Genomic DNA, 57,671 nt, shown 5'->3' with positions numbered 1-57,671 from the left:
TTGCTTTTCATACTCGGCTTCTTTACCCGATTGATGAGTATCGGAGTGTTAAGCCTTGCTACCGGAATATTATTAGGTTCAGGTTGGCTGGGAACAACCTGTTTGGATGAATGGCAAATAGGCGTTCTGGGCATCGCCGCCGGTTTCACGATCTTCCTGTCAGGTGGAGGAAAGTTTTCACTCGATAATAAGCTTATTTCCAGGATACCGCAGTTTAACGAATATGGATGGACACGATGGCTGACCTCCGGTCCACTGCCTGTCAGCCATAATGTATTAGGAAAAATGTCGATCACAGGTGCTACGGCCATATTATTCCTGACACTCCTGACTAATCAGGTATTTCATAACGGAGTATGGGGAAAATTACATAATAAATCTGTCAAACCGAAAATCGAGATATCAGCAGCCGGTCTGGATCAGGATAAACTTTCATTCACCGTTTACCGTGTGGAAGGTGCCGATGTATATGGATCTTTTCTGATCGGTATCACTCTAAAAGATACCAACGGAAATATTATTCTTAACAGGAACGGAGAAGAATTATCCGAATTTCCGGCAAAAGACATCAAAAACAATTATGTGGCAAAAGTTGTTCCAGGTAAACATAGCCTTGTCATACCATTAGGTAGTAAAGCAGAGCTAACGTTAAAGGATAAAGCACTGGCTGATTTGCCAAAAGGAAATTACGAACTTATATTAACAGATATAAGTGGTATCGCCTGGAAACAGGACCTGACATATTAATTATCAATATCAAAAAATGTATCTAATGAAAAGTAGAAAATTCTTTACATTGCTGGCTTTAATGGTCGGTTTTATGACGCTGGCCTCATGCAAAGGACAGGCTAAAAACAACGAAGCAGCAAGCGACACCGAAACTACAGGAAAAGAGACAGCAGCTCCTGTACACCTCAATAAGGCTGACTTTCTGAAGAAAGTATATAATTACGAAGCCAGTCCGAATGAATGGAAATATCTGGGCAATAAACCTGCCATCATCGACTTCTATGCCGACTGGTGCGGTCCCTGTAAGATGATCGCTCCTTCACTGGAACAGCTAGCCAAAGAATATGCCGGACAGATCAACATTTACAAAGTCGATGTAGATAAAGAAACAGAGTTGGCCCAGGCATTCGGCATTCAGGGAATACCGGCCCTTCTATACATCCCTATGGAAGGAAAGCCCCAAATGCTTCAGGGAGCAATGCCTAAAGATCAGTTAAAGGAAAAGATAGAATCAATTTTACTGAAAAAGTAATTTGTTTTTCACTTCAGTTTTCACTTACTCTACAAACAAAAATTTTCAGGTAGACTTGATAATCTTCTCAAAAAAGATACTTTTTTCAAGTCTACCTGAAAATTTCCCCATCCAAAGGTTTATTCCCCATAATCATCATAACATCTAAATATTTACTAACTTTGTCATCGTTTGTAAATCATAAAACGAAACGTCATGAGTAAAGACCTATTTATGCTGAGTATGTGTATGTTTATTGCACAGTCAGTTTTTGCACAATCATATTCCAAATACTTCCGCCTGGCTAATCAGGATACCGTCAATTTCACCTTTACAGTGAAGAAGTCCGATATTAAAGCAATAGACTGTTATCCCCAGCGGATTACACAAATTTCGAAAAACGGAGATAATTACGAAATATCACTCACAACTATCAATCCCTGGCCCGAATGCTACATAGAAGGAGCCGGTTGGTGTTCTGTCGACCCGACTATGCCTTCGTATATCTGCCCGCATTTTGCTGAAATCAGGATGCGTTACGGGATAGATTACAAAGACTGCGACATCAAAACCCTAAATTATGACATCGAACCGATTGAGTTTACCAAAAGATGACCATTATGGCAACAGAGAATAAAATAAAGTACTTTGAAAATCGGGAAGATTGGAGAAAGTGGCTGACAGACAATTTTGAAATCAAAGATGAAATTTGGTTTGTCTTTCCTCAGAAATCATCAGGTAAAAAAAGCATTATATACAATGATGCCGTTGAAGAAGCCCTTTGTTTCGAATGGATTGACAGTACAATAAAATCGCTTGACAAAGAACATAAAATTCAGCGTTTCACGCCAAGAAACCCTAAAAGCACATACTCGCAAGCCAACAAAGAAAGACTTAAATGGTTATTAGAAAATAAAATGATACACCCTAAATTTGAGGATAAAATACGAACTATTTTGTCTGACCCTTTTATTTTTCCAGATGATATAATTGACAGATTGAAAGCAGATAAAACAACATGGAAAAACTATCAACACTTCTCCGACCCATATAAACGTATCCGAATTGCATACATTGAAGCAGCCAGGAAACGGCCTGAAGAATTTGAAAAACGACTAAACAACTTTATCAATAAAACGAAAGAGAATAAAATTATAACTGGATTTGGGGGAATCGGAAAATACTATTAATCTCTCATAAAATACCGATGCCTAACTTGCGTCCTGCCTGCAAGCCCACAAGCAAGCAGTCGTAACTGCGTTGGCTAACAACCCATTCTCCACCCATCTCTCAAAAATATACAGCAGCATAAATTACGGCCATATATTTTCTACTCATAGATAAATACACTATATTTGCAAAATATACAGCCGTAAAGTTTACTGTCGTATATTTTCAAAATAGTATGAACTAAATTTACTATCATGAAATTTTATAATCGTGAAATAGAACTGAAACTGTTGGATAAAACAAGGAAGATCGCTTTTAATAACCATTCACAAATGACGGTCTTAACCGGACGCAGACGCATTGGAAAAACAAAGCTTATCCTCAAAAGTTGTGAAGAAACACCAACTGTTTATTTCTTTGTAGGCCGAAGCAATGAAGCTCAGCTTTGCAGCCAATTTGCAATAGCTAGCAAAGAAACGGCCTATTTTTGCAAAAGAAGGTACACAAACCGTTCGTTTTGAAATTTCCGACTTATTCCTACGATTTTGGTTCCGATATTTCATCAAATATCATTATCTCATTGAAACAGAAAACCTGGACCAACTTGGAGAAATTATAAAAAAAGACTATCCGACCTATTCAGGGTTAACACTTGAAATGTATTTTAGGCAGATGATGATCGAAAGTAAAGAGTTCAGAAATATTGGTTCATGGTGGCAAAGCAAAAAAGAAAAAGATCCCTGTGAAATAGATATAATAGGCATTTATGCAGATGATAAACGTGCATTAGTCGCCGAAGTAAAACGACAGCGCAAAAACTTCAACCCAGACTATTTCAATGAAAAAGTTGAAATAGTTCGAAATAAAGTGCTTTCGAAATACAATATTGAAGTGAGAAATTTCTGTATGGAAGATATGTAAACTGTATGCGAACAAATCCAGTTTCTCTTCCGCATACAATCCGATAATATCTATTTCATCCTGATCTTTATGGTTCTTGCCTTGCCACCAAGAACCCATGTCTGCAAATTCCTTGTTATCAATAAAATAAAAGAATAACTGGATTTGGGAGTTTACTTCTGTTTTCTAAATGCTATACCTATATATAACGAACAAACCAACAACACCGCCCCAATCACCAACATCCGCTTTGGATAAGAAAACTCCACAGTACTTCCTTTCTGAAAAGAATCAGAACCGGCAAAACAGTTCTCATCTACAGAACCAGAACTAACAACCGACTCAACCACCTCCTCCCCCTGTTCCTTAATAGCTACATGAGTAACAGACTGCACCCCATTCAACCGGCAGCTATCGAACACGATATGCTCTATATCGATCACCTTATTGCGGGAAGCCTGATACAAATTTTTCAACAACATACTATCACTATGAATACTATGCACTTCCTCTCTTATCTCCCGGTGTTGTACACTACGCCGCCCGGCACTACAACCGGGCAGCAAAACAACCAACAAACCAACCGAAACAAATAAACTTCTACCCCACATATCCATACCTATCCCCCTTCATTTATTAATGATCACCTGATAACGATTCTCTCCATTTACCCGAAACGATAAATGCAAGAACTTCTTTCGTTTATAAAGAATTGCCTGATCGAAAGGTAACTTACAATAAAGCAACACATCCAGTAACTCCTTCGGATCAGGCACATAACAATCCGCAGCCTCCCCTTTCATATGCTGGCTCGAAGACACGCCACCCACCAACCTGTTCACCTCCGGACTCCGGTAACCGCTTGTGATCGCAATCGGCTTCCCATAAGCCAACCGCAACGGCTGTAACAACCGTTTCACCAACTCCATCATAACCTGCTTCACCTCAAACGGCGGCTCATTCAGCAACCCGTTCTCCACCGCCACCTGGCTATACGTCATTTCTTCCCAGGTAAAATTCCTACTTATCCTCTCTTTCATTTTGTACCGATTTAATTTTATACGAATAATCCACCCCAAACAAAGCTCCGGCAAATGTGCAGGTTTCCCCGAAAGCCACCAGCACACTATTATGAATCTCCCCTTTCGGGGCAATCCAGAAACCGGAGAAAAGAAGAACAATCCCGCTCATTACGAGCAGGATTGCCATTACCAATTGAATAGTCAGTCTTTTTTTCATACGTTCCCCTTTCCTCTTTCAATCAAGTAATCCTCAATTTACCATTTTCAATTATTCAATTTCCGGTCTGTCATCTCCACCGGAACCTTCTTCTTTTTTAGGTTTCGTATCTTCATCTTCTTCAAACTTCACAATCTCACTCATCCAGCGCAGACTGGTACCCGGCGAGAATATCACCCGTGCCTTTTTTATCAGGGAAGCATTGAAAGCATCTGCCGTCTCCGCCCCTTTCGAACGAATCGAAAGACGAAAACTACCGAACTCACCCACCTGTACAATACTACCCGAACGAAGTTCCAGGCTCATCGCCCAGTTCAACGAATCGAGTATTGCCTTCACATCAGCACTCGACATCGCCGAGCGGCTGGAGATCAATTCACACAACTTATCCATATCGCAATAGTTCGACGACCGCGCCATCGCATAAGTCTTCACCTTATCCTTATCGTCACCGCTAAGAACCTTGCGCTGCACCTTTCTAAATTTCAGTGTCATAGCTTTTCTATTTTAATGATTAATACTACTGTTTCCAGGGGAACGAAACAAAGGTACAGGTAGGTATATATGCAAAGATCGGTGTGAGAGCATCGTGTAAAACAGTATATAATAAGACTTTAGGAATATTCAAAATCTTAAAATACCATTTTTCGCGAACCATCACACTGATAGATTCAGGTTCTTATTTAACGTTTTTCAGAGAAATAATGATTATTACGTGAGATTCTTAGGGATAGATTTAGGTTATTTAATGACTTCTCGTAACAAATTTGATATCCTTTCGGGTACTCTTTTTAATATAATCACGTAATAAATACCCGAGAGGGTATCGAATAACAGAATATAAGTTATTTATAGAAAACAAGTGATGCCAGTATACTGTATGCGGAGATTAGCACTTATATTCTCCGCATATTATACGGCAAATACAGACATTAATCTCCGCAAACAATCACATTACAAGTTCATAATTATATCTCAATAATGAAAATTATTCCGTCTATTCCGTTTTTATCTTTTAACGATAAGAGTCGCTGATAATATAATGTATTGATATCGCGCTCCAATTGGCGAACGCTCCATGACTGCTGGGTAGCTTCTTTTAGGTAGAAGCAATGTGCATTAGCATCATTCACCTTCATTATCAACCCATTGTAACTCCATGTCAATTTGCTACACATTATGTAGCAAATCTCTGGTATTCGAAGACTTTCTGTTGCGAATCCGCTACCTGTTTAGTAGCTGGTTTCAAACAAAAAACTCCGCTTCTATAACATATAGGTCGTTTGAAGCGGAATTTTAGTTAGTTACGCATTAGTAAATTCACTGTTTACTTATAATTATCCAAAATTTTTTTATATTTTATGATAGCTGAAATTTTGCAGGTTGATGTAAAAGAGCTAATAGACTGGTATAAAAATGAATGAGTCATGGCAAAAGAAATAAAGATAATAAACAATAGTGAGTACGCTCAAATACTGTAACGAGCCGTTGCAGAAATTCAGACTGCTCGCGCCACTATTGCCCGACAGGTAAACACGACTGTAAACTCTGCATATTGGAATATAGGTAAGTTGCTCTTTGAAAAAAATTTAGCAGGTGGATATGGTAGTGGTGTAGTTAATAGATTGTCTATTGACCTAAAAGAACAGTTTCCAGATATGGGGTTGTCGCCTCGTAATTTGTGGTACATGAAACGGCATTATGAGCTTTATTATCAAGCTGATATAAAACTGCAACGCAACGTTGCAGTTTTACCTTGGGGGCATAATATATTACTTATAGATAAAGAACTCACGTTGGAGCAAATATTTTTTTATTCTCAAGAAGCAGTTCAAAAAGGATGGAAAAAAGATTTGTTGCTCAATGCCATAAAGATGAATACCTATGCCAACAGGCAAACGCAAATCAAAAGTAATAACTTTGATATTGCACTGCCCGAAGCGCAAGCTGATTATGCCAATGAAGTATTCAGGAGTTCTTATAATTTAGGGTTTCTTGGAATAGCAGAGCCCATCAAAGAATTAGAGTTAGAGAAACGGTTGGTCGCCAAAATCAAGTCATTCATTTTGGAATTAGGTCGAGGGTTTACCTTTATGGGCAATCAATATCGCTTGGAATATAACAACAAGGAGTATTTTGTAGATATGCTCTTCTTTCATCGGGGATTACGTTCACTCGTAGCTATTGAATCAGAAAATAAAATAATAACAAGATTTGGTAGAATTGAAAAATACTATTAATTCAAATCCCCACAATAATCCCCCACCCTCACCTTCCCCGCCAACACCAGTACCTCTTCGCAAGTAAACCCTCCTTTACTAATATGTCCGGCAAGCGTACCGATCTTGCCGCAAATTTGGAAACAGATAAGAACAGACATTGATAAATGATTTATTGAAGTTTGCGCAGTACGCTCTACTACTTCCGTTAAATGGAGCATCCGGATAAACAAGACGGGAAACCGGAGGGGGCAACGGAGACAGGTCATCACTGTTTTTTCAATGATGAAATCAACGTATGACTGCCGATCATGGACGATAACTTCTTCAATAAACTTCTGGTGCTTTTTAGGCAAGGTTGACCATACGGTAAATGCAATTTTATAAATCTTTTCACGTAAACGGTTACGGCCTTCCTTCGACATTTTGTCAAGGCTACGGTTAAATTCGTTCACTTCCGGCACTTTTCCATTTGGGAATAATGCCTCTAATTTGTTTTGTTTCTTCATGATATATCTGATAGGCGTTAATAAATAATTGAGGGAAATCTAAAATAAAAACAGGGAGACACAAAGTCTATTTTTATATGGTCAACACTTGTACCTCCCTTTTGCTCTCTATTTGGATAGGTTCAAATCTCTAAGCAAAAACTTACCAGGCTTAAACTTCACACTCCTACGGGCCGGTATCTTACAGGAAATGCCGGTACGAGGGTTGCGGCCTGTACGTTCAGCCTGTTCCCAGGCTTTGAAAGTACCGAAACCCTGAAGTACTATTTCATCCTCTTTTACCCTCTCTGTCAGTATTGCCTGAAAAGTATTGATAAACTTACGGGACTGTTTCTGCGAAATACCCATTTTCTCTGCTAATTCGTTTACTAAATCTGCTTTGTTCATAATATGTTTTCTTTACGTGTTTAACTATATTCTTTCATCAATAGTTATCCCGGACACAACGAATATAATAGGGATTATTCGTGGTTAAATAATTGAATGTGCCATCGCTTAAGCGCAATAAACAAAATTTACCATTTCCACCATATATTGAGCTACTCCAATAGTAACTGCCGAAGAATGTACCAGAACCTTTAATACCCTCTATATATTCTTTATTCATATACATGGCATGTAACTCTATTTGAGTAGGTAAGCGCCAACCTGTGCCATCTTCATCCAATTTGGAACAATAACTCTTCGTATTTATTTGTGTTAAAACACTAGGGTTCTGGCTTTTTTGTACTTGTATAGAATAAGAACCGTTCATTGTAGGCGACTCTGATAAATTAACTGTTACGCCATGAGATTCAGCCATATCTGTTCCACCTGCATCAAAAGGAGGATATAGTTTCCAATTGCCCCCATCTTTAGTCATCTGAGTATAATAACTTCTCAATACTTGCTGATTAATTGTAACAGTAATCTTTGTTAAATCTCCTGCTTGATTAACCTTTACTGTTTTTGAATGATCACCACCGGTTACAGCAATAGTAAATGTTGCAGAACGGGCACTCCCCATATTTTCAGTTGCATTAAATGTTAATACTTGCTCCGAACCGTCTGCAATAGAAGAGTCGATCGAGGGAGTGATAGCGTTTGTTCCGCCAGCTGGACTGACTGTCCAAGGTAGACCGTAGGTTCCCTTTACCTTTACACTACCTAAAGTCGCATCCTTTTCTAAAGACAGTTCAGTTTCAGACACCGTAAATGTGGAGCCCGATTGTTTAACTACCACTTTATTTTCTATATTTCCTGCTTTCACTGTTATATCGCCCGATATTTCTGTGCTATTGAGATTCACCTCGCTTGTTTTATATCCCAGATTCTGTTCGTTTCCATTCATTGTTTCCGGAATAGTACCGGTCAGTGTCAGCCAATCAGGCTTGGTAATAGAAAAAGATAATCCCGAAGTTCCTTTAAAAGAGAGTGTTCCGGCAGCGTCCTTTGTTGCAGCCAACGTTGTGGGACTGGCAGATACTGTCAGTGTAGAAGCTTTCTGATTCACCTTTATTGTTCCGGTTGGTCCGCCGATTTCATCCCCAGCACGAACAACTATCTCGCCGTTTCGCGCAGAAGAAGAGGGATTGACAGCGATATTAAAAGTCACATTCTGTGCTTTTCCCGTTGTTTGAGAACCTGAGGTCGCACCAACCAATGTAATCCAGTCACCTTCCGTTACCTTTGCCACCCAGTCCAAGCCGGATGTAGCGACAAACGACGATGTTTGATTATTAGCTGCTTCCGGATTTACTTCCATGCTCGAACCTTCTACCTTGGAACCTGCTTGCTGTACCACTATTTCCTCTTTCAAGCCTGTATAACCTATCTCAGCTATCGATGCACCGGCACTCACTGTTATCTTTCCACTCCGTTCCGAAGCCAAGGGGTTACTGGCTGTCGCTTTTATTTTCAAAGACTGCTCAGTCCCCGTGGCTTCATCTCCTGAAAAAGCAGGATTATCGTCTGCCCAATTCCACCAATTCTCCCCGCTTAAGGCAGCCAGCCATGGTAAACCTTTTGTAGTAGTAAAGGAAGAAGCCCCTTCCGAACCCTCTGCCGCGCCTAAAGAGATAACATCACTCCCTTTAGACAAGGCGGATCCTTCCTGCGTAATGGTTATCTCCTGATTCTCTCCGTTCACATTTACAGAAAAAGTCACACTCCTGTCTTCGGCTTTCGGATTGGCAGATACCGACTGGAAAGTAACCATAGCAGGCCCGTGATGGCTTACTGTTACCCCAGTTCCGGCAACCACACCTCCTATCATTGCCGACAACCATTCTTCCAAATCGAAAGACCACGCCTGCCCCGGACGGGCGGTGATCTGTACCTCTTTCATCCCCCCCTTCTCTGCCGGCATCTTTCCTGGATCGACCTCTATTGGCGGTATCTCATTTACCGTAATACGTTCATCGGAAATATCTATACCGACCAACGTCACCTTCATTACATAATGATAGTTACGCTCGATATTGTAATTATTCATTCCATCACCCGGATAAAAACGGAATACAACATTGTTATATGTCACTCCCCCCTGCACAGCCGTACCCGTCAATTCGATATAAGTAGCATTTGTCACCCCCATACCGATCTTCTTCTTTTCTGAGTCGATTGCGTTCCCATCACTGACAATACCCGCCATATTCTCCGGTAGATACCAATACATGGTAGCACCGTCTCTATCCGCTATTCCGGTATAATCTGTATATGTCATACCTACCAACTGGTTTTCAGGTACATCAACCTGCATTTTCTGCGGAACCGAGTTCAATGTCACAGTATTAGGAGTAAAAGTAAACCCCTCTCCGGCGATCGAATAAGTAAACGATATCTTAGCCACCATACGGGATAAATTCACCCTGATATCTTTTACTCCCCCTTCTTGTACCATCCCGCTCCACATCCCTGTCATTCCACACAGATTACTTTGGGGTAATCCAGTTTCGGTCGAAACATACGTCAACAGCAACTTTTTCAAAGCAGTTTCGGTTGCTATCTCTCCCTGGTCACCCATATTAGCAATGAACCACACATGAGATTCTGAACCTTCTCTATCATGTTTCAATTTAATATTAAGTGTATTGCCAGTTAATGAAGAAATATATTTAGCATACAAAAGCTTACCGCCAACATATTGCCCCACCCAGACACTGGCAATCTTACTTTCCTGTGCCTCTTCCAGCGGAGTAGCTGCACGAGTACCGATCGAATCCGATTCCATAGTGCCATCGGCAGTAAACAGTATGCTGCGGGTTACCGGTATATGGTTTGCCAGGACATTCAGATTAAAACCGGCATCCACTTCTTTCAGCGTAGGCAAAAGAATATCATCATCCACGTCTGCCTGTGTACAACCGACTATCCAAAGTAAAACCAAACAGCCAAACAGGCGAATCCAATGTTTGTTCCTTATTTCACTCATTTGTTTCATTATATCCTGTTTTATTCTATTGTCATTTTATATCCACAATTATTGACCACCGCCAACTTCCCCATCAGTCCATACAATTTCTTTCCAGCTTGCTACAACAAACGAAGTTCCTATTCCTTCATTGATATCCGGGTCGGGATAGGGTTCGTCCGGAGCTCCTACATTCGCATCTGTAAAGAAGATTGTCTCCTTCCAATCCAGTACTGTCATGAGCAGGGAGCTTTCGTTGTTCTTCACCTCCAGGGTGAAAACATATCGTTTGCCTTCATCGAAAGATATATTTTTATCGATCGTTGCTTTCAACGTCGCCGTTTTATCATCCCTTTGTACTTCGATCTCCACATCAAAAGGTTCCGTATTTTTAGGAAGAAGTATTCCTTTTGTCTTGTTCAAACCCAGATTATCGGTATCAGACTCCACCGGTTCAAATTCTTCCGAAGCAAATACCACTTCTGTTTTATCTCCGGCTTCGCCACCGGTGCATGGAATACCGGTATCTTCACCTACTATAAGAGCTGCACCGGACGAGGATATTTTACTTATGGTCAACCCAGTTGCATACAGTCGGGTGAAAGGGATCACATTCTCTTTGGACGGAGCTACATTAAATACCACTAATGCACATTTACGACTGAAAGTCGCCAAAGTTACCAGACGCGAACTTGCTGATATAGTTACGCCACGGACAAAAGATGTCATTACATCCTCTTTATGAGGAATATCTGTTATCTTATACGTTCCATCAACACTTTTTGCCAGTTTCCTTGCCGGAGAAACAGCATAAAAATCATACACTCCTCCCCTGACAACCATGCCTTCGGCTTTGCCATCGACCGGTTTTCCCGTATCGTCTACCGAGCAAAGTGCCAACGAACCGTCGGCCATGACCTTATAGGTAGCTTCAACGGTGGGAGTCGTCGTAGAAAACGGAACGGGAGAAGCCTCTACCCCTATGCTACTCCTGTAATAAGCAACAATCCGTATAGTTGAACCTTCCGGCAACGGAGTCGGAGCCGGCACTTCTGTGTCTTCTGCACGCGTCAGCACAGCGGGTATCCCCAGGTCGGGTTTAACGAATCCGACCTCTACCAACCGGGCTTCCTCCGATACAATATCTTCTACCATACCGCAGGCACATCCTGTAAGCAGTCCGGCCAACAAGAGTTCTGGCAAAAATAATCGTGTCAACATCCGTTTCATTTTCTCATTTATTATTCGACAGGAATATCCACTGAACCGCCATCGTTCCAACCGGCCACTTTCACATCTGCTATCTCGATCCCTTGCGGCGACATACGGATATTATAGATGTAGTTGTATCCTTTTTCCCAACTGGCGGTAAATGTTCCGGGAACGTCACTGTCGGCTCCCGGAACCATATAAAACGTACGACCGTCATCGAGTGTCAGCTCCAGGGAGATACCTACATCTCTGACAGGAATAACCAGACCAAAAGCCTGTACCGGAACTTCCGACGTTTCTTCTGTTCCGGTTCCTACCACACGCTTATCACCTCCGGCCGTAAATTGCAGCAGATCGACAGGCATTATTGTTCCGGTTGTTTCACCCGTTACCAGATTCAATTGGGCGGCAGCAGACTTTTTGAATCCTCCGTTACTTTTCAATACGATTTTAGCCACCCGACAACCGGCAAAAGAAGAACCTGCATTAACTTCCAGTACACGGAAACTCACTTTTGCCAATGCATGATTCATCGTCAAAGAAACCTCCGGATGCCAGCGGTCTACCTGATCCGCAGCCGTGCAATAGAGGTAATCCTCCTGGTCAGTTTCCCATTGCACATCCGTTGCTGCATTTACCGTTGCGCTACCGTCAGAAAAGTAGAACTTCTGCTCGTCCAACACCTTTACACCATTCATTAAAAGAGCTTTCGGAATGCCTGCGAGCGAAACACTCTTTTCTGCCGGAGCATAGCCATAAACTGTCCCTTTCTCCGAATACAAAAGAAGCGTTTCCTCTCCTTCTGCCAGTTCCCAGAGAAGAGGACTCCCTGCCGGATTGTATACGAACTGCTGGCTACCGACAGCGTTGTTGTATAAAATCTCCGTACCACTACTATTCTGTTTCGTCACGCAAATGCCTATCCCGGTCAGCGGGTTCGGGTTCCTATTCGTTTCCCCGGGGCCGCCCGTTACGACACTTCTCGACTCTACCTCCATCCACATGCCCAGATTCTTCACTCGAAAAGGAACACCCTCTTCCGGCTCGTCGCCACCAGACCCCGGCAAAACGATCTCTGCCTCTGTACACGCAGCACACAGTAACAAAAACACAGTCACTAATCGGTATAAGAATGGTTTCATGGGATTTGTCTTTTTTATTATTAATGTATTACAATGAAATATCCGGTTGTTCGTCTTCCACCCAGTCTTCCACAGTTACATCCATCACTGTCAACTTATTACGGCCGGCAGAGAACGTATAGATGCAGTTGGAACCCGCCGTCCATTCATGAGCCGGCAGAGTAACCGTATATTCGACAGGCGTATTACCACCCTCCTGGAGAGTTATCACTACATCGATTTCATTATCGCCAAAACCAGCTATCGGATAGACGATTGCACTGACTTTTTTAGATACGGCCTGTCCGGTCGTAGTTTTATCTTCGATAAATGCTTTGTCGCTTTGCTCTCCCTCCTTGATCTGCTTCATCAGGACGTAATTCGTAATTGTACGGCTAAGTGCTCCGGTGGTTGAATTATCGCTTATTGCGCCATCTGCCAACGCCATCTTGCCGGTTCCGGTTTTAAAAAGATTGGAGCTGTTTTGATGGTTCTTGATTTCAAACTTCGTAAAATTCACATCATTATCACTCAAGTTACCACCATCGTACACACGGAAAGATACCATCGCCATGGCATGCTTCATGGCCAGGTTGATCAGGTAGCCGGGGTTATTCGCATCGGTATTATTCGGGCCACTCTCCGGATCGAAAGGTATCTGCCCTTTGGCACGGCCGTTGTTTACATTCCGGCCACCCTCCGTCCCATCAAAATACAGGTAGTCTTTTTCAGTTGTTAAAGACAGGCTTATCCCCTTGTTTTTGTTAGCTGACCATGAAGTGGCATTCCAGATTTTATTCGCATTATTTGCCGAAGCATCCATCTCTCCGCTGGCAATAACTGTGATCGGGATTTTAAGATCGGATTCACTGTTTATACTTAGCAGGCTACTCAGTGCATTTACATCATACGGATAATAAGCATATACCTTACCTATCGTTTCTTTCAGATAATAAGGCTTTTCATTCTTGGGGTCATAACTAAGACCTTTCTCGGTAATCGAAATCCAGTTCTCACCTTTTGCATCTCCCATATACCATACATGAGGGCCGGTATAGCCGGAACTCGATGCATCGGGAGAATACCAGTCAGTTGCATCCGAGTTGGTCACCACTACTCCCAGACCAGGAGCCGTACTATAATCCGTATAGGTAATCGCACTGCCGCTTACCACCGCTTTGGTTGTCGATTTCAGTCCGGCATCCACCTTCAGGTTCGGGTTGATACCCAATGCCACCTGGCCGTCACCGCCACCCGGTTCTGGCTCTATTCCTGTCTCTGTTTCCGAACAGCTCACCGCTGTCACAAGGGCTATCAACATGGCCCACTTTGTCGTGATCGTTTTCATTTTCATTCGTTTTAAAAGTTTTATTTCCTGTTTATTTATTCGTATTTTATCATATCGGCATCTCCCCTTGTTCATCCTCCATCCACGCTTCCACACTGACATGCGTGGTTTGTATGTTGCTTGCTCCGGTAAAAAAGAGCGAGACGATATGGCTTTTGCCGATTTCAAAACCGCCCTCTATACGGACAAAGACGTTCGAGAGGGTTTCTTTCAGGTTGCCATTGCCGTCTTTCGTTGTCGTGATCCGAAGATGAAGCGGATGATCCGCCGTCCCGTCCTCCGGGAATGCCGGAAGAAGGAGATAGCCTTGTGCCTCGGGAGGCGATCCGTCGGACGCTACCTGCGGGATTAGCAGACCGGCAATATCCTGCACCGGGAGATTCTTTATATCTTCCGCCACAGATATATCCGCCAGACGGGGCGGTTCCGCTGACAAATCCAGTTCCTGACGGGTATGTACATCTGCTGCTTCGATCGTTTGTATCGTTCCCCATGCATCGGCTCGGTCACTGTAACAGACCAAGCGGACCTGAGTCAGCAAATGACGGAACGTACAGGTCGTCACCGGAACATAGCCGTTTCCCTCGAGGATTCCCGTTGCCATGATATCCGTCGTTCCGTCTATGCGGAAGGTTACTTTGCCCGTTCCTGCATCGGTTGTCGGCTCCCCCTCCGCCGGATAATAACCGTGCAGGCGGATATGACGGCCATCCGCCGGGTACGACTGCGACTGGGCAAATACAATCGGACGGTTCCCCCTTCCACCCTGACGCACAGCCTCGTGTACAGCCCACCCACTGTATGCACCCATTGAAACCGCCGATTCATCCTGACGGGCAAAGCTAACCTTCAGATCCTGTTCATAGCCCGAGCCGATTATCCCGCGCGTCGACGCTCCGATCGCACCTTCCAGGCAAACCGCTGTTTCTGGGACCGGCTCCGGAGCAGGATTGCTGTCCGAACAGGCGGCGAGGCCCGAAAGGATGACGACTGATGCTAATACTATGACTTTAAGGTTATTCATCTCTGAAAATTACTCTCCGGGGGTTACTATTGTACTGCCGCCGTTACCCGGCTGCCACGGGGCGATACCGGATTCTACCGCTATTTTACCGTCCTCCGTAAAGGTGAGTGTGATCAGATGCGAATAGCCAGCTTTCACCCCTTCACCGATATTCGAGACTGTGACATTCAGGGTTTTCGCATTCCCATCATATGTTCCTTTCACTTCCAGAGAGACAGGCAGACTCTCCGTTCCCATATTGGCTGTCGGGTAAAGCAGCAGATAACCGGTTGGCGGAGTTTCGGCATCTAAAGCAGAGATCATAGAAGGACAGTTCTTAACTGTCAGTGTCTGGTCGGCCGTACCCGTGACCGTTAGTTTAGCTCCGCTTGTTTTATCCAGCGATAGCTTCAATCCCGTGGCTACATTTTTTACTTTAATGGAAGCGACCGCCGTCCATCTGCTGATCGCACCAGCTGAACCAACACACTTGAACTGCAACTGGGTTAGCAGGTGGCTGAAAGTAAAAGTCTCGAACTTATCGACCAGCGAACCGGTCTGCACACCTGTCACCATGATGTCCTCGTCGCCTGTTATAGTGTAAGTGACGCTGGCAGGGTTGGTGGTTCCGCTCGGTTCCTTGCGGGGATAATAGCCGATCAGGACAGACTCTCCCTCTTCTGCCAAATAGGTTTGTTCCGGCTCAAAAGTCAGCGCCGTATTACCCGCACCACCTGTACGGACTGCGTCGATAGAGGTCCACGCAGCGCCAGCTGTACCGGGATTATCCAAACGGGCAAACGATACTTCCAGGTCATTCGTATAGCCGCCGCCGATCACCGCACGGGTAGCCTCCGCTATTCCGGCATTCACCTCTATTGCTTCAGCCGTTCCATCCGTCACCGGCTCTTCCGTGTTGGTGCAACTGCCGAAGAAAGCTGTCGCCAACAGACTCATGATCAATAATTTTCCTCTTTCCATATTATACCAGTGTTTTATCGTTATTATTACTATCGTTTTCATTTCGTTTCAGGGAGTAACCACACCCGAACCGCCGCTGCCCGGTTTCCACTCCTTCAGCATGATCGTCAAACCGGACATTTCATCATAGCGGACAACCAAGTCCAGTATCACATGTGTCGTAACTCCGACGGTGAATGCCTCTTTCACCTCATTCGTTATATCCGTGGATGAAGTGATTTCCTTTCCGTCTGCCAGTGTCATCGTTAGGATCAGGTCGACCATTTCACCGCTTTCCTCACCCGAAGACAATCCAAACAGGTTCAAGGTAGATGTATAAATGCCAGGTCCGGTCTCTTCCGGCTCGAACGTCATAAAGGCCCGCGTATCGAATAGCGGCTTGCCGGAAGGTATATGAACCCGTGACGAAACACCGGTCAACCTTCCCGACAAGACCGCCGGAACGACATCTCCCTTTTCCCCTCCTGTGACTTTTATATTCATTTCTAATGTACGGACAAGATTCACCACAGACAATTCCTTTGCCACAACTTCTCTGCCGCCCACCTCGATCAGGTCTAAACCTGCCCCGTACAGATTACCCGGACAGGCTATCTGCACCGATGAAGATTTTAAGGAAGAAAGCCGCTGCGCTCTTCCGCAGGCTTCCTTATAACCCTTCTCCATTTCAAGCGTGACACCCGTACAACCCCTGTTACAGACAGCTACCCGGTAACAACCCGAAGGCAACGTACCTTCATACCCCGAAACGTCCCCCGTACGGATAATCGGACTATCCGAACCTTCCGGATAGAAATACCACGTCATATTCTCCGGGCAACCACTGTCAGGGCGACGAAGCAGTAAACGTACTTTTCCGTTCTTCTCCCAATCCTCGTCCGTCATACGGTATGCGCAAGACAAGACCGCCACAATCCATACGGCATATATCATCCAACCCACCAGTTGCTTTATACGATATTTCTTATTTCTTTTATTCCTTTCCATCTTCCTATCTGATTTGAAAACGGTACGACAAACTGATCCGAAGTCCCAACATAAATCCCGTCGAGGCAAAACGGGTTTCCAAATAATTCCGGTCATCCGGCGCGTCATAACGGTATTTCTTCCCATCGAAGACCGAACGGTAACCGGCACGTACACTCAGCCCCATCCCCAAACCTCCGGCCAGGGAGAAACGATACCCCATCGACAGGCCCGCCGACCAGAAACAGCCCGTCCGGCCGTAAAGTATATCCTCAGACCTATCGATCGCGTTGCCACGTACATCGAAGTCACCATACTCGGCAAACACCCCGGTATGCAGGCCGGTAAACCTTCCCGAAGGGGACAGCCAGACTCTTGATTCAAGGGATATTTCAGAGACAGACCAGCTATCACGCGTCTTGTCTTTATAGGCAAAGTCGGAATACATGCCCGACAAAGCCAGTGACCAGCGACCGGCAAAGCTGCACTCCACTTCCAGATTAGGCATGAATGCACCTGTTTCTATTTTCGTCTCACCCGTTCCCAGACGGATTGAAGGAACTACGCCAAACCAGGGAAGAAGGTTTGTTTTTACGGCCAGATATACAGGATTGTGTTCGATCGGTGTTGCATTCTTTTTGACAGCGGGAGCAACAGGAGTTATCCCCTCAGGGTTTGCAGTTTCATCCGTTCTCTCTTTATGCTTTGTGACCACCCGTACCACTTCCTTTGTTGTAACGGTCGTTGCCAGATTGACAGCCGGGAGCTCTACTCTCTCGTGACGACGAATCGTATCCGTCACCGATGCCAGCCGGTAATCTTCCAGTTCCGTCCGGTCGAAAAGAGGATCGTCGATACGATAGACTTCGCGGTCGTAACCACCAGCCTCTCCACGACGGTACAAATCCACATAAGGGATTGCTCCGTACTCACCGATAGCTGCCTTTACAGCTATCGGATAACGGCTCTCACTGTAATGGATCGAAGTGTTGGCAAACCACGGAAGCGGACGGTATACATTATATATATGTATCTGATCGCGATAGCTGCCACTACGGTCGATGTAAAAAGCGACACAGTCATGAGGGATATCGAAACGGGTTTTCAGATAGGCACGGATACGACTGGCACGCAGCGAAGCTTCGTTCACCACTGCATCCTCTTTATAGCCATAAGCATCCACATGTGAAACGATCAAGAGGTGGTTGTCTCCTTTCAGCAGACGGTTCCGGGAGGCATCCAGAAGTTGCCCCATACGCTCTAATTGGTAAGCGTTATCGCCGTAATCAGCCAGGAACAGGTCGCTGTTTTCTTTGAAAGAGAATAAAAAAGATTCCGCCTTATGATAGGTCGTTGTCTGCGCAGTCACTTCCCGCCAAACCAGGCTGAAAAATAACAACAGGCAGAACGCTTTTCTTTGTGATCCTTTTATCCTATACATAATATTATATCAATACCAGTCCTTGATTTTCCGATTTACTTCTAAGATGCCCCCTTATTTATATAATAAGGGGAAAAGATAAAAAGCACCTCGATTTTGAGAGGAATTTAATGAGTTTTGTCTCTGGGATATTTTGGATTGATGTCTTATTTCAATATTTTGTGGAATAAAAACATGTAAAAATGATAACAGTTTTTTTCAAACGGATATTAATAAGACAGCAGTCTTCACCCGCCTTATGTCTTATTCTTTGAAAATTATGATTTAAAGGTCACAAGCAGGAAACTAGGTTAATTAATACAAATTCTATATGTTTTTTTTAGGATTTTACCCAAAAGCTTTGTTTTTCCATAAGATTCTTCCTATGTTTGCAGAGCATTCAAACTCTTTTGCGAAATCCACAAGTTGTAAAGGCTTGGATATGAAACAAAAAGAGAGGGAATTACCTTATTATATAAATAAGGATAATTTATGCAGCCATCAGTTCCTTCACACCTTCAGAAACCCTTTTATTTGCTTCTCCTACCTTACCTGCATCAAATGCAGACAAGTAAATGCGAGTCATTTTCTCGGAAGAATGCCCCAGGGCTTGGCTGATGATAGCAATCGGTATCCCCAGATGATAAGCCGCAGATGCCCAGCTATGGCGAAAAACATAGGTCGTCAACTTTGCAGATAAACCCAATAAGACCTGCACATCTGCCAGATATTGATTTTCCTGTGCCAGACATTGTTTATACTGTTCATGCGTAGCCCCCTCCTGTAACACTGGAAAAAGATATTTGGAATCCGCCCGCCTGTAACGATTAATCAGTAACTGCATAGGCTCCGAAACTTCCATCTCGATCAGTGCACCTGTTTTTTGCCGGCGATACGACAATACTTTTCCTTCTTCAACCAGGTTCTCCCCTCCTAAACGAACGATATCCGCAAAAGGCATACCGCAAGCCAAAAAAGAAAACAGGGCCATATCCACCGCCAGCTTTTTCTCCGGTTCTTCTTCCAGATCGAGTGCAGCCATCTGCTTAATCACTTCCACCGGAACAGCCCGTTTAACGGTCTCCTCCCGTTGCAACTGCATCCCCTCGAACGGCCGTTCCTCAAGCCGCCCTTTCCAACCCCGGCAAGCACGGTTGTACATCGCCCGTAGATTACTAATATAACTATTCACCGAATTTACACGCAGTTTCTTTCCTTTCAGATACCGAATAAACTCCTGCACAACATCCTGCGTCACATCTCCCAACAATCTGCTCTTTCCTCTCTCACGAATGAATGCTGCAAAATGATTTCGGGTAGCACGATACAGATCGGCCGTGCTTTCATCCCCATTACTGCGCTTCTGCTTTTCCTGCTCGAGCATCAGCCTGCAAAAATCTTTATTTCTCATAACTTTTTCCTTCTTTATCGTTATTAATCAAAAAGATAAAGATAAACATTCAGGGCTTACTAAATGTTGGATTTTCACGACTGTAAATAACAATCATTTTAAAGAAAAAAGCTGTTTTAGAGAAAAAAAGTGACTCATCATACTGTTTTTTATACTTCACATTGGCTATCTGAGAAATTCATTGTGATGATTTGTCCCAGTCATCGTAATGCCCCAACCAAGTCATCACAATGACTCCATACACTCATCACAATGACCCGGACAAGTCATTACAATGATTTTTTTAACAAATCGAAAAAGGATGAAATTTTCTTCAGTATTACTCCTGAAACAGGGTTCATATTGCTTCCTTAAAGCTATAAGCTTGTTTTTGACAGATCATTTTCGATTGACAGATTGTTGCAGGTTTTGCTTGATCAGTGTCACTTACGCTGAAAGCATTGCGATGAATGTATTTTCACTCGACCAAATGTCTCCACAAAAAAGAAAATCCCCTCAATCCGTTATTGCTGAAGTTCGGATTGAGGGGGTAAATGCGCTTTATCTATTCCTTGCTTATGTACAGAGTGGGGAGACAATGGTTAGATTGGCAGAATGTCAAAATAAAACAAGTGATAATTGGAGCTTTCTAGGCAAAACTTAGATATAAACTTTGTTTCATTTTGTTCTTATGCGATCAACCAGAGATTTTCCTATAGAGTTTCTAGATTGATATTTTAAATTTTACATTCTTTCATTTAAAATATATCCCATAATTTAGTCCATTGATTTTCTATGTACTTTTGTGGTTATTTGTACATGAAAAAGACTAAGAGTAAAGATAGTTGCTTTAAAAAGAGAGCTATTTTAGTTGAATAAACTATTCTCTATACGTAATTATAGTTTCAGTTTCATTTCGCTGTACCTTATAATGTATAGGATTATTTTTAAGATTTACATTTTCTAAATTAGGACTAAAAAATAGTATTTCCTTACCTTCTCTTGCTGTATGCGCACTATGATTAAAAGAATATTCTTTTGTTCTACATTCTTGATATAAATCTTTTATTTCCGAGACATTATCATATGAAACTATCCAATGCAAATCTCTTATACTTTTTATTTTGTCACTAACAATTTTGTGATCTGAGTATTTATAATGATTCAAGTATAGTGAGCTTGCTTTATAAAAGTAAGGTGGATCAAAATAAAATATAACATTATTATTTGTAGCCTCTTGTTGTATCTTATCCACTAATTTTAATGCATCTTTTTTATATAAATGAATATTTCTTTTTCTTGCTGCTATTCTTTTTATTCGCATTATAAGTTCTTCTTTGTTGAATCTACAATCAAGAGGGTAATCACCTTCTTGATTTATGCCTCCAATAACCCCTGCATTTATAATGCCCGAACGATTTGTTCTATTAAGGAAAAACGTAGAAAATCCAAGTTCTAACAAACCCGCTGTTTTTTTTAATGATTGTATTTCTTTCTGTCTTTTCCATTCCTCAATTGTTATCTCTGTATTTAATATTTTCTCACATAATTCGTCAGTTTTTCTTAAAACAGAATACCAAAATGCATAAATTGATCTATCTTTATCATTGATTGTTATTTCATCAACGAATCCTTCTAAAAGTAAAAATAGCGCAACAGATGCTCCACCAGAATACGGTTCAACATAATGCCCTGTAATTCTATTCTCAACACAAATATTTGCAATAAAAGCAGATAATTTATTCTTTCCTCCTGGATATCTAAGTGGTGAATAATGCATTAGTCTTTATTATTAATGTTTTCACTGAGGTACATAAATAGAGGTTCAAGATGTTTCCATGCTCTTTTATTGTGCTCTGGATCTACTATTGTTTCTAAATTGTGGATAGCTAAATCTAATCCCATTTTTATCCGTTCAATATAATCTTTCAAATTTTTATATGTATTTGGATCAATTTCATTAACTATTTTATTTTTTAGAACAAAATCCAACATACCTTTTAGTGATGTATCTACAAATTCTTTATCCATAGAGAATTTTAAAATATTCATACATATATCCATATCAATATCATCCTTTATATGATGAATATCTTTTATATATTTGATTAAATTTGAAACTTTCTTCTGGCTAGCTTTCTTACTTTCCTCTCCTATTTTAACAGAAAGTTCACCTAATAATTTATTCTCTTTTAAAAAAAAGTAGAGTGATTGCTCCAAATATGCACGCAAAAGAACTGCAAACGAATATTTTTTATCAATAGGCAATGCTTTTAACTCTCCAAAAAGAGCATCCAATTTTTCATTATCAAAAATAATCTCTCTATCTCTAGGAATAATAAAATTTAAATACCCATTTTTATTTGTTTTTTTCTTCCTTGTATTTGTTTTATTTTTCTCATCTTCCAGATCTTTTCTATTTTCAGATGATCGACTTTTATTTTTTTCATTTTCTGGAACAACACTCAAATCAATATTAGGTTCTTTTTTTAATTTTTCCAATAGACTTTTCAGATCTTCTGTTGTATTATATTCACGAGAAAAACGTTCTGCATCTAACAAAGATTTGAAAGTTACAATAATTCTCTTTTCAAATTCTTCTTGTGGAAGTTTGATAATTAATTCACCATTATTATTATCAAAATCAATACCTAAAAACAATTTCACTTCATCTAGTGCATAAAAACGCTCCAAATTAGTTATGTCAAAGTTTGTAACATCTATAAAAAGGCCTTCTTCTTTTTCTAAAATCTCTTTACCTTCCAAAAATAGATTGTATGCTTTTAATGGTTTTAAAATTTTTGCCCTTGTCTCATTTAAAACAGTACAGATATCTTCAATTGACAATCCATCTTTCCCATACATTTCAGCTATAAAAGAATATTGATTTCCAGTTTTCCATTTCTGTACAGCATCCCCTTTATGACGTTCATAAATTATTGGATTGGCCAACAATCTATTTGGTGCAATAAAGCAACGAATCTTATAATCATCTATTGGTATGTTGTTTTTGATGATATTTTGCAATAAAATTTTAGCTTTTGCAGCAGATAAATACTTTTTAGGATTTTGCAACAGCTTTAAAGATGCTACCCGACGGTTTCCTTCAAGTACAACTTTCTTTCCATTTTCTATACAGATAATAGGTTCTTCGCCTACAAAATAGCCTTCTTCTGATATTTTTTTTGCTAATTCATAAACTTTTTCTTTTTCTAATAAGATTTTCAATACTTGAGTTTGGTTTAAACTATCCTCCATATACCTAATTCTAGGATTATTTAAATCAAGTTGCAAAGTACTTACTTTGTACTCGTATGTTTCCCAAATTGAATAATCTATATACATAACTGCTTGTTGTTAATTATCGTTTCAGTTTACTATGCAAAAATATAAAATTAAAATGGATAAAAGAATTCCAATTGCAAGTTTTTCTATAAGATATATTTAATACTCACTTTGAGATGACCTTTCAATTGTAGAGTACAGGAAACTATATTCTACATATTAGCAGTTTTGACATAATATTGCTTTTATGGTATATGTAGAATTAGATTATTTTGTTTATTCCCAATTATGTTTAAACATTCGATAATAATTATTCACATCTATATACAGTAACTTCTTATAGAGCCTATACTAATCAGTATTTCACAAAAATTGTATCATTAGGGTAATTACTGCTGTATGGATTTTTATTGAAGTCTATAAATATTTCTTTGTTCCAGATTTTCTGCCATAGTATTTTGCTAATTTTGGTAGCATCACTAGGCAACATTTCTATTTCACTATATTCAGTATTTGCCTCTTTTTCCAATTTACCCTCCTTTTTCGCTTCATTAAGAATATAATTACACAGTCGTTTATAGGTAATTCCATTGTCTGATAAATCAATGTACTTAGAAATCTTGTTCTTTAACTCTTCATCTGTATAAGATACAGCAAGAGGGGTTACACCATATTTATGTATCATGTCTTATCTTTTTAGTAATTTACACAAAAATACATCATTATTCTTGTTTTTTGATGTAAAATCAAAAAAAAACAGTCCAAACTCTGCCACAACAGTATGAATTTGCTTCTATAAGTAGTTAGTAATTATTGTTATAAAAGAGAATTTCGAGTACAAAAAATTCATTATGCTCATAATTCTATTTTCCACTCCTCTATATTGCGAGTCTTTGCACTGAAATTCACTCCTATCTTAAATAATTGGCGGGGATCGGATGCAAAAGGAAGTGCATAGCCTTTTTCATTGATCTGGCGTAAAGCCTCGTCTACTGTTCCGTTCAGTTTGAATTCCATCAAGTAAATGAAACGATCCGTTTGCAATACCAGGTCGATACGGCCTTCTGAAGTATGGTATTCTACTTTTACATAGAAACCAATCAATTTGAACACAATAAACAGAACATTCTGATAATGTAACTCCAAATCACGAACCAACTCATAAGGAGTATCGGCAAAAAAACTTTGCAGACGGCGGAAGAAGGAATCATAATCGCCGGAACGTATCTCACGAACAAACTTCTGAACATGGAAAGAAGAATCGACTTTATCCGTATTGGCATAGAAAGGAAGCAAATATTTCATAAAGCCCTCCTCCACTTCACGATTAGGAAATCCCAGACGATAAATACCAAATTCACGATCATATCCTTTAATTGTCAGATATCCACTCTGATAAATCACGGGTATTGGGTTAACAGATGTGGAGTCAATGCTATTCAAAACATCGGCATCCGTTTCCGTATGCGCCATGTTATACAAGTTATAATGAGAGTGTTTTAACAATTTTACCAGATAGGTTGGTGTACCTGTTTCAAACCAGTAACTACCAAACTGCAAATACTTAAAGGTATTAAGTAAACTGAAAGGATTATACATACCGGAACCATTCGGCACAAAATGATAACCGTCATAACATCCTTTTAATTCAGTACAAGCTTCTTCATTTGTTAAGGAAAGAGATGAAGCAAGCGCTTTAATATCTTCATCAAAATATTCGTGCAATTCCTCTTCTGTAATGCCGCAAATAGAAGCAAAAGGTCCTTTCATCGAAATATCGTCCAAATTATTCAGATCGCTGAACACACTCACTTTCCCAAACTTGGTTACCCCTGTTAAGAAAGCAAACTTGATATCCCCGTCCATACTCTTCATCACACCATAAAAAGCTTTCAAAGTATCACGATATATCTCTTGCAGTTCATCATTATCCAATGCCTGTAACATCGGCTTATCGTATTCGTCAATCAAAATTACAACACGTTGCCTGGTCTGTTTGGCTGCCCTTCGGATTACTCCTTTAAAGCGAAGCGAAAGTGTTGTTTCATCTTTTCCACGACCATAAAGTTCTTCCCACTGTGTCAACTGATTGCTTAACAAAGCATCGAGACATTCAGGACTATCGAATTTTTCAGCATTCAAATCTAAGTGAAGTACAGGGTATTCCAACCAATCTTTTTCCAGCTTTTCGATAGCCAACCCTTCAAATAACTCCTTTTTCCCCAGAAAATAAGCTTCCAGGGTAGAAATAAGCAAGCTTTTCCCAAAACGGCGTGGACGACTCAATAAATAATAGCGACCCGTTTTCACTAATTGATAAATCAGTTCTGTTTTGTCAATATAGATATATCCGTCCTGACAAAGACTCTCAAAATTCTGTATACCGATAGGATAAAGCTTTGCCATAATTCATCTGATTGAAGTAATACCTTTTACGCAAAGTACGCAATAAAGATCGGCATTTACAAAAAAAAGAATAGGTTAATTGGTTATACACTGTACGTCTTATGTAAGATAGCAACACTGGACAACCTTTCCGGATATATCTTCTCTATATTTGCATGATATAATTCGAATAGTTAATTATGGAGTTGGAAGTAGAATAGAGATATTGCCAAAGTTGCGGAATCCATTAGATATAAATCAGGAAGAACTTCTTGGGACTAATGGCGACCAAACGAAATGTGATGAATATCGTGTCTACTGTTATCAAAATGGACGATTCAAATAAATACAGTGCAGGAATCCGAAGACACCTGCACCATAAATATAAAATCAAGAATCAGCCTTGCGCCTCTTCACTTCTTCCACGAGCTTTGTAAAGGATTTTTCCTTTTTACGTTTTTCATGCTCGGAAGCGGAGAAATGCCAGGCTTCACGCTTTAGTTTCAGATAGCTTTCATACACTTTGATGTCCAGCAAACCTTCAGCGACTGCTCCCAGAACAGCACAGCTGGGTTCGTTGGTATGTGTGCAATCCTTGAAACGGCACGATTCTGCATAGTTGGAGATTTCCAGCATTTCGGCTAATGAATCGGGATTATCTACAGTCAATCCAAACTCACGGATACCCGGAGTGTCGATTAAAACACCTGAACCGTCCATCAAGACCATTTCCCGCCGGGTGGAAGTATGCCGTCCTTTTCCGGTGGACTGGCTTATATCCGACGTCAGCAGCACCGACCTTTCACAAAGTGCATTAACAAGAGAACTCTTCCCTACCCCCGAAGAACCAACAAAGACAACCGTTTCGCCTTCCGATATGGAATCCCGTAACCGGGAGACCGTTTCAGGGTGATGGATACTTGTGAAAAACACCGGCATCCTACGGGTAAGATGCTTGATTGCTTCCTCTGTCTCATGTTTATCAAAAGGTAAATCAGCCTTATTGAGTATCAATACGGGATGGATGTTTTCTTCCAATATCTGAACCATGAAACGTTCCACCCTGCGTATATTGAAATTATCATCGAGACTCTGCACGATAAACGCCTTATCAACATACGAAGCAATTGCCTGTTTTCCAGCTACCGTTCCATTTCTCTTGCGGTATAAAGTCCGTTCACGGGGCAACATACCGACGATAATGCCTTTGCTATCGTCGAATGGCTGAAACAGTACCCAATCACCTGTACAGGGCAGTTCAAAGTCAGATTTCCCATACATCATATTTCCCGTCAACTCGCATTGGTACAGTCCGCTATCGGATATAACCTCGTAACAGGTACGATGCACGATGGCTATCCGTCCGTGAGACAATGTATTATAAGCCGATTCTTGTTTTAGTTGGTTCAACCGGTCGTTCCAACCATACATATTTAAACGAATCATAGCGTTATCTTTTTAGCGATATAAAATACATAGCCGTAAAACCCTTTATACTTGCGGTATAACTCCTCTTCGTGATGTGACATCGCGACAAGTTCTTTGGCAGTTTTATTTCCCGGATATTTGGCCAGAAACTTTTCCCGGGCTTTAACCAACGGTGCAAAATAATGGTCTGTCCAGCAAGTTTCAGGTAAAATAAAAGAAGCGACAGGAAGATACCCCGCCTTTTGTATCAGGGCAACCTGATTGGGTATCGTATCTATTTGCGGATAAGCTTCCATCCAGAAATCATGAATCTCTGCCGGACGTTCTTCAGTAAACCAGGCGCTTTCAGAAACAGCGATATATCCTCCTGTTTTCAGATATTTGCGCCATTCGTTCAGTCCGCGTTCAAAGCCTATATTATAAATGGCTCCTTCCGACCAGATCAGGTCTAACTCTTCCTCTCCGAAAGGAAGGTTGTCCATCAAACCGACGATTCCCTTCACTCTATCCTGAAGATTCAGCCCTCTGGCATTACTGTTGAACCTGTCGATGAATCCCGGAAAAAAGTCAAGACCGGTAATATGCCCCGGTGCATGCTGTGCCAATACCATTGTCTGTCCACCTGTGCCACAACCCAAATCGGCGATAAGGGATTGATCGGTAAGGTTGTCTATAAAGCCCAATGCTTTAAGAGTCACTTCTGGACTTCCGGGCCCCTGGCGTTCTGTATTTAAAAAGTATTCGCAGATTAAATTAAAATCGAATTCGTGAATTGTTTTATTTTCGTTACTCATTTCTTTATGTATATAGTATACCCGTGAAAGCATAACAATGCCATCATCATTGTACACTGATTAAAATTGAATTAATACAATAGGAATTATGCCCGGATAGAATTACCCGAGAATAAACGAAAGGACAACCTGTACAAGGAATACAGATTGTTTACTACACCAAATCCGATTTAAATAGTTTGTTTAACATGCGACAAAGATACATAGTAATTATCAAATATGCAAAAACTCTACTATAAACGCCATTCCATCATCCTAAAAGCCTTAAACTCATATAACTATTATTCTTCCGACAAGCTAAACTCCTTATTAGAGAATAATTCCGCCAAACCTGATATTTGCTTCAAACGCAATATTTCATCTCTGTCCATACCGATATTACGTTGTATCCAGGCATCCGACATGCCGCATTTGGAGAGCTCGGAGACGATATGGCTCATTAATTCAATATTGTGGGTACCACGTGCCCTGTTATGACGGATGGTCGAAGCCATTCTGTTGGAGAGATCTTTTTCGATGACAGTGACGGGAAGCAAGCCGCGTTCACGCTCATAGATACGTTTTGATGTCTTCATCACCATATAGCGGTGGTAGCCGTCGACCAGTTCATAGATGTCTTCCTCCGGAACATAGTAGCATACACACGGGGAAGTAAATCCGTCTTCCCAGATAGAAACTTCCAGCAATTTCATTTCCGGGGGCGCTACGACATTAGGGTTATAGCTGTTGGCTACCACCTTTTCCACAGGGACAGCCCTTACCTTGTACACAGGACTAGTATATTCCTCCATATAATTCAGAGTTATAAAGTTTTAATATGTCTTCCTTTTGTTTCCTCTCGTGAATATTCAGTGAGAAGCCCATATATTTACAATAGTAGTCATTCTTCAATATACAGATACAGACACGCTTATAGGTTGGAAGTTCGCGGAATTCCGGTATATCAATATCATCCAGATATTCCATCCGAACCGGCTTCTTTATCGTCTTGTAATTTGTACGGCCTTCAACCCGTATCGGGATTCCTGCCTGCTTTAGTTTTTCGATAGTGCCTTCTGCCAGGCAACCGCCTTTCTCACGCCAGAATTTTATGCTGACGGAGAGTTTCTGCAAATACCCTTCCCGTGTCTTCTCCGGCAAAGTTCCCAATAGAAATTCCATATAAGACTTCCAGGTCATTCCCTGCGGTAATTTGACCGACTGCCATCCCAGCGCGGAAGTGCCGCCATACAACCCGGCAAAACTGACTCCGTTGACACGCCCGATCATCTTCCCCCACATATCCGGGTCTATCGCTCGATATAGTTTCAGGCTGGCTATGGCCTGGGAGATAAAAGGGCTTGCCACTCTCTGCATTTCCAACGGGACTCCTGCCTGATAAAACAAATCATACAGGTGATTGTAATCCCAACCGAACCTGCCGTTGGCAATCCATATATCTTTTGTTTTCCAATCGAATATAGGATAAGCATTATATATACGTGGTGCCAGCTGGTGAACCCATTTCAGCCGGCGGTAAGTCTGCACTTTATTCTTTATATGGATAGCCCGCCATCTGTTGAAACTTTCCTGTGTCCGTATCCCTATCAGGCAACAGGTGCGTCCGGCATCCTTTTTTTCATGCAACCATTCCGCAAACTTTAACTGAAACTGGTAATCCCACATATTCTCATCATAAAATGGGAAGTCCTCTATACAAAGCGAGTTTTCGGGCATCTTATTCACCCATAAATCCTGCAACTCCCTGTCCCACGGACGCCAGTAATTCTGGAACATCGAAGTACATGTAGGAACCTTAAAAGGGACGCACACCCGGTAGACCTCCAAGATATCGGAATTGGAAGACAATACGCGGTCTACATAGGAAGTAGTTTCCCGGTACTGCACCTCATAGTCCATGTGAAAGACTCCCAGTTTCCGTTTCAAGCGGTGTTCGCGTATATAGTCAATACATAAATTCAGCAAAACACCACTGTCCTTACCTCCGGAAAAAGAGACGTATACGTTATCGAAGTCAGAAAATATCTTATCCAACCGAACTTGTACTGCTTCGTACACATTGAGCTTCTCTCTCATCATCACATCTATATTCCATTTTATTATATAGTTTCCATTCTTGAGTTACGAAAAAATGAGCTGAAGCAAAGAGCTCTTTATGCCGGGTATGGGCAACGGCCCGGACAACCGAAATATTTTTGAAATGTTCCAAAACAGCATCGATCAGGGATGCCAATACCGCGTTGTCCTCTCCTTTCACATAATAGTTATTAATAACGACACAGGTACTTTTGATTTCAACGGGTATAAACCCTATCACCATGTCTCTTTCCATAGCGACAAACCATAAATAATGTTTTGATGTTTTGAAAGGATAATTATTATTCTGCCGCAAAACGCTGCAACTCATAACTAGTGGAGCAACTAATTCATATAGCCTCGGGGCGATTCCGGATAACACTTCTATATTCATATTCCAAAGAGACTAAGATTATACAAATCCTTCGAAACACAAAAATAAACAAAATACTATACCAAAGAGTATTAACAGCGAATATTTTAACTTAAAATAAAGAGTTCACCCTTTAATTTTCAGGAGCAGCAGAAAACACAATACAATATCCCGCCCATATCACACATCACAAAAACTTTCTACTTTCAGACAACAAGAGCGAAGTTCCTATTGTTATTCAATAAGAAAAACGAAAAATCATGAGAAAAGCATTGAATATTATTATCCCTATCCTGGTTTGTTTCCTTGTAGGGCTTTCCGCCAGCTACTTTCAAGCTGACGCAATAAAGAACTGGTATCCAACCCTTATCAAACCAGTGGTAACTCCGCCCAATATTGTTTTCCCGATTGCGTGGAGTATTATTTATGTATGTATGGGTTTATCCATCGGACTACTAATCAACTCCACCATAGAGCGAAGACGGTTTTTCATCAAAGCATTCGTCTTCCAGTTGTTTTTCAATTTCACCTGGAGCATCAGCTTCTTTTATATCCAGAACCCGCTTATCGGATTTATCAATATCCTGTTGCTCGACATCTTCGTTATCAATTACACATTGAAGAGTTATCAGGTAAACAAAACCAGCTCAATACTTTTCATACCTTACGTAATATGGTTGTTGTTTGCAACCTATTTGAATGGGTATATATTAATGTATAACTAATCCAAATTATAAAGCTTCAGTTTATTATAAAGCGTTTTCCGGTCGATTCCCAATAGTTGGGCGGCACGCGTCTTGTTGTTATTGGATTCCTGGAGAGCGCGTTTGATAAGTTCGCATTCATGGGTTTCGTCTTTCAGGAGGATGCGGGTGTCTTTTTCCGGGGCTTCCGTCAGCTCTTCAGGGAGTTCACGACGGGTGATGTATCGGCCGGTAGCCAACAGGGTGGCATATTTGATGACATTCTTCATCTGACGCAGGTTACCCGGCCATGAATAAGACTGGAAAAGACGGATCGTCTCGCTATCAAAACCGATAATATCTTTCTGGAGCTCGGCATTCGCCTGGTCGAGGAAATTATTGGCGAAAAGCAACAAGTCTTCCTTCCGCTCTTTCAAATCCGGGATACGGACAGTAAACTCATTGATACGGTGATAAAGATCTTCACGGAAATCACCTTTATCGATGGCAGTCCGCAAGTTCTCGTTTGTGGCAGAGATCAACCGGACATTGATGGCGATCTCTTCATTTGTACCGATCGGCTTCACTTTACGTTCCTGCAAGGCACGAAGAAGTTGTACCTGCACTTCGTAGGTCAGGTTACCGATCTCATCCAGAAAAATCGTTCCTCCGTGAGCAGCCACAAAAGCACCGGTCTTATTGTCTATCGCCCCAGTAAACGAACCTTTCACATGGCCGAAAAACTCGGATGCCGCCAGATCTTTGGGGATCGCCCCACAGTCGACTGCAATAAACGGAGCCTTACTGCGGTTACTCTGCTCATGGATACGGCGGGCTATGTATTCCTTCCCCGTCCCGCTCGCCCCGGTGATCAGTACCGACATATCCGTCGGGGCAACCAAGCGGACGTGGTCGAACAACTGACGGGCGGCAGGACTCTGTCCTTCAATATAAGTATTCCCTTCCGGCGATTTCTTTGCCGACGTATGTTCTACCGCAGGCGTTTTCACCACCTCACGGATCTTACTCAGCAACTCTTCCGGATTCAGGGGTTTGGCAATATAATCGGATGCTCCCAGCTTGATAGCCTGCACGGCGGTCTGTATCTCCGCATAACTAGTCATCATGATCAAAGGCAAAGAGGCATATTTTTCCTTTACCCACTTCAACAAGTCGATCCCGTCACCGTCCGGTAAACGTAAATCCGACAAGATCAGGTCGTAGCTGACACTCTCAATCTGGCGTTTTGCATCCGAAACCGAGCTAAGTGCTTTTACCTCAAAACCTTTCTTTCCTAACCAGGTTGTGAGCATTAAAGAAAAAGTTATATCATCTTCAACAATAAGAACTGATAGCATACTTAATTATATTAAATCCTTACGCAAAGATATATATTTTAGGAATAAATCAGGAACAAATCCAGGTCGCTTTACGCCAGGCTCCTTCGAACGGTCCCTGTTTATGATTCTTTAACCACCAATGGCAGAAGCCCAGCTGAAGGATAAACAGCACGATACCCACCCCGAAACTGGCGGCAACGCCCAATTCGCTATACAGCGACAAACCATAACCGAAATAGATAAATGAACCTATAATAGACTGGCTCAGATAGTTAGTCAGACTCATTTTTCCATAGGGTACCAGTCCATGCAACACTTTGTGTCCCGAAACCTGTTGCCAAAGAAAAACAAAGACAGCCACCAGTACACACATGAATGCGAAATTACGGAAAGAGGAGAAAATCGTATTGAGCGGAGATAACATACTCTTATTTGTAAACAGATCGGGCAAAGCCTCCGTAAAATAATACAGAGGAATAAAGCAAACAGCACTGATCAGGAGCGTACGAAGCCAGAACTTCCGGTGACCAGACAGATCGACAAAGAATTGCCGGCGTCCTATCAACATACCGATCAGGAACAGGGAAGCGGTCTGGAAGAAACGGCCATGTCCCCAACCCCATAACAGGCTGAAAAGCTGTCCGTCCCACAGGTTCGACTTCACCATCGCCCAAAAGTCCATCTGTCCCAGGAAGGGATACATATTTCTATGATGCACCAGCCATTGTTCCGGAGCAGCCACATAGTCGGGATTGTTCATCGCATAAAGGAACTTTGCCCATTCTACAGGCTGAAGCATCAGGATAACAGCCGTTATCAACACAGCTTTATCGCTCCATTTGCAAACCAGGGGCAGGATGACACCTACTATCGCATACAACACCAGGATATCACCGGGGAAGAATGCACCATTAAAACATCCGATCAGGAACAGCAGGAATAACCGCCACAGGAAACGCAGACGGAAGTCTTTCCCTTTTTTAGCCTGGTTATTATATTGTATGAAGAAACTAAATCCGAACAGCAGGGAGAAGATAGCATACGCTTTCCCACCAAAGAGAAAAAACAACGTATCCCAAACACCTCCGTTCAACGACTTCATAAACTCGGTAGTCGCTTCGGGAAACTCATAGAAATTAAAATGTTCGATATTATGCAAAAACATAATCGCCATAACGGCAAAACCTCTTAGGGCGTCGACAACTTCAATGCGTGCCGACTTGAGTGGCATTTCGTGCTTCATGGTATAACTATTGGTCTTTTTTAATAATGGACGCAAAGGTAGGCAAACAAACGAAACGAAACAAAAAAAGCATCCCCAACAGATGCCTTTTTTGTTTCGCAGACTTAAATAGAATACTCAGAAATAATCTTTCTTTGTTTTAAACGGTTTAAATGTAGAAACGTCCACTTACGATTCTGTAAATATGAAAGCGAATACCGTGCCAGAATCTGCAAAAGGTCTTCGTATGTATCATAAACTCTTACTACTTAACAGAAAAGAAAGATAAAATGTTTTAGACAACGGAGAGATAAAGACAAAAAACGGGGAAAACAGATACCCAACTGGGGAAAAATTCCACAAAGATATTCCACAGAATTATCCCACAACCGTTTACTTCGAAACGGTCATTGCCTGTTCAATGATTTTTTTCACTTCTGCGATTACTTCCGAAAGCAGCGATTTCCATTCCTCCACAGGTAAAGTGGTGGCATTCTTTTCGATAACTCTCAGTTTCTCCACCAATGAGGTAGCGCCGAGCATGGTAAACAACGGCACCATTTTATGAGATATCTTTGCAGATTGTTCCCGGTCGTCATCCTGCAATGTACCTTCGAGTAAGACATTGCTTTTGGTTGTCTCTTCCACAAATGTTTTCAGGATGGATGCGGAGGCTTCCTTGTCCTCGCCGGCAAAGGCTGTCAATGAATCAAAGTTGAAATCAGAGGTAACAAGCAGTTCTGTTGATAAAAGTTTATTTAATAGGGTAATCAACTGCCGGGCCGTAAAAGGTTTATTCAAAAATCCTGTGAAGCCGGATTCCAGATAATGGTCATGCTCGTTCTCCACGCTAGCAGAAAGGGCTATAACCGGAAGATTCTCTGTTCCCGAAATACCGGAATTACGTATGCTTTCCAGTAATTGATAACCATCCATTCCCGGCATCTGTATATCCGTAATGACAGCATCGAAAGAGGTCTTCTGCAACAAAGCAACAACAGAGAAGGGATCAGTACAGCTACTCACCTCCACATGGTTCTGTCGCAAATATTCTTCCGTAAGAGCGAGTTGCAGCGGATCGTCATCGACCAAGAGACAGTATACATCGCGACCAACAAAAGATGGTAACTCCGGTTCAGACACGGCTTCCTCTTCCGCCGCGGGAAGCACCTGCACATCGGCTACTGTAAGCGGCAGTTCTATTGTGAAATCACAACCTTGCCCCACGACACTCTTTAAAGAGAGGTTTCCTCCCATCAAAACCGTCATCTTCCGGGTTATGGATAGGCCCAGCCCAAACCCTTCCGCCTTTTCAGTTGCGGAAAGACGGGTAAATTCACCGAATATACGTTCCTGTTCTTCCGGCGGAATACCCGGACCGGAATCGCTCACCAACACATTCAGCAGTGCACTGTTGTCTGCCAGAGCATTGATAGACACCACCATGACAACCCGTCCTTCACGGGTAAATTTAAGGGCATTCGACAATAAATTCCCCACTATCTGACGAATACGAATCGGATCACCGATATATAACTTTTCCGTTCCTTCTTCTTTCAGATTCAAGACAAAAGTCAGATCTTTCGATTCGGCTATCGGTCTGAAACTGGTAAATATCTCATTGAATAGAGCCGATACACTGAAAGCCACCCGCTGTATCTCCATTTTTCCGGATTCAAGACGGTGAAAATCCAACAAGTCATTGACCAAAGACAAGATATGGCTGGCCGAACCAGACATATTATCCAGGTAATATTGTTGCCTTTCATCCGGATGCCTCCGCAGCAAAAGGTCTATATACCCGATGATCGACGAAAGCGGAGCCCTGATGTCATGACTGATTGTCAGCATCATCTTCTCACGGCTATGCAACAGGTCTTCGGCATATTGTTTCGCCTTTTCCAACTGCATTCTGTAATATTTACTTTTCGAAATATCACGGGTGATCATGAAGATAAAAATAATCACGATAACAACAGAAACAATAGCAATGCCGGCAATCAGCAAGGAAGTCTCACGCAGAATCTTCTGTTTGTTCTGCATACGTTCCAGCGAAGCATTCACTTCCTCCTCCTCGATATCACGCAAAATCTGGTTAATCTTACGGGTAACTATACTATTATTATAACGCAGATTGGCAGCACGTTCCAGCAACTGGTCAGCCAGCAATTTACGCTGCCCTGCAACACTGTCCTGCAAGTTTTTCAACACACTGGCGATGGTATCCGCCGGATTGAATACATTCACCAAAGTGTCTGTCACTATCTGGCGGGTCGTATTGACAATGATGCTCGTGTCTTCACGGCTGGGTGAGAAAGCATCTGCCAAACGACGGAAAAAGCCGCGGGGTTTCTTTTGAGAAAGAATCGTATCCTGCTTGACTACAACATGTTCTTTTATTTCCTTCTGTTCGATAAACGTATCTTGTTCGGCAATCACCTTTTCGATATTAATCGTATAAAGATGCTCCGTATTCGTTTCTTTCCAGGTTTCAAGCAGACGGCGGGTATTCAGTCGTTTCTGCCTCAAAAGCATATCTATCGTATCGATCTTTAGCAACTGAACGGAGTCGGTTATCAGGACACGCAGGGAGTCCATATTGCTGTGAGCCTTATTCAGCGTCCGGTTAAAATGATTCACATTATTCTGTGGCATACCGACCAATTGCCCCAACGCCTCGCTTTCATAAAGCAAAGACAATGTATTGGTTACGAGATAAACTTTCTGACGGGCTTTACTGTCCGGTTCTTCCTCACCGGCAACCTGTTCGATGATTTGATAAATATATACGACAGAACATACTGCTATTGCAACCAACAACAGATAACCTAAAATAACCTTAAGAGTGATGTGTCCACTTTGTTCTGCCATAAAACAAAGGTAGAAGTTTCTATCAAAATATCAATCTTTGTCGTAAACAATTCCCCATTTGTCCAACATCTCGAAGTCGGCATTCTTCAATCCGACTTTCCAGAAAGGAACCGGTTCGTCATGATCTCCGAGGTACATGCGGTCGCGCACCGTAAAAGCCGGATTGGAAACAGCCAGGGTAGAATCGGAAACTGCCGTATGTATTCCTGCCAGGTCCAATACGGTATGGAACACACTATTCGTGCTGACCGGGAGAGCCTGATGAGCCATTGTCGTCTGGTATTTCTCCGGATAAGTAGCCCGGTAAGCATCCGAGAACCAAATAATGTAAGGTATATGTAACTGATAATAGGTCGGAATTGGAGACGCATGCAAATAACGGGCACGGGCATCGTCAAAAATATCTTCCCCGTGATCGCTCAGATAAAGCATCGACACGCAAGCGTCCGTTTTTTTCATCATATCCGCAATCTCACCTAGCACATAATCGGTATAATGTATCGAATTATCATAAGAATTACGCAGTTGCTTCTTATAAGAGGCACGGATTCCTTCCGCTTTATCCGGTGTATAAAATGCAAAATCTTTCGGATAACGTTCATGATAGTTAAAATGCGAACCATAAGTATGAATCACAAAAAACAAATTACCATCCGTCTTATCCACTTCTTTCTGCAAATAAGGGAGCAATTCACCGTCATGCAAAGATGTCAGATAAGCAGACTTCGGTTTAAACTGGCTCATATCTATAAATGTATCCGCTTCCCGGTAAAACGAACCGATCATCGACGTGCTCAGATTCTGGTTCGCAATTACAACCGTATGAAAACCGGCTTCCTTAAAAGCAGTCACAATACTTTTCTCATCATAAATCACCCCATAATCTTCAGCACTGGCGGCAGACAGAATGATAGGCACACTCTTATGAGTATTATTGGATTGGGTAACCACATCGGTAAAATGAACCAACCCATCCAGTTTCTCCATCCGGGGAGTCGTTTTACGTTCATAGCCATACAAACTCCATTCCATCGCACGAGACGTCTCTCCCACCACCAATACATAAATTTCACGTTTTCCTTCCGTCTGCACGTTCTTTGTCGCATGGAAGGTAAAATCGGATGATGTAATATGATAATTACTGTTTTTTTCCGCTTTATTGATTGCAAAATAAAGGTTGTAAAGCGCATTTCCCGGATAAAAATCATTTTTCAGTGAAACCATATGGCCTTGTATCGGAGCCAGCATGCAAAGAATGATCCCCAGTATAAACACACCCAGACTTCTTACCGCCCATCTTTTTCGGAAAGAGTTTGTCAGCTTCTTTTTCATCCGGACAGACCAGACAGCCAGCAGCAGAGTTGGCAATGTATAAAAGAAGAAGACACCTATAATGACAAGAAATATATTTCCAAGTAATTCGCTGGCTTCAGATGCAGTCGAACTGGTCAGGTTCAGAAACATATCTACCGCAATCACCGATTCGCCAAAAAGATAAAGCAACACAAGCTGTCCCCCGTCCAATATAACTTTCGGTAGCAGGCACCAGACGACAATACCCGGTTTGCGTGCCAACAAAAGCAGACCGACCCAAAAGGCATAAGGCAATATCAAAGATGCGATTCCCACTGTGACAGGTAAGGGCTCCGTAAAGAACAACACACAATTAGGAACGATAAACAACAACGCAAACAAGAACAACAAATGTTCCTGGGAAGTGAACCAATTCCTCAACTTTATAAAATAACTCATCGATATACCGTATATTCCTGAAAAACAACTACTCTTTTATCTTCTTCCGGCTTTCATTTCCGGGCGAACTGCAAAAGTAGTTGTTATTCAGCATATACTTATACAAACCACATACAAAAAAAGTTATTTCACACAATTCCGACCGTCTTTTCCTATTGAACAGTTACTTCATCCAAGAAAAACCAAGCCGGATAACCTACCCCATAATGCCAGGAAGGACAGGTCTTGATTCCTTCAATCTCGACCTTTATATAACGGGTTGTCACGGGAGAAGGGGCTTCACACTTGACTCCCACAAACTTCACCTGTACGGAACGGTCTTCCGCCAAACTCTTTTCACCAAACGGTTGATAGGTTTTATTATCCGACGACGTGGAATAGGTCACTTTCTTCGGAAGCAATATCCAGGCACCCAACTGGTGAAGGAAATCACTTTCTATCGAGCTGACCGGCGTCTCTTTACCCAGATCAAGAACAAACGAACCGTCAATGCCCTCCCATCCGATCCAACTTTCCACAAAAGTAGTTCCGCCGAACAGTTCATCAGTCAGGGCAGTTTCTCCCAACGTTTTATATTTACCGGACGGCTCTTGAAGCCAGATCACTTTCGCACCTTTTGCCAAGTTCTTTGCTTTACCAGGCAGATAACGTTCGGTATATAATTTGCAATATTCAGCCGGAGGATTACTTCGTTCGTTCAGGGTCGGTATATTAAATTCGCGCGTACGTTCTTCAAATAAAGCCAGGTTGGCTTTGACTTCTTCCAAATCGTGATTTCCTTCGGCGCGTGCTATTTCAAGTCCGGCATATTGTAACGGCAAACGGGATAGCCGTACACGTTTCAACAGGATGGGATCGCTGGCTACTGCCTGTTCCGCCTGATCGAACAACTCATTATAGCGCTTGCGGCAATTCGCATTCAGCATACCGTCTTTATGCGTAACCGGTGAGTCGTATATCCAAAGACGCTGTTTGCTGGCAAGCAAACCACCCTCCAACAGCTTCTCATACTGATAAATATAAGGAGAGGCAGCCCCATAATAGCCATCCATAAAAGCACGCATCAGCGAATCGGCATTCTGGTAAGGATTCCACATCAACTTACTAACCATATAAGCACGCATCTCCGGGAAATCACCTCCTTTGGAACCTCCTATCTGGGAGAAATGCATGGTTGCATGATGTTCTTTAAACAATTGGATATTCTTTTGCAGAATCGGGAAATTGGGGAACGGAGATACAAAATTATCAAAATTAATCCCGTAATCCCACACGAATATATTATTACTGATGGCAGCCCAGCCTTTCATTGCTTTCATGAAATCCTGTCCGGAAGCATTGTCGGTCAAAGGAACTTCACGGTCGCAATCGATATCGCACAGCATGATATTCACATTCGGCAATGGCTTCACATGCTTAGGCGGATGCATCGTATACAGATAAGCCAGCGTGGAAAACTCTTTGTCCGGGAAGCGGGCAGCCAACTTATTCAGAAAATGAATCAGACTGCCGGAAGGGCCTCCCTCCTGTTCATCCAATGCTTTACAGTCCGGACAACCGCAGTTAGTAAAATTACCGTCGTTCTGGCTGACGGAAATCATATTCTTCCCTGGGTTCGCCTTAAATATGGAATCAATCTTCTGCGAGGCCAGTTCAAATACTTCCGGATTAGTCAGACACCATTGGCTGGCTTTTCCGGGACGGCGTTCACCATTGATAAAGGAATAATATTCCGGATGAGACTTTCCGTATATATCGGAGGGCATGATACGGTCGAATGTATGTACCCACATGCCACCGGCAAATACTTCCGAAGGCTCTTCGAAGCGGAACCATAATTTATAAACCGGGTCTTCACGCAAAGCGTAACACTGGCTTTGGCGGTAACGGAAAGCCGGATTCTCCGCCCTGTCCAATTCCGGAATAACGACAGTAGAACGTTCTGTTAACGTATAGGCGTTTGCTCCATAATAAGCAACTCCCAGATAATCTTCCAACAAAGTTACTACACCATAGATATTCCCTTTATCACCACCACTGCTGATAAAAACAATGCCATTCTCTGTCTTCAGACGAAAACCATCTTCGGTCAGTCCGGATACATCGTTCCCACCTATGACGATATCTCCTTTCCGGGGCGATTTATCATTCACTACGGGCAGGGAGGCACCGCTTATCCGTTTCACAAAATCCTGTAATAAAAGGGCCGCCTGATTATCCACCGCTTCTCCCTTTTCCACCAGGATACGGGAAACAGGCTTGCTGTCCTTCACCACAGTAATCTGTGCATTCAAACAATTCATTCCCAATAACAGGAATAAGGCACATAGATTTAGGTTTCTCATATATTTCAAGTTTAGAATTATCGTGTAAGTATAAGTATCGACAAACGAACTATTCCCGTTTGTTATAAATTCCGGATAATCGCAATAAATTCCTCATTCGTTATATCCAGTTCCGGTTCTTTATAATTGACAAAATCTTCAAAATAATCACTGGCGATATCCGCCACAATCTCTTTTCCGTCCAAACCATAAGAAGAAACCAGTTCTTCCACTTTATTTTTCACTTGCCGAATCACCTGCAAACGGTCTTCGTAGCGTTCCGGCTTTTCCTGGTCCGTCACATGCTCATTGCGAATTATCAGATATACCACCGTGTAAAATTTATCTACACTTCCGAACACGGGGATAAACAATGCTTTCTTATCTTCCGGCAGAGCAGCCAGATATTCCTGTATTTTTGTCATAAGATTTCGTTTTAATTAATAGAATCTATGACAAAGATAAAAAATATTATCACAAGCCGACCCCATTGTATCATGGAAACTGTTAACTTTACAGCATTAGAATAAAGATGTCTTATAAAACAAGATTTAAAACTCAACGATTATGATTAAAAGAGAAAAAAGTATTGAACTGCTAAACAAAGCAGTAGCCGACGAAATGACAGCTGTTAACCAGTACATGTATTTCCATTTCCGTTTGGACGATATGGGATACGACCTTCTGTCCAGCCTTTTCAAACGTACGGCTATAACAGAAATGATGCATGTAGAACGCCTCGCCGAACGTATCCTGTTCCTGAAAGGTGAAGTGGAAATGAAATGTTCCGGTCCGGTAGAAAAGATCCACGATGTTAAAGCTATGCTTGAAAAAGCCGCAGAAATGGAAACCGGTAGCGTAGACGACTACAACGCATGGGCCAACGAATGTGCACAACACGCAGACTCAGCCACAAAGAAAGTATTCGAAGGTTTGGTGGTAGAAGAAGAAGGTCATCTGGACCAGTTCGAAACAGAAATCGAGAATCTGGAAAAGTTCGGAGACAATTATCTGGCATTGCAATCTATCGAACGCAGTAAAGTGATCTCTTCGGGCGGCACTCCTGCTGAATAAAAAGAAAACAAAGAAAGAATTAACGAGGGCGTTGCAAAAGTATCACTGTGGCAACGTCCTCTTTTTATATCAAAGCACTGATAAAACAATAAACAAAATACCCGCAAAGAGCCATCTTTACGACAACACTTAGCAAGAATCCGACAAAAGCTCCTATCCCGGCTTTAAAAGCTTCCATTGATTTCTTTCCACCCAGCAATTCGCCGATCACCGCTCCGGCAAACGGACCGAATAAAATTCCCCAGGGCGGGAACAGGAATATTCCGGCTACGGTTCCGATGACACATCCCCAATTTCCCCATTTACTGCCTCCACCGTATTTAGTACCCAACACCGGTGTCAGATAATCCAGCAACTGTACGACAATAACCAACACACCCCATATCACCAGTTGGGTTACAGTAAACTGTACCCTATCTGTAAAATGAAGCAGTATCAACCCCAGATACGACAACGGCGGACCGGGAAGGACCAGCAAAAAACAACCGGCAAACCCCACCAATAGACAAATCGCTCCTAGTATGATCAATAATATATCCATCTGTTTCCATTAAAATTGTTCCAGAATCTGAATACGCTTTCCAATCGGCGGATGTGTCGCAAACAAACCGCTCATTCCGCTCAAAGATATAAAAAGAATTTTGTCGGGATAATTATTCCTCTGATATTTATGATACGATCGAAAATAAAAACACCGATGGCAGGCTCCCCCGTTTAAACTCAATCCTGCTTATATTTGTTGTTTACCAACATCAATAAACAGATCGAGTTACGAATAACGTATCAGTAAAAGTGAAACGCCGGAAATCGAAGGTTACGGGCAAACAAACCCCGCTATACATCCAGCTGATCTGCCGGCGAAAAATGAAACGTATACCGTTGGATATAAAGGTATACGAAGAAGAGTGGGACCCGCTCACGGAAATAGTACAGATACCACCCGGAACAGACAGGCAACGAACCGAATACCTGTTGCAAGTATCGGAAACAGCCTGCGAAACCTGTCGCATGATCCGGCAAATAATCGAAGAACAGCCGGTAAACAAAGACTTTTCCGTCGATGACATCGTGAAACTGTATGAAGAAAGGTCCGCAAGCATGTACCTGTCCGCCTATATACAAAAACTGGCGGACATTCTCCTGGCGCAGGGAAAAGAGGCCACATCCCGCCTTTACCAAAGCCTGGGGAACAGTTTCCTCTCGTTTTTCGGAAAGAACATCCGGATAGACGAAATCAACGAAAAGCTGATCCGGCTATATGAAGAATATTTAATGGCCAAAAAGCTGATGGATAACACCATTTCGTTTTATATGCGCAATTTCCGGGCAATCATGAACAAAGCAGCGGCCAGCGGATTGATAAAAGAGTGCACACACTTCTTCAAAAACGTAAATACCCGGATTGAAAAAACACCCAAGCGGACCATAGAAGAAAAAGTGATCAGAAAGATAAAGAATTTAAGCGATGCGACATTGAAAAAAACGGGCCTGATCTTCTCCCGCGACCTGCTGATGTTCGCCTATTATACCAGCGGCATGGCTTTCGTCGATATTGCCCATCTCACATGCGACAATATAAAAGTGAACTACCTGGTTTATAAACGACGTAAGACAGGACAAGAACTACAGATCAGGATACTCCCGGAAATACAGGAACTGATCGACCGCTATCACTCCAATTCCCCTTTTCTATTTCCCGTACTACGAACGCCTGATCCTTCATATAAGGATTATGAAAGTGCACTCCGGCTACAAAACCTGCGGTTGAAAAATATAGGCAATCTGGTAGATACTGAACTATCGACCTATGTGCCCCGCCATACCTGGGCTACTACAGCAAAAAGCAAAGGTGTATCCGAAGAGATGATTTCGGAAAGCATGGGACACACTTCTGTAAAAACAACCCGCATTTACATAGCGACATTTGATAATCCCCAACTCGATCAAATCAATAAATATGTAATTTCGGGAAAGAAAAACAAGGGAAGTCTTAGAACCATAAATTCCGTCTCTTACTAAGAGACAGAAAAGGCACTTTATTGTCTGTTAAAACGTTGCAAACGTAATAACATTTATTTGATAAAACAAATATTTTGAGATAAAAATAAAATATAAAGAGTTTAATATTCAGGCCTTTTCTGAATATTGATACATATTTTAAGGAAAGAGCTATCTAGCAAATACCCCTTCCTACTGGTCTATTATGTCAATTATTTATTAATATTTCCGCCTTTTATATCCTGTTTATCAGATGTTTAACAATTGTTTGACAATGCAATCCAATTCAGACAGTTTTGCAAATGCTTCTACTTTCAGCACGTATTCATTAGTAATCCTGTTGAAAAATAATATTTTCAATGTACTTCAGCACAAATCTCATTTCTGAGTATTTATCCGCCTATTTCTTACAACTACGGAAAATTTGTTTGACAATTTGTTTTACATTTCTCTTTACAGAGGTATTTGTCATATTCATCTTCCTTTAAAAATCAGACCAACTCAATTACCCTGTATTCCACATTCTGTCTCTTAGTAAGAGACGGAATAGATACAAAACACTAAATGTATTAATATGTATAAGGGTAAGATCAGAGAGCGCCACCTCCTACTTCTTCTATTTATTTGCCTATCTGTTAACCTCCGTGGGCAACAAACGGCATTAAAGACGAACGTATTGTTCTGGGGAACTACTACGCCGAATGCTGGTGTGGAAGTAGGTATAGCCAGACAGTTCACGGTAGAAGTATGGGGTGCCTACAACGCATGGAAGTTTTCCAACGACATGAAACTGAATCTATACCTTATCCAACCTGAAGCACGCTACTGGTTCTGCCGCAAATTTGAAGGACATTTCGTAGGAGTACACGGACACTACGGACATTTCAATATCGGGCAAATCCCTTTTATATCCGGTCTGAAAGAGTATGTATTGCGGGGCGACCTCTACGGAGGCGGCCTCACCTACGGGTATCACTGGGCGATAGGCGACCGCTGGGGCCTGGAAGCGATGATAGGAGGCGGATACGCCTATATGAAATACGACAAGTACCGGTGTGCCGACTGCGGCGAGAAAGTCGGCTCCTTCACAAGGAGCTATATCGGACCGACACGAATCGGATTTTCTATCATCTATTTTCTGAAATAAGTCTTTTGAAGCCTATTATATATGAAACACATCCTGTTATCACATAATTTAATATTAATACTGTTAGTGGTTCTGTTTTGTTTCCATTTTAATGGAAAGGTTACGGCGCAAGGCATACGCATCGTTCCCGGCAAACTGTACGTAAAAAAGGACAGCCTACATGTGAACCTGACAATGTATCTGGACGGAATTTCCGTCGGCAGCGGAACAGCCTTTTTCTTTACCCCTGTCATGTCGGGGAAAAAGAAACAAAGCCTTTCCCTGCCCGCCGTTATTATCAGTGGCAAACGCCGGGCTCGCAATGACCGTCGCGAAGCATTCCTTTCTCCTCTTTCGCCGGACAGAAATGAGCCACAACCTTTCCGGCAGATAATAGCAGGAAGAAATTATCCGAACGCTCCAATCAATTACCAGATAGCAGTGCCCTATGCCTCCTGGATGCAACAAGCTGCCCTCCTGCTCCAGCAGGAATATAAGGAATGTTGCGGAAAGGAGTTGCTGGCACTCGATACGCTGAAACGAAGTCTGTCAATATCTTCGGTTCCCCCGGCTGCCCGGGAAAACGAATTCCAAGCCAAGCCTCAATCCCGGCCGGTTCAGGAGGAATCTATTCAAAACACATCGGGCGGAAATACGACCGTCTATACATATAAGAACATACCTGCGACAGGAAAACCCGCTGCCCCCGTCGTTTTAAGCATCGCCGATGTAGACCAGTACGCAGTGATGGTTTCTTTCCTGCCGTCGGAAGGCGGCATGGGCAACAAGCACCGCACCGAAGGCGCCGTCCTCTATTTCGATTACCCGCTGGGAAAAGACGATATATACCCCGATTACAAAAACAACCGGGAAGAGATCAACAAAGTGGAGAAAATACTGGGGCCGCTCACCGACAACCGCTTCTCAACGCTTGCCCGGCTGCGCATCCGCGGATACTCCTCACCCGACGGGCCTTACGGCGACAACGAGCGGCTGGCCAAAGCCCGTTCGGGGCTTTTTGCCCGCTACCTGCGCGATGCCTACAACATTCCGCGCAGCAGCATCGAAGTTTCTTCGGAGGCAGAAGACTGGGAAGGCCTTGTCGACCTGTTGCAGACCTATCGTCCGGCCTATACCGATGCCGCCCTCGATATTATCCGCCGCTACGGTATCTTCAACGGACGCGAAAAGCATTTGATGGATTTGCAGGGAGGAGCTCCCTACAAGGATATGCTGCGCCGTTTCTTCCCGAAACTGCGCCGTATCGAAGTGGTGGTGCAATACGATGTCAGGGAAGTGAACGGAGCAGAAGCCTCCGAACTGATCTACACGCATCCCGACCTGCTCAGCCTGGATGAAATGTATGCCGTGGCGCGCTACTACCGTCCCGGAAGCGACCAGTACCGCGAAGTGTACGAAGTAGCCGCCTACCATTTCCCGAACGACGTGGTGGCCAACGTCAACGCCGCCTCCGCCGTCATGCTGACGGGTGACCTGATCTCGGCCTGGAACTATCTGAGCAAGGTGGAAGCCGACCCGCGTGCCTGGAACAATATAGGCGTACTCAATCTGATGGAAGGCAACCCCGAAGGCGCCGCCATCTGGTTCCGTAAAGCCGTCGGCGTAGAACCCCGAAAAGCACGGGCAAACCTGCAACTGGTGGAAAGAATGATAAAATAACAGATCAAAAGATCGGATTAAGATAGATACAACAATGGATAAACAACGGATAGCCTGCGTAATATATGGTATGTTAGCATTAATGCTGACCGCCTGCTCTTTCGGCGACGAACCGTCCCCCTGCCCCTACAACGTCAGGATGGAATACTGGTACGCCGGCAGCAGCGCCGAAAACGCACTACCCACCTACGTAGACAATATCCGTCAATATCTATTCGATGAAGAAGGCAACCTGCTGGCCGGTACCACCCTGCGCGGCGACAGCATCACCGGCTGGAATGCCGACCTGAAAGACGGCACCTACACCCTCGTTGTCTGGGGCAATCTGGGCGAAGAAGGGAAAGAAGCAACCACGGTAACAACAAAAAGCGATTATAATATGAACGAAATGACACTGAGCGCCATCACCTCCGGAGTACCTCCCGGATACCGCGGCAACACAGCCCGGCTCTATTACGGCACGTCTACCTTCACCCTGAAAGACGGGATTACGGAACGCCAGCGTGTCTACCTGTCGCATGCACACGCCGCCCTCAACATCACCGTACGGTGGCGTACCGCAGAAAAACCTCCGCTCGACGGTACCTGGCGGATGCGCCTGAAAGGCATCCCCGCCCTCTACGACTTTACCGGAGGAACAGAACAGACCGTCCCCTCGGGCAATGGCAGTTATACGATTCCCCGGAGCGGAAAAACAATAACCTATCACGAAACACGGGCCGCCATGAACTACGACTACGAAGTGACCGGCGAATTCGTCACCTATCGTTATACGGCCGGCACCCACGAGCTGTGGAGCCTTTGGTGCGACGGCGAGCAAGTCATCGGCGATCTCGACCTCCACCTCTTTTTCTCCAAGCTACCGATGAACATGGACCTGAATATGGAACAGGAGTTCGACCTCCTGATCACCGTATATGAAAATGAAATTATAGTGACACAATCGACTGCCTCCGACTGGGCGGAAGGCGGTTCTATCGGATAAAGAATAAAAAACATAGAGAGATGAAAACTTTTTACAAACTCTGTTCCATGCTGCTCTGCAGCGCTTTCCTTTTGGGAGGCTGCACCAAAGAGACACAGACTGACGGCGGTGATCCCCGACCCGGAGATGATTCCATTGCCGAAGTTCGCGAAGTGATGATGACGCTCAAAAGCCAACTGGTTTTGCAAAAAGGCGCCACCAAAGCAAACGCCACAGCCGCCACGACGACCAAAGCAGAGACATCTATCGCCACAGCCGCCGAAAACGCCATCTCCACACTCGACGTATACATCTTCGGAGCGGAGTCCGAGAACGGTGACTACACCTTCCTTGAACGCTTTGCCTATCGAGCAGACAGCAATGACAAACTGCCTAAAGATGCCAAAGAACTGCAACCGAATACCACCGGAGCCGACGGCAAGGAAACGACCGCCCTCATAAAGCTCAAGAAAGGCCTCTTCGTCAAGCTCTACTGCATCGCCAACGACACGACCCTGGTCGACCCCGCTACCGATAAAGTGGTGAAGGCCGCCGACTTCACCCCGATCACCTTTACGGAAAGCGAAGACGGCACACCCCGGTTCGCTGCCGAAGGCAAGCCGCAGGAAAGCACCTTCGTCGGCTGGCATACCCGCCTGCTGACAGCTACGGCGAAAGCCGATACCCTGGTCACGCCCCTTGCTATGGCAGGCGCCTGCACCACGCCCATCGACCTCACCTCGTTCGACAATTCGGCACGCGTACAGGTCGGATTCCGCCTGACACGCCTCGTCGCACGCTTCGATATCAACAACAAAGCGGGAGATTCCCGCTTCACCATCGAGACTGTCTCGATGGGCAACGGACGCCGCGGATCGGGCCTTTTCCCCATCCGCGTATACGGCAACCTGCCTGAGGCAGAACCGGATCAGCTCATCACCTACCCGGTGCATGCCTTCTACGGCGACAATGCCAACAACGGACTTTGCACAGGCGCTTTCTACGCTTATCCCAGCCCCAGGCAAGACAAGGCATTCCTCATTCTTAACGGTAAATACAAAGTAAACGAAACGGAAATGAAGAACGTATCCTATCAAATACCCTTCACGCAACCGACGGCCGACGGCAACGCCGCCTGGCTCGACATTGCAGGCAACCACCGCTACACCATCGCCGTCACCAAGGCCGACGCCTACCACCTCGACGCCAATATCCTGGTGACCGACTGGGCGGACGACGGAAGCATCGAATACACCCCCGACAACAAGCCGGGGGGAATTGTCGTGACCATACCCGAAGCATTCAAGGACGACAGCGAATATGACGCCGATACGAAAACCGTCAGCATGTCGCTCAAGGAAGGCAGCAGCTTCGAGATCACCACCACCAGCAACTCCGCGCTCATCATCAGCAAAGCGTATGCCGGAGGCGGTATCGTGAAAGGATACGACTGGATAAGCATCTCCGACCCCGACATCACCCTCGGTGCCAACGGCATCTCTACCTATAAATATACCGCGACACTGACAAAGCCCTACCTGGCCGGACGCTACCCGAAAGCCGCCATCCGCTGTATCAGCCTGACCGACGCCTCGGAAAGCATCCTCTATGTCGAGGCCCTCTCCGTGCCGCAGCCCATCGCGACCCAACAGCCCCCGAAAACGCCGAACAACAGATCGGACAACCCCAACAACTTCGACGTGGATAAGCTCGAAGCCAGCCTCTACCGCATCACCGGCAGCACCACCCGGGTATACATCAATTGTCCCGACGGCGTGGAACCTGCCGAACACCCCGACTGGCTCGACGTCACCCCCGCATCGGTAGACGGCGCCTCCACACTCTTCCTATTGACTCTCAATAACCGCGACCTGCCCGTCGACGGCAACCAGGGCACCGTCGTGTTCTGTAACAAAAAGAAGAACGAACTGCAAACCGGTATCACCGTCAACATCATGGATGCCCCCGTGAAGACCGACTACACCGCTGTTGGCTCCGACAACACCTATACACCCGGCACGTCCGACGGCACGACTCCCGACGACCTGGCCATCCGGATAAAAGAAAACAGTTCCGCCACCGTAAAAGCCTCCTCGATCGACGGCGTAGAGGTGAAGATCGACTACCCCGAAGGAACGCCGGAATGGCTGAGCTTCACCGGAGCGACAGCCGCAGCCGCAACCGCAGTCGCAACCAAGGCTACTGCCTCCCTCCGGACACAGGATATCACGTTCAAGCCCATTGAAAGATCGATGGGAGGTGCCCAAAAAGCCACCGTCACCCTGGTCAATATCATCGGCGGCAAGAATTACAGCTTCACCGTCACCCCTGTCTACGCCACGCCGGTGCTGTCCGTTATCAGCACAAGCGCCAAACCGGCACAAAACACCTTCGTGGCCGGCGACGATGCCTCCACCCTGACGCTCTACCGCGTCAGCGGCTCCACCATACAACTGAAAGCCACCGCCATCGGCAGCAGCCGGGCAACCGACCCGGCAGGCGTAACCGTCAGCGGAGGCGACACCTACCAGACGGAAAACACCTACACCGTCACACTCGCCGCCGGCGCCACCTCCGGATCGTTCAACATCGTCAACAAGTCTGACCCGGCAAAGATACACACCGTCACCGTCAGTGCGCCCGACCCCACGCTGAAGCTCGACAAGACGGAGGTCACCCTGACCCCTTCGAACGGAACCGTGCAGACGCTGAAGCTGACCTCCGGCGCCGGATACAAATCGTATAGCGTTGCCTGGGGCGGCGGTACGCAATGGTTCAGCCTGCCCGCGACAGTTGCCGGCGGCACGAACGTGGATCTCAACGTGACAGCCAACACCGCCAACACCAACCCCAAGGAGGCCACCGTCACCCTGACCAATGCCGTAGACGGCGTAGCCAACGCCACCTTCAAAGTAAAGGTCGGGGCAACGGCACCTAAAGTGACGAGCTACAGCAACCCCTCCATCACCACCGCCACCGCCGTTTCGGCAAACACCGGCAGCGGAACAACCATTGAGCTTTGGGCCATCGACAACTCTTCCATCCAGGTGACGATCGACGCCATCGGAGGAAGTTGCGTGTCCGGCACTCCCAGCAATGTCAAAGTAACCGGAGGCAATACGACCAATCAACAGAATACTTTCACCATCACTTCCACCAACGGAAACCAGGGCAGCTTTGTCATAGCAAACAAAGTAGCCCCCAATCTGGACAAACTGACCTTTACCGTCAAGAAGAAAGCCGATGCTATCACCGCAAACAATCTATCGGTAACAGCGGCTCTCAGCGGTACAACCAATATCTCTGTCAACAGTAGTTTCGGTTGCACGGCCAGCGTCCTCAACAATAACTGGGGTTCCGGTGGCGGAGAATGGTTTCAATTTAATACAGCCGACGTAAATTATGGTAATAACAAGACGATACAGATCAAGCAGTTGAGCACCAACAACAACACGATCATGAAGCCTGTGACTATTCGCCTGACAAGCAAAGCTTCCGGCGGAGCCACTAAGGATATTACAGTGACACCGACGGGGTTTGTGGCACCGACGCTGTCGGCGACAAGCGGAACACTTAATGCTGTTGCTAAAAACGCTACAGTAGCCTTTACAACAACCTTTACTTTCACCAAACCTGCCGGGAGTATTGGTACAATTTCATCCAGCAATCCCGGCGTAGCCACTGTATCTGTAAGTGGAACTACTGTCACTGTTACTGCAAAAGGTAAGGGTACTGCTAACATATCCGTACCTAACGGTACAGGTGGTACAGCTTCTACTTGTAAGATAACAGTGGCTGATGCTATGTATAACGGTCAGCAGGCATGGGGATACTATGGATTTTTAATAGCTCCTGTAGATGCCGGATCAAGTTCTTGGAATAACAATTTATCTTCTATGTGTCCGAGTGGTTGGTATGTGCCCAGCGCCGATGAATGGCATACTATTCTGGGCGGAACTTCGGGAAGTAATAAGGCAGCCGACGCAGTATTTCAAGAATACAAAGGCAAGGGCGTGTTTGCTTTGGGTACGCGCTACTGGTCGTCGACGGAGCGCAATAGTTCCAACGCGTACTTCATGGACTTCTTCAGTTCCTACGCGTCCGTGCTCAACATCGGCAAGTCTAACAGCCGTCAGGTGCGGTGCGTTTCCCGTTAGATGAAGGCGAATTGCCTTCATCATTCGATTGATTCGATTATTTGATTTATAGACAAAATTACAAGCATTATCAACCCGGCCCCGCCCCAACGGGCGGCAAGCCACAAAATTAATTAATATGGCGAATACATTAAAAGTCTGGATGGCACCCAACTCGGTGACACCCGATCCGAAAGACAAGATCTTTGTACTCGAAACCACCGGCAAAGCCGACATCCACAAGATCTATGAAGAAATGCGTGCCGAAGACACCGGACTGCGTCTCGAAACGATCGTGCACTCGGTTACCCTCTTCCAACGCGTTTGTGCCCGTTTGCTGATGAACGGCTGGCAGCTCAACACCGGACTGTTCTACGCCGTGCCCCGCCTGCTGGGACTGGCTGAAGACGGCAAATGGAACCCCGAAAGCAACAGTATCTATGTGGCTTTCTCGCAAGACAAAGTGATGCGCGAAGAGATCGCCCTGACAACGATCAGCATCCTGGGCACGAAAGCCGACGTGATGTACATCACCGGAACGGAAGACCGCAAGACCGGCCTGAAGGACGGCACCATGACACCGGGACGCAACTTCTTCGTGCGCGGAGCCAACCTCAAAGTGCTCGGCGAGGACGAGTCGGTAGGCGTCACCCTGACCAACACCACGACAAAAGCCGTAGTGAAACTCGATGAAGACATGATTACGAAAAACAACCCTTCGGAACTCACGCTCCTGATCCCCGCCGACCTCGCCGACGGCGACTACCTGCTCACCGTACGCACCCAGTTCGGCGCCGGTAAGCATCAACTGAAAGAACCCCGCGAAGTTTCGGTTGACGTACATGTGGGTGACGGCGGCAATAGCGACCGCCCGGAAATCGAATAATCCGGTAAATTGGTAATTGTCCCCTACCAGCGTTAGTAAGTCACTCTTACCGGTACAGGATGGAGCGACTTCCCGAAAACAGATAAATATCAATTTTTCAACTAACAATATGTTTAATTTAAAACAAACGTGGAAAATCCACTCAAACTATCCCCCTTAATTCACAGCAATTTGACCCCTGTTAAATTTTTCCATTCTTCCATCCTAATCATTCTTGTTTTCTTCTTATTCTTCTTGTCAGTTATACCAGGTTATACATTAAATTTCGTTTATAAATATAATGATTCTTTTTTACTTTTGCATTTCCGTAGCGACTCTCCGAAGAGTTCTATGCGTATAGCCTGGTGTACAATTCTGTCCAGGACGGCATCGGCAATCGTCTTTTCTCCGATAACATCATACCAATCCCTTACCGGAACCTGTGATGTTATGACGGTAGATTTTTTACCATGCCTGTCCTCTATGATGTCCATCAGGTTCATCCGTCCCTGGGAATCGAAGGGTTGTATGCCAAAATCATCCAATATGAGCATGTCCAACCTCTCGATTTTCTTAAGTTCTTGCAGGATCGTACCTTTCGCCTTGGCGACCTTAAGTATCCCCATAAGTCTGGATGTGTTGGCATATAAAACTTTATATCCTTTTTGGCAAGCCTGGAAGCCAAAAGCGGTTGCCAGATAACTCTTTCCTGTTCCGGCACTTCCGGTAATGAACAGGTCTTTGCGTTCTTTGACAAAAGTCAGGTCAGCCAAACGCCCGGTAAGATTCTTGTCCAGCCCTCTTTCCACCGAGAAGTCTATTTCTTCAATGGTGGCCTTGTATCTGAATGAGGCCTGCCGGATAGCCCTCTCCACCGCACGGTTTCTGCGGTCATCCCATTCACTCGAGATCAGCCACGAGACGAACTGGTCAGTGGTCATGCTCTCCGTCCGATGTGTCTCCAAACTTGTTTTAAAGGCATAATACATGCCTTTGAGGTTCATGCCGAACATCTTTTCCAATGTGTCTTGATTCATTTCCATATTGCGTCTGATTAGTTTATTGATAATATTCTTTTCCTCTGATATTCCCGTGGGAAGGCATTTCCTTTTCTTGCCCGGCACTGTCTTCCAGCGGAAACTCATCTTGCCGGTTGTTAAGTATGCGTTCGATGATGGGATAATTGTACAGCCCGTAGCTTGTGGCCCAACGGCAGGCATTGGTCAGTCGGGTATTGCCGACCCTGCGTGCGAAGCTAAGAATGTCCTGGCATGATTTATAGGCTTGCTCCGGATGCTTTTTCTCTTCCATCACCTGACGGATATATGCCTCCACATCCGGATGGATAGCCGCCGCCTCACGTATAAATTTGTCCGGATTCCATTCCGTGATATAGCGATGATGTGAGGCCAGGTGCTCTTCCAGGGTCGTGTACCGGCAACGGGCTCTATTACGAATATGGGAAGCGATCAGCTCGTAACCGCAATAGATGCATACCTCGCGTGAGCTATACAGCAAGATGACCTTCTTGCCTATATAACGGCAAGGCACGCTGTAGTAATAGGCGTCTTCCCCCAGGCGGACATGGCCGTTTTTCATGACGGTAGCCCTATAACGCTGTTTTAGCTCAAAGCGGATAGGGTTAAGTTTGCGCAAGGAATCCCGTTCTACCTCCTCGAACTGTTCCCGCCGGCTGCATTTACGACCTGTCAGGGGAGCGTTGTTGTGGAGTTCCAGTGCAACACGGATAGCCGCGTTCAGTGAATCCAGGTCATAAAACTCACGTTCCTGTATCTTGGGATAGATACTGCGGTAGATTAGCTTGACCGCGCCTTCGACCAGTGCCTTGTCACGTGGCTTGTAAGCCCTGGCGGGGATTACGGTGCAACCGTAATGTTCGGCGAAGGTTGCAAAATCCTCATTCAGGATCGCCTCGTATTTACTGCTCTTGGTAACAGCGGACTTGAGGTTATCCGGGATGATGGCAGATGGAACTCCCTGGTAGTATAACAAAGCGTTTTCCGAAGCACGGATCAAATCCTCCTTTTTCTGGCTCATGACCGCTTCCACATAGGTTAACTGGCTGCAGGGCAGAATCGAGACAAAAACCTCGACAGGGATGATTTCTCCCGTATCAAGATCGATGATGGAGAGTTTGTCCCCGGCAAAGTCTATGAACACTTTATCACCGGCTTTATGCTCAAGATGCATGATAGGACGGCTGCAAGCTATATGCTGCTGAATCAGAATATAGAAGCGGGTGCGTCCATAACCATCCGGATGGGAAGAGAGATACTCGCGGTGTAAAGCCTCACGCGTAACCCCTTTCTTCTGAAGCCGCTTGCAATACTCAGGCAGCAACGACTTTAGTTCTTCCATCCGCTCACTTTCGGTCTTCACTTTGGTCTTTTCGTGGAATAACTCAGAGAGTTCCTGATCTGAAAGGGACAGTATCCCTTCATAATCCAAACCACTGCGTTGAAATACCTGTAAGTATTTCTTTACCGTGTTGCGGGAGACGGTTAACATACTGCTGATACTTTTAGTCCCATGACCCTGGGAGTAACAACGTAACATTTGACGAATCTTTTCCATTCCTAATTGTTTATTGGGCATAACTGACTTTTATTTGTTTTTAACAAACAAAATAGAATTATAGGCCGGATAAACAAGAATGATGCGCAATTTCTAGGAGATCACTTTCGAGTGAATTTAAGGGGGCACTTTCGAGTGAATTTAGGGGATCACTTTAAAGTGAACGGAGGGGGGCAGCTACGAGTGAATTTTCCAATTGATTAACAAACTTCAAACTTTTTTACTGGAATTAGGTAAAGGTTTTACATTTGTCGGAAGACAAGTCCGGTTTACTTTTGATGACGAACATTTCCGGGTAGATCTTGTTTTCTATAATCGTTTATTAAGATGTTTTATTTTGATAGATTTGAAGATCGGTAAACTTAAGCATCAGGATCTCGGGCAGATGCAGATGTATGTGAATTATTATGATCGTTATGTAAAACTCGATGATGAAAATAAAACAATAGGAATTATTTTATGTCGTGATAAAAAAGATACACTGGTTGAAATAACTCTTCCTAAAGATAACAGCCAGATCTTTGCAAGCAGATATAAAACAGTATTACCGAGTAAAGAAGCATTAAAACAATTGATAGAAGGTAAAACATCTTCATTATAATCCCATTTTCTTTTAAACTCCAATCGCATCTGTTAAACCAATAACAGATGCACCGATCGTTACGCAGCCCCCTGTCGGGGGTTACGCAGCTTTTCGTGTGCGTTTGTGTAAACAGCCACCCCGGGACAGTTTCCCGGCTTTGTTCCGCCTCAGGGCGGGCATTGTTCCGCTTCGCGAGCGGAGGTGGCTACTAAACATAGGCTGCCAGCGGGCGACCACATTCAACAGGCTCCGGCCTGAACGATCTTTGACATGATGAGATTGATAGGAAAAAGAAAATATTCTTGCCATCTTTTTTTTGTCTGTTACTTATTATATTTTGTTCCTTTACGAACGTTTAATACAAAATATACAAGCTATGGCAAAAATTACGGTAAAAGACACCGAGGTAGCAGTTATCAAGGTGAATGACGAGGATTATATCTGTATTACGGATATAGCACGTTTTAAAACAATCGAAACTTATATTGTTATCTGTAACTGGATGAGAAATCGTAATACGATCGAGTATCTCGGCATTTGGGAAAGTTTAAATAATCCCGGATTTAAACCTATCGAATTCGATAGGTTTAAAAAAGAAGCAGGATTAAATGCTTTCACACTCTCTCCTAAAAAATGGATTGAATCAACCAACGCGATCGGTTTAATTACCAAATCAGGACGATATGGCGGAACGTATGCTCATAAAGACATTGCTTTTAAGTTCGCCAATTGGATATCTATTGAATTTGAACTATACATAATCAAAGAGTTCCAACGCCTCAAAACCCAGGAACAAGCCCAACTCGGATGGAGTGCCAAACGTGAACTTTCTAAGATCAACTATCATATACACACGGATGCCATCAAGCAAAACCTGATTCCGCCGGAACTTACTTTGGCACAGGCGTCTGTTATATATGCCAGCGAAGCTGATGTACTCAACGTGGCCATGTTTGGTCTTACCGCCAAAGAATGGCGTGAACAGCATCCCGATCTGAAAGGAAATATCCGCGATTACGCCTCCATAAACGAACTGATCTGTTTATCCAATATGGAGAACCTGAACGCTGTATTCATTGACGAAGGACTGAGCCAACAAGAACGTCTTTTAAAACTCAACCAGATAGCCATCTCACAAATGAAAATTCTGGAAGTAACAAGCAACAAGCAACTTCTGAAATAACCCTCCCTTTTCCCTGTCAATCGCATCTGTAACCTATAGCAGATGCACCGATCGTTACGCAGCCCCCACGGCGGGGGTTGCGCAGCTTTTCGTGTGCGTTTGTGTAAACAGCCACCCCGGGACGGTTTCCCGGCTTTGTTCCGCCTCAGGGCGGGCTCAGTTCCGCTTCGTGGGCGGAGATGGCTACTGATAATTAATTAAAAAGACTGAATATGTTGTACGTAAAGTTTATTACCGGATGTCTGGCCACCGCCTTATTACTGGGTGGCTGCACGAAAGAGACAGAACAAAAGGGCGCAGACCCTGTCACTCCCGACGCGGACAATTCCCGCCGGAAAGTTTTGATGACTTTGAAAAATAAGTTGTCGGTTAAACCCGTAACGTCGAAAGCCGCAAGCGCTACTGCCGGGACGAAAGCAGAAACACCCATCGCCACCGCCGCCGAAAACGCCATTTCGACGCTCGACGTGTACGTCTTCGGAGCTACGCAGGAAAACGGCAACTACACCTTCCTCGAGCGCTTCGCCTACCGCGCCGATGCCAACGACAAACTGCCCCAAGACGCCACTGAGCTGCAACTCAACACCACCGATGCCGACGGCAACGAAACGAACGGGCTGCTCAAACTCAAAAAAGGACTCTTCGTCAAACTGTACTGTATCGCCAACAATACCGCATTCATCGACCCGGCAAACAATAAGGAAATCAAGCCGGCAGACTTCACCCCCATCACATTCGCCGAGGGCGAAGACGGCAACCCGAAGCTAGCCGCCGAAGGCTCGCCCCACGAAAGTACCTTCATCTCCTGGCACACCCGCCTGCTGA

Annotated in this window: 52 protein-coding genes and 1 pseudogene (2 of these 53 only partly in view); 18 read left to right on the top strand and 35 right to left on the bottom strand. The window is 44.0% G+C overall.

From position 1 onward, the window contains the following. The 6 genes from HMPREF1535_RS17235 to HMPREF1535_RS25470 form a co-directional block, all read left to right on the top strand. Positions 1 to 747 carry the 3' portion of a TQO small subunit DoxD gene (locus HMPREF1535_RS17235; RefSeq protein ID WP_046146956.1) on the top strand. Its footprint begins 288 nt before the window's first position, so 747 of the gene's 1,035 nt are visible here — the last part of the coding sequence; its start codon lies off the left edge, out of view; the stop codon is at positions 745 to 747. A 25-nt stretch (positions 748 to 772) separates the two neighbouring features. After that, complete coding sequence (gene trxA, locus HMPREF1535_RS17230; RefSeq protein ID WP_082207555.1) at positions 773 to 1,261, top strand: thioredoxin; 489 nt, start codon at positions 773 to 775, stop codon at positions 1,259 to 1,261. 195 nt (positions 1,262 to 1,456) lie between these two features. Further along, positions 1,457 to 1,855 carry a hypothetical protein gene (locus tag HMPREF1535_RS17225; protein WP_046146954.1) on the top strand — a complete coding sequence of 133 codons (399 nt, stop codon included), beginning with the start codon at positions 1,457 to 1,459 and terminating at the stop codon, positions 1,853 to 1,855. 5 nt (positions 1,856 to 1,860) lie between these two features. After that, on the top strand, positions 1,861 to 2,430 hold the full coding sequence (locus tag HMPREF1535_RS17220; protein ID WP_046147598.1) for a YdeI/OmpD-associated family protein: 570 nt from the start codon (positions 1,861 to 1,863) through the stop codon (positions 2,428 to 2,430). 234 nt (positions 2,431 to 2,664) lie between these two features. After that, positions 2,665 to 2,931, top strand: a complete 267-nt coding sequence (locus HMPREF1535_RS26500; RefSeq protein WP_052716738.1) for an ATP-binding protein — start codon at positions 2,665 to 2,667, stop codon at positions 2,929 to 2,931. Further along, a complete protein-coding gene (locus HMPREF1535_RS25470) occupies positions 2,894 to 3,331 on the top strand; it encodes a DUF234 domain-containing protein (protein WP_425594423.1) in 438 nt (145 codons plus the stop codon). Before HMPREF1535_RS26500 ends, HMPREF1535_RS25470 begins: the two co-directional genes overlap by 38 nt. A gap of 152 nt (positions 3,332 to 3,483) precedes the next feature. On the opposite strand, the gene HMPREF1535_RS17210 is transcribed toward HMPREF1535_RS25470, so the two are convergent. From HMPREF1535_RS17210 to HMPREF1535_RS26495, 5 genes are all read right to left on the bottom strand, one after another. Beyond that, positions 3,484 to 3,927 carry a hypothetical protein gene (locus HMPREF1535_RS17210; protein WP_046146953.1) on the bottom strand — a complete coding sequence of 148 codons (444 nt, stop codon included), beginning with the start codon at positions 3,925 to 3,927 and terminating at the stop codon, positions 3,484 to 3,486. Between the two features lie 12 nt (positions 3,928 to 3,939). Further along, positions 3,940 to 4,350: a D-Ala-D-Ala carboxypeptidase family metallohydrolase gene (locus HMPREF1535_RS17205; protein WP_046146952.1), complete on the bottom strand. Its 411-nt coding sequence runs from the start codon at positions 4,348 to 4,350 to the stop codon at positions 3,940 to 3,942. After that, positions 4,331 to 4,549 carry a hypothetical protein gene (locus tag HMPREF1535_RS17200; protein ID WP_007659354.1) on the bottom strand — a complete coding sequence of 73 codons (219 nt, stop codon included), beginning with the start codon at positions 4,547 to 4,549 and terminating at the stop codon, positions 4,331 to 4,333. Before HMPREF1535_RS17200 ends, HMPREF1535_RS17205 begins: the two co-directional genes overlap by 20 nt. Before the next feature lie 51 nt (positions 4,550 to 4,600). After that, positions 4,601 to 5,044, bottom strand: a complete 444-nt coding sequence (locus HMPREF1535_RS17195) for an HU family DNA-binding protein (protein ID WP_007659352.1) — start codon at positions 5,042 to 5,044, stop codon at positions 4,601 to 4,603. A gap of 473 nt (positions 5,045 to 5,517) precedes the next feature. Further along, a complete protein-coding gene (locus tag HMPREF1535_RS26495) occupies positions 5,518 to 5,730 on the bottom strand; it encodes a DUF1016 N-terminal domain-containing protein (protein ID WP_392391976.1) in 213 nt (70 codons plus the stop codon). Between the two features lie 315 nt (positions 5,731 to 6,045). On the opposite strand from HMPREF1535_RS26495, the gene HMPREF1535_RS17190 reads away from it, so the two are divergent. Further along, the gene (locus HMPREF1535_RS17190) at positions 6,046 to 6,789 is read left to right on the top strand and encodes a PDDEXK nuclease domain-containing protein (RefSeq protein ID WP_262362568.1); all 744 of its coding nucleotides are present in this window, start codon (positions 6,046 to 6,048) and stop codon (positions 6,787 to 6,789) included. On the opposite strand, the gene HMPREF1535_RS17185 is transcribed toward HMPREF1535_RS17190, so the two are convergent. The 20 genes from HMPREF1535_RS17185 to HMPREF1535_RS17085 form a co-directional block, all read right to left on the bottom strand. Continuing rightward, the gene (locus HMPREF1535_RS17185) at positions 6,786 to 7,277 is read right to left on the bottom strand and encodes a hypothetical protein (RefSeq protein WP_046146951.1); all 492 of its coding nucleotides are present in this window, start codon (positions 7,275 to 7,277) and stop codon (positions 6,786 to 6,788) included. The two genes, HMPREF1535_RS17190 and HMPREF1535_RS17185, sit on opposite strands and share 4 nt — an antisense overlap. A gap of 108 nt (positions 7,278 to 7,385) precedes the next feature. Further along, on the bottom strand, positions 7,386 to 7,664 hold the full coding sequence (locus HMPREF1535_RS17180) for an HU family DNA-binding protein (protein WP_046146950.1): 279 nt from the start codon (positions 7,662 to 7,664) through the stop codon (positions 7,386 to 7,388). Between the two features lie 37 nt (positions 7,665 to 7,701). After that, on the bottom strand, positions 7,702 to 10,698 hold the full coding sequence (locus tag HMPREF1535_RS17175) for a BACON domain-containing protein (RefSeq protein WP_046146949.1): 2,997 nt from the start codon (positions 10,696 to 10,698) through the stop codon (positions 7,702 to 7,704). A gap of 39 nt (positions 10,699 to 10,737) precedes the next feature. After that, positions 10,738 to 11,898, bottom strand: a complete 1,161-nt coding sequence (locus HMPREF1535_RS17170; protein WP_046146948.1) for a BF2992 family fimbrillin-A clan protein — start codon at positions 11,896 to 11,898, stop codon at positions 10,738 to 10,740. 11 nt (positions 11,899 to 11,909) lie between these two features. Next, positions 11,910 to 13,022: a fimbrillin family protein gene (locus HMPREF1535_RS17165; protein ID WP_046146947.1), complete on the bottom strand. Its 1,113-nt coding sequence runs from the start codon at positions 13,020 to 13,022 to the stop codon at positions 11,910 to 11,912. A 28-nt stretch (positions 13,023 to 13,050) separates the two neighbouring features. Then, on the bottom strand, positions 13,051 to 14,349 hold the full coding sequence (locus tag HMPREF1535_RS17160; RefSeq protein WP_046147597.1) for a fimbrillin family protein: 1,299 nt from the start codon (positions 14,347 to 14,349) through the stop codon (positions 13,051 to 13,053). Between the two features lie 49 nt (positions 14,350 to 14,398). Further along, positions 14,399 to 15,373, bottom strand: a complete 975-nt coding sequence (locus HMPREF1535_RS17155; protein WP_046146946.1) for a fimbrillin family protein — start codon at positions 15,371 to 15,373, stop codon at positions 14,399 to 14,401. A 9-nt stretch (positions 15,374 to 15,382) separates the two neighbouring features. Further along, on the bottom strand, positions 15,383 to 16,333 hold the full coding sequence (locus HMPREF1535_RS17150) for a fimbrillin family protein (protein ID WP_046146945.1): 951 nt from the start codon (positions 16,331 to 16,333) through the stop codon (positions 15,383 to 15,385). A 48-nt stretch (positions 16,334 to 16,381) separates the two neighbouring features. Next, entirely contained in the window at positions 16,382 to 17,320 is a 939-nt protein-coding gene (locus HMPREF1535_RS17145; protein ID WP_046146944.1) for a DUF5119 domain-containing protein, read from the bottom strand. Positions 17,321 to 17,324: 4 nt separating this feature from the next. After that, positions 17,325 to 18,740, bottom strand: a complete 1,416-nt coding sequence (locus HMPREF1535_RS17140; RefSeq protein ID WP_046146943.1) for a DUF3575 domain-containing protein — start codon at positions 18,738 to 18,740, stop codon at positions 17,325 to 17,327. 469 nt (positions 18,741 to 19,209) lie between these two features. Continuing rightward, entirely contained in the window at positions 19,210 to 20,130 is a 921-nt protein-coding gene (locus HMPREF1535_RS17135) for a tyrosine-type recombinase/integrase (protein ID WP_052716737.1), read from the bottom strand. Positions 20,131 to 20,989: 859 nt separating this feature from the next. Beyond that, positions 20,990 to 21,889: a DNA adenine methylase gene (locus HMPREF1535_RS17125; RefSeq protein WP_046146941.1), complete on the bottom strand. Its 900-nt coding sequence runs from the start codon at positions 21,887 to 21,889 to the stop codon at positions 20,990 to 20,992. Further along, positions 21,889 to 23,454, bottom strand: a complete 1,566-nt coding sequence (locus tag HMPREF1535_RS17120) for a ParB N-terminal domain-containing protein (RefSeq protein ID WP_046146940.1) — start codon at positions 23,452 to 23,454, stop codon at positions 21,889 to 21,891. Before HMPREF1535_RS17120 ends, HMPREF1535_RS17125 begins: the two co-directional genes overlap by 1 nt. Positions 23,455 to 23,749: 295 nt before the next feature. Continuing rightward, positions 23,750 to 24,079, bottom strand: coding sequence for a hypothetical protein (locus HMPREF1535_RS17115; RefSeq protein ID WP_046146939.1), 330 nt, complete (start codon positions 24,077 to 24,079; stop codon positions 23,750 to 23,752). 170 nt (positions 24,080 to 24,249) lie between these two features. Further along, on the bottom strand, positions 24,250 to 25,800 hold the full coding sequence (locus tag HMPREF1535_RS17110; protein WP_046146938.1) for an ATP-binding protein: 1,551 nt from the start codon (positions 25,798 to 25,800) through the stop codon (positions 24,250 to 24,252). Positions 25,801 to 26,169: 369 nt separating this feature from the next. Next, positions 26,170 to 27,225 carry a ribosome small subunit-dependent GTPase A gene (gene rsgA / locus HMPREF1535_RS17105; RefSeq protein ID WP_046146937.1) on the bottom strand — a complete coding sequence of 352 codons (1,056 nt, stop codon included), beginning with the start codon at positions 27,223 to 27,225 and terminating at the stop codon, positions 26,170 to 26,172. Then, positions 27,222 to 28,001 carry a class I SAM-dependent methyltransferase gene (locus HMPREF1535_RS17100; protein WP_046146936.1) on the bottom strand — a complete coding sequence of 260 codons (780 nt, stop codon included), beginning with the start codon at positions 27,999 to 28,001 and terminating at the stop codon, positions 27,222 to 27,224. The genes rsgA and HMPREF1535_RS17100 overlap by 4 nt, the downstream gene beginning before the upstream one ends. A 281-nt stretch (positions 28,002 to 28,282) precedes the next feature. Next, the gene (locus HMPREF1535_RS17095) at positions 28,283 to 28,792 is read right to left on the bottom strand and encodes an IbrB-like domain-containing protein (RefSeq protein ID WP_046146935.1); all 510 of its coding nucleotides are present in this window, start codon (positions 28,790 to 28,792) and stop codon (positions 28,283 to 28,285) included. Continuing rightward, entirely contained in the window at positions 28,776 to 30,080 is a 1,305-nt protein-coding gene (locus HMPREF1535_RS17090) for a DUF3440 domain-containing protein (RefSeq protein ID WP_082207553.1), read from the bottom strand. The genes HMPREF1535_RS17095 and HMPREF1535_RS17090 overlap by 17 nt, the downstream gene beginning before the upstream one ends. Continuing rightward, a complete protein-coding gene (locus HMPREF1535_RS17085) occupies positions 30,028 to 30,471 on the bottom strand; it encodes a hypothetical protein (RefSeq protein ID WP_046146933.1) in 444 nt (147 codons plus the stop codon). Before HMPREF1535_RS17085 ends, HMPREF1535_RS17090 begins: the two co-directional genes overlap by 53 nt. A 239-nt stretch (positions 30,472 to 30,710) precedes the next feature. Between HMPREF1535_RS17085 and HMPREF1535_RS17080 the strand changes: the two genes are divergently transcribed. After that, the gene (locus HMPREF1535_RS17080; protein WP_046146932.1) at positions 30,711 to 31,175 is read left to right on the top strand and encodes a TspO/MBR family protein; all 465 of its coding nucleotides are present in this window, start codon (positions 30,711 to 30,713) and stop codon (positions 31,173 to 31,175) included. On the opposite strand, the gene HMPREF1535_RS17075 is transcribed toward HMPREF1535_RS17080, so the two are convergent. The 6 genes from HMPREF1535_RS17075 to HMPREF1535_RS17050 all read right to left on the bottom strand — a co-directional run bounded on the left by HMPREF1535_RS17075 (position 31,172) and on the right by HMPREF1535_RS17050 (position 41,067). Continuing rightward, complete coding sequence (locus HMPREF1535_RS17075) at positions 31,172 to 32,491, bottom strand: sigma-54-dependent transcriptional regulator (RefSeq protein ID WP_046146931.1); 1,320 nt, start codon at positions 32,489 to 32,491, stop codon at positions 31,172 to 31,174. The two genes, HMPREF1535_RS17080 and HMPREF1535_RS17075, sit on opposite strands and share 4 nt — an antisense overlap. Positions 32,492 to 32,540: 49 nt before the next feature. Beyond that, positions 32,541 to 33,716 (bottom strand): DUF418 domain-containing protein, encoded by a 1,176-nt coding sequence (locus HMPREF1535_RS17070; protein WP_046146930.1) that lies wholly within the window; start codon positions 33,714 to 33,716, stop codon positions 32,541 to 32,543. A 372-nt stretch (positions 33,717 to 34,088) separates the two neighbouring features. Next, positions 34,089 to 36,566: an ATP-binding response regulator gene (locus HMPREF1535_RS17065; RefSeq protein ID WP_046146929.1), complete on the bottom strand. Its 2,478-nt coding sequence runs from the start codon at positions 36,564 to 36,566 to the stop codon at positions 34,089 to 34,091. 30 nt (positions 36,567 to 36,596) lie between these two features. Beyond that, positions 36,597 to 38,318 carry a phosphoethanolamine transferase family protein gene (locus tag HMPREF1535_RS17060; RefSeq protein WP_007659306.1) on the bottom strand — a complete coding sequence of 574 codons (1,722 nt, stop codon included), beginning with the start codon at positions 38,316 to 38,318 and terminating at the stop codon, positions 36,597 to 36,599. Between the two features lie 152 nt (positions 38,319 to 38,470). Beyond that, entirely contained in the window at positions 38,471 to 40,663 is a 2,193-nt protein-coding gene (locus HMPREF1535_RS17055) for a DUF4838 domain-containing protein (RefSeq protein ID WP_046146928.1), read from the bottom strand. A gap of 62 nt (positions 40,664 to 40,725) precedes the next feature. Beyond that, the gene (locus HMPREF1535_RS17050; RefSeq protein ID WP_007659304.1) at positions 40,726 to 41,067 is read right to left on the bottom strand and encodes a hypothetical protein; all 342 of its coding nucleotides are present in this window, start codon (positions 41,065 to 41,067) and stop codon (positions 40,726 to 40,728) included. 142 nt (positions 41,068 to 41,209) lie between these two features. On the opposite strand from HMPREF1535_RS17050, the gene HMPREF1535_RS17045 reads away from it, so the two are divergent. After that, positions 41,210 to 41,716 (top strand): bacterioferritin, encoded by a 507-nt coding sequence (locus tag HMPREF1535_RS17045; protein WP_007659302.1) that lies wholly within the window; start codon positions 41,210 to 41,212, stop codon positions 41,714 to 41,716. A 64-nt stretch (positions 41,717 to 41,780) separates the two neighbouring features. Here HMPREF1535_RS17045 and HMPREF1535_RS17040 read toward each other — a convergent pair whose 3' ends face one another. Next, a complete protein-coding gene (locus HMPREF1535_RS17040) occupies positions 41,781 to 42,257 on the bottom strand; it encodes a DUF456 domain-containing protein (RefSeq protein WP_046146927.1) in 477 nt (158 codons plus the stop codon). A gap of 251 nt (positions 42,258 to 42,508) precedes the next feature. On the opposite strand from HMPREF1535_RS17040, the gene HMPREF1535_RS17035 reads away from it, so the two are divergent. From HMPREF1535_RS17035 to HMPREF1535_RS17010, 6 genes are all read left to right on the top strand, one after another. After that, positions 42,509 to 43,735 carry a tyrosine-type recombinase/integrase gene (locus HMPREF1535_RS17035; protein WP_046146926.1) on the top strand — a complete coding sequence of 409 codons (1,227 nt, stop codon included), beginning with the start codon at positions 42,509 to 42,511 and terminating at the stop codon, positions 43,733 to 43,735. A 553-nt stretch (positions 43,736 to 44,288) separates the two neighbouring features. Then, the gene (locus HMPREF1535_RS17030) at positions 44,289 to 44,861 is read left to right on the top strand and encodes a DUF3575 domain-containing protein (RefSeq protein ID WP_087880789.1); all 573 of its coding nucleotides are present in this window, start codon (positions 44,289 to 44,291) and stop codon (positions 44,859 to 44,861) included. A gap of 21 nt (positions 44,862 to 44,882) precedes the next feature. Then, on the top strand, positions 44,883 to 46,520 hold the full coding sequence (locus HMPREF1535_RS17025) for a DUF3868 domain-containing protein (RefSeq protein ID WP_046146925.1): 1,638 nt from the start codon (positions 44,883 to 44,885) through the stop codon (positions 46,518 to 46,520). Between the two features lie 34 nt (positions 46,521 to 46,554). Continuing rightward, the gene (locus tag HMPREF1535_RS17020; protein ID WP_046146924.1) at positions 46,555 to 47,505 is read left to right on the top strand and encodes a FimB/Mfa2 family fimbrial subunit; all 951 of its coding nucleotides are present in this window, start codon (positions 46,555 to 46,557) and stop codon (positions 47,503 to 47,505) included. Between the two features lie 20 nt (positions 47,506 to 47,525). Continuing rightward, positions 47,526 to 51,641, top strand: coding sequence for a hypothetical protein (locus HMPREF1535_RS25145; RefSeq protein WP_052716736.1), 4,116 nt, complete (start codon positions 47,526 to 47,528; stop codon positions 51,639 to 51,641). Between the two features lie 118 nt (positions 51,642 to 51,759). Next, positions 51,760 to 52,506, top strand: a complete 747-nt coding sequence (locus tag HMPREF1535_RS17010; RefSeq protein WP_046146923.1) for a DUF4469 domain-containing protein — start codon at positions 51,760 to 51,762, stop codon at positions 52,504 to 52,506. 269 nt (positions 52,507 to 52,775) lie between these two features. Here the strand turns inward: HMPREF1535_RS17010 and istB are convergent, their stop codons facing one another. Both istB and istA read right to left on the bottom strand, forming a co-directional pair. Then, positions 52,776 to 53,528, bottom strand: a complete 753-nt coding sequence (gene istB / locus HMPREF1535_RS17005) for an IS21-like element helper ATPase IstB (protein WP_009859890.1) — start codon at positions 53,526 to 53,528, stop codon at positions 52,776 to 52,778. Between the two features lie 16 nt (positions 53,529 to 53,544). Beyond that, positions 53,545 to 55,080, bottom strand: coding sequence for an IS21 family transposase (gene istA, locus HMPREF1535_RS17000; RefSeq protein WP_046147593.1), 1,536 nt, complete (start codon positions 55,078 to 55,080; stop codon positions 53,545 to 53,547). Between the two features lie 196 nt (positions 55,081 to 55,276). Between istA and HMPREF1535_RS16995 the strand changes: the two are divergent. Continuing rightward, positions 55,277 to 55,681 (top strand): annotated as a pseudogene (locus HMPREF1535_RS16995) (PDDEXK nuclease domain-containing protein); the annotation flags it as partial. Positions 55,682 to 55,762: 81 nt separating this feature from the next. Here HMPREF1535_RS16995 and HMPREF1535_RS25860 read toward each other — a convergent pair. Further along, positions 55,763 to 55,972 carry a hypothetical protein gene (locus HMPREF1535_RS25860; RefSeq protein WP_148499116.1) on the bottom strand — a complete coding sequence of 70 codons (210 nt, stop codon included), beginning with the start codon at positions 55,970 to 55,972 and terminating at the stop codon, positions 55,763 to 55,765. A 67-nt stretch (positions 55,973 to 56,039) separates the two neighbouring features. Between HMPREF1535_RS25860 and HMPREF1535_RS16990 the strand changes: the two genes are divergently transcribed. Together HMPREF1535_RS16990 and HMPREF1535_RS25140 are read left to right on the top strand one after the other, a co-directional pair. Next, the gene (locus HMPREF1535_RS16990; protein WP_046147592.1) at positions 56,040 to 56,846 is read left to right on the top strand and encodes a KilA-N domain-containing protein; all 807 of its coding nucleotides are present in this window, start codon (positions 56,040 to 56,042) and stop codon (positions 56,844 to 56,846) included. A gap of 212 nt (positions 56,847 to 57,058) precedes the next feature. Continuing rightward, a protein-coding gene (locus HMPREF1535_RS25140; RefSeq protein ID WP_052716734.1) for a hypothetical protein crosses the window boundary here: on the top strand, positions 57,059 to 57,671 show its start. The gene runs 3,347 nt beyond the window's last position; only the first 613 of its 3,960 coding nucleotides appear in the window; it begins with the start codon at positions 57,059 to 57,061; its stop codon lies beyond the right edge, outside the window.

The organism is Parabacteroides goldsteinii DSM 19448 = WAL 12034, assembly GCF_000969835.1.
In the GTDB taxonomy this organism is placed as follows: Bacteria; Bacteroidota; Bacteroidia; order Bacteroidales; family Tannerellaceae; genus Parabacteroides; species Parabacteroides goldsteinii.
This window is presented reverse-complemented; position numbering and strand designations above follow the sequence as displayed.

Excerpts from the sequence above, each read along its gene's own strand:
- trxA (WP_082207555.1), top strand. The coding sequence starts at position 773 with ATGAAAAGTAGAAAATTCTTTACATTGCTGGCTTTAATGGTCGGTTTT.
- HMPREF1535_RS17225 (WP_046146954.1), top strand. The coding sequence starts at position 1,457 with ATGAGTAAAGACCTATTTATGCTGAGTATGTGTATGTTTATTGCACAG.
- HMPREF1535_RS17220 (WP_046147598.1), top strand. The coding sequence starts at position 1,861 with ATGGCAACAGAGAATAAAATAAAGTACTTTGAAAATCGGGAAGATTGG.
- HMPREF1535_RS26500 (WP_052716738.1), top strand. The coding sequence starts at position 2,665 with ATGAAATTTTATAATCGTGAAATAGAACTGAAACTGTTGGATAAAACA.
- HMPREF1535_RS17210 (WP_046146953.1), bottom strand. The coding sequence starts at position 3,927 with ATGGATATGTGGGGTAGAAGTTTATTTGTTTCGGTTGGTTTGTTGGTT.
- HMPREF1535_RS17205 (WP_046146952.1), bottom strand. The coding sequence starts at position 4,350 with ATGAAAGAGAGGATAAGTAGGAATTTTACCTGGGAAGAAATGACGTAT.
- HMPREF1535_RS17200 (WP_007659354.1), bottom strand. The coding sequence starts at position 4,549 with ATGAAAAAAAGACTGACTATTCAATTGGTAATGGCAATCCTGCTCGTA.
- HMPREF1535_RS17195 (WP_007659352.1), bottom strand. The coding sequence starts at position 5,044 with ATGACACTGAAATTTAGAAAGGTGCAGCGCAAGGTTCTTAGCGGTGAC.
- HMPREF1535_RS17185 (WP_046146951.1), bottom strand. The coding sequence starts at position 7,277 with ATGAAGAAACAAAACAAATTAGAGGCATTATTCCCAAATGGAAAAGTG.
- HMPREF1535_RS17180 (WP_046146950.1), bottom strand. The coding sequence starts at position 7,664 with ATGAACAAAGCAGATTTAGTAAACGAATTAGCAGAGAAAATGGGTATT.
- HMPREF1535_RS17175 (WP_046146949.1), bottom strand. The coding sequence starts at position 10,698 with ATGAAACAAATGAGTGAAATAAGGAACAAACATTGGATTCGCCTGTTT.
- HMPREF1535_RS17170 (WP_046146948.1), bottom strand. The coding sequence starts at position 11,898 with ATGAAACGGATGTTGACACGATTATTTTTGCCAGAACTCTTGTTGGCC.
- HMPREF1535_RS17165 (WP_046146947.1), bottom strand. The coding sequence starts at position 13,022 with ATGAAACCATTCTTATACCGATTAGTGACTGTGTTTTTGTTACTGTGT.
- HMPREF1535_RS17160 (WP_046147597.1), bottom strand. The coding sequence starts at position 14,349 with ATGAAAACGATCACGACAAAGTGGGCCATGTTGATAGCCCTTGTGACA.
- HMPREF1535_RS17155 (WP_046146946.1), bottom strand. The coding sequence starts at position 15,373 with ATGAATAACCTTAAAGTCATAGTATTAGCATCAGTCGTCATCCTTTCG.
- HMPREF1535_RS17150 (WP_046146945.1), bottom strand. The coding sequence starts at position 16,333 with ATGGAAAGAGGAAAATTATTGATCATGAGTCTGTTGGCGACAGCTTTC.
- HMPREF1535_RS17145 (WP_046146944.1), bottom strand. The coding sequence starts at position 17,320 with ATGGAAAGGAATAAAAGAAATAAGAAATATCGTATAAAGCAACTGGTG.
- HMPREF1535_RS17140 (WP_046146943.1), bottom strand. The coding sequence starts at position 18,740 with ATGTATAGGATAAAAGGATCACAAAGAAAAGCGTTCTGCCTGTTGTTA.
- HMPREF1535_RS17135 (WP_052716737.1), bottom strand. The coding sequence starts at position 20,130 with ATGAGAAATAAAGATTTTTGCAGGCTGATGCTCGAGCAGGAAAAGCAG.
- HMPREF1535_RS17125 (WP_046146941.1), bottom strand. The coding sequence starts at position 21,889 with ATGCATTATTCACCACTTAGATATCCAGGAGGAAAGAATAAATTATCT.
- HMPREF1535_RS17120 (WP_046146940.1), bottom strand. The coding sequence starts at position 23,454 with ATGTATATAGATTATTCAATTTGGGAAACATACGAGTACAAAGTAAGT.
- HMPREF1535_RS17115 (WP_046146939.1), bottom strand. The coding sequence starts at position 24,079 with ATGATACATAAATATGGTGTAACCCCTCTTGCTGTATCTTATACAGAT.
- HMPREF1535_RS17110 (WP_046146938.1), bottom strand. The coding sequence starts at position 25,800 with ATGGCAAAGCTTTATCCTATCGGTATACAGAATTTTGAGAGTCTTTGT.
- rsgA (WP_046146937.1), bottom strand. The coding sequence starts at position 27,225 with ATGATTCGTTTAAATATGTATGGTTGGAACGACCGGTTGAACCAACTA.
- HMPREF1535_RS17100 (WP_046146936.1), bottom strand. The coding sequence starts at position 28,001 with ATGAGTAACGAAAATAAAACAATTCACGAATTCGATTTTAATTTAATC.
- HMPREF1535_RS17095 (WP_046146935.1), bottom strand. The coding sequence starts at position 28,792 with ATGGAGGAATATACTAGTCCTGTGTACAAGGTAAGGGCTGTCCCTGTG.
- HMPREF1535_RS17090 (WP_082207553.1), bottom strand. The coding sequence starts at position 30,080 with ATGATGAGAGAGAAGCTCAATGTGTACGAAGCAGTACAAGTTCGGTTG.
- HMPREF1535_RS17085 (WP_046146933.1), bottom strand. The coding sequence starts at position 30,471 with ATGAATATAGAAGTGTTATCCGGAATCGCCCCGAGGCTATATGAATTA.
- HMPREF1535_RS17080 (WP_046146932.1), top strand. The coding sequence starts at position 30,711 with ATGAGAAAAGCATTGAATATTATTATCCCTATCCTGGTTTGTTTCCTT.
- HMPREF1535_RS17075 (WP_046146931.1), bottom strand. The coding sequence starts at position 32,491 with ATGCTATCAGTTCTTATTGTTGAAGATGATATAACTTTTTCTTTAATG.
- HMPREF1535_RS17070 (WP_046146930.1), bottom strand. The coding sequence starts at position 33,716 with ATGAAGCACGAAATGCCACTCAAGTCGGCACGCATTGAAGTTGTCGAC.
- HMPREF1535_RS17065 (WP_046146929.1), bottom strand. The coding sequence starts at position 36,566 with ATGGCAGAACAAAGTGGACACATCACTCTTAAGGTTATTTTAGGTTAT.
- HMPREF1535_RS17060 (WP_007659306.1), bottom strand. The coding sequence starts at position 38,318 with ATGAGTTATTTTATAAAGTTGAGGAATTGGTTCACTTCCCAGGAACAT.
- HMPREF1535_RS17055 (WP_046146928.1), bottom strand. The coding sequence starts at position 40,663 with ATGAGAAACCTAAATCTATGTGCCTTATTCCTGTTATTGGGAATGAAT.
- HMPREF1535_RS17050 (WP_007659304.1), bottom strand. The coding sequence starts at position 41,067 with ATGACAAAAATACAGGAATATCTGGCTGCTCTGCCGGAAGATAAGAAA.
- HMPREF1535_RS17045 (WP_007659302.1), top strand. The coding sequence starts at position 41,210 with ATGATTAAAAGAGAAAAAAGTATTGAACTGCTAAACAAAGCAGTAGCC.
- HMPREF1535_RS17040 (WP_046146927.1), bottom strand. The coding sequence starts at position 42,257 with ATGGATATATTATTGATCATACTAGGAGCGATTTGTCTATTGGTGGGG.
- HMPREF1535_RS17030 (WP_087880789.1), top strand. The coding sequence starts at position 44,289 with ATGTATAAGGGTAAGATCAGAGAGCGCCACCTCCTACTTCTTCTATTT.
- HMPREF1535_RS17025 (WP_046146925.1), top strand. The coding sequence starts at position 44,883 with ATGAAACACATCCTGTTATCACATAATTTAATATTAATACTGTTAGTG.
- HMPREF1535_RS17020 (WP_046146924.1), top strand. The coding sequence starts at position 46,555 with ATGGATAAACAACGGATAGCCTGCGTAATATATGGTATGTTAGCATTA.
- HMPREF1535_RS25145 (WP_052716736.1), top strand. The coding sequence starts at position 47,526 with ATGAAAACTTTTTACAAACTCTGTTCCATGCTGCTCTGCAGCGCTTTC.
- HMPREF1535_RS17010 (WP_046146923.1), top strand. The coding sequence starts at position 51,760 with ATGGCGAATACATTAAAAGTCTGGATGGCACCCAACTCGGTGACACCC.
- istB (WP_009859890.1), bottom strand. The coding sequence starts at position 53,528 with ATGGAAATGAATCAAGACACATTGGAAAAGATGTTCGGCATGAACCTC.
- istA (WP_046147593.1), bottom strand. The coding sequence starts at position 55,080 with ATGGAAAAGATTCGTCAAATGTTACGTTGTTACTCCCAGGGTCATGGG.
- HMPREF1535_RS25860 (WP_148499116.1), bottom strand. The coding sequence starts at position 55,972 with ATGGCAAGAATATTTTCTTTTTCCTATCAATCTCATCATGTCAAAGAT.
- HMPREF1535_RS16990 (WP_046147592.1), top strand. The coding sequence starts at position 56,040 with ATGGCAAAAATTACGGTAAAAGACACCGAGGTAGCAGTTATCAAGGTG.